Origin of the sequence: Marinobacter sp. F3R08 (assembly GCF_018860425.1) — a bacterium.
Taxonomy (GTDB): Bacteria; Pseudomonadota; Gammaproteobacteria; order Pseudomonadales; family Oleiphilaceae; genus Marinobacter.
In genome coordinates this window covers 280,524-337,918 of sequence record NZ_JAHKPI010000025.1, presented here as the reverse complement: position 1 = coordinate 337,918, position 57,395 = coordinate 280,524, and the positions used below count along the sequence as shown (strand labels likewise).

Annotated in this window: 59 protein-coding genes (1 of these 59 only partly in view); 37 read left to right on the top strand and 22 right to left on the bottom strand. The window is 55.1% G+C overall.

The features are described from left to right. The 8 genes from KO499_RS16925 to KO499_RS16890 all read right to left on the bottom strand — a co-directional run. Positions 1 to 385: the 5' portion of a low molecular weight protein-tyrosine-phosphatase gene (locus tag KO499_RS16925; protein ID WP_215984936.1), read on the bottom strand. 95 nt of this gene lie to the left of the window's left edge; 385 of the gene's 480 nt are visible here — the first part of the coding sequence; it begins with the start codon at positions 383 to 385; its stop codon lies beyond the left edge, outside the window. Further along, positions 382 to 1,173: a 3-deoxy-manno-octulosonate cytidylyltransferase gene (kdsB, locus tag KO499_RS16920; protein ID WP_215984935.1), complete on the bottom strand. Its 792-nt coding sequence runs from the start codon at positions 1,171 to 1,173 to the stop codon at positions 382 to 384. Before kdsB ends, KO499_RS16925 begins: the two co-directional genes overlap by 4 nt. Before the next feature lie 27 nt (positions 1,174 to 1,200). After that, positions 1,201 to 1,389 carry a Trm112 family protein gene (locus KO499_RS16915; protein ID WP_215984934.1) on the bottom strand — a complete coding sequence of 63 codons (189 nt, stop codon included), beginning with the start codon at positions 1,387 to 1,389 and terminating at the stop codon, positions 1,201 to 1,203. Between the two features lie 19 nt (positions 1,390 to 1,408). After that, on the bottom strand, positions 1,409 to 2,455 hold the full coding sequence (lpxK, locus tag KO499_RS16910) for a tetraacyldisaccharide 4'-kinase (protein WP_215984933.1): 1,047 nt from the start codon (positions 2,453 to 2,455) through the stop codon (positions 1,409 to 1,411). Then, positions 2,452 to 4,230, bottom strand: a complete 1,779-nt coding sequence (msbA, locus tag KO499_RS16905; protein WP_215984932.1) for a lipid A export permease/ATP-binding protein MsbA — start codon at positions 4,228 to 4,230, stop codon at positions 2,452 to 2,454. The genes lpxK and msbA overlap by 4 nt, the downstream gene beginning before the upstream one ends. After that, a complete protein-coding gene (locus KO499_RS16900; protein ID WP_215984931.1) occupies positions 4,227 to 4,652 on the bottom strand; it encodes an ExbD/TolR family protein in 426 nt (141 codons plus the stop codon). Before KO499_RS16900 ends, msbA begins: the two co-directional genes overlap by 4 nt. 5 nt (positions 4,653 to 4,657) lie before the next feature. Beyond that, complete coding sequence (locus tag KO499_RS16895; RefSeq protein ID WP_215984930.1) at positions 4,658 to 5,284, bottom strand: MotA/TolQ/ExbB proton channel family protein; 627 nt, start codon at positions 5,282 to 5,284, stop codon at positions 4,658 to 4,660. 72 nt (positions 5,285 to 5,356) lie between these two features. After that, positions 5,357 to 7,765, bottom strand: coding sequence for a DNA internalization-related competence protein ComEC/Rec2 (locus KO499_RS16890; protein ID WP_323133375.1), 2,409 nt, complete (start codon positions 7,763 to 7,765; stop codon positions 5,357 to 5,359). 105 nt (positions 7,766 to 7,870) lie between these two features. Here KO499_RS16890 and KO499_RS16885 point away from each other — a divergent pair, with 105 nt between their 5' ends. After that, positions 7,871 to 8,416 carry a DUF2062 domain-containing protein gene (locus KO499_RS16885; protein ID WP_215984928.1) on the top strand — a complete coding sequence of 182 codons (546 nt, stop codon included), beginning with the start codon at positions 7,871 to 7,873 and terminating at the stop codon, positions 8,414 to 8,416. Here the strand turns inward: KO499_RS16885 and KO499_RS16880 are convergent. Then, positions 8,404 to 9,093 (bottom strand): ABC transporter ATP-binding protein, encoded by a 690-nt coding sequence (locus tag KO499_RS16880; RefSeq protein WP_215984927.1) that lies wholly within the window; start codon positions 9,091 to 9,093, stop codon positions 8,404 to 8,406. The genes KO499_RS16885 and KO499_RS16880 overlap by 13 nt on opposite strands. Positions 9,094 to 9,106: 13 nt before the next feature. Continuing rightward, positions 9,107 to 10,348, bottom strand: coding sequence for a lipoprotein-releasing ABC transporter permease subunit (locus tag KO499_RS16875; protein ID WP_215984926.1), 1,242 nt, complete (start codon positions 10,346 to 10,348; stop codon positions 9,107 to 9,109). A 122-nt stretch (positions 10,349 to 10,470) separates the two neighbouring features. Between KO499_RS16875 and KO499_RS16870 the strand changes: the two genes are divergently transcribed. The 9 genes from KO499_RS16870 to infA all read left to right on the top strand — a co-directional run bounded on the left by KO499_RS16870 (position 10,471) and on the right by infA (position 17,395). Beyond that, on the top strand, positions 10,471 to 11,058 hold the full coding sequence (locus KO499_RS16870; RefSeq protein WP_215984925.1) for a PilZ domain-containing protein: 588 nt from the start codon (positions 10,471 to 10,473) through the stop codon (positions 11,056 to 11,058). 95 nt (positions 11,059 to 11,153) lie between these two features. Further along, positions 11,154 to 11,456: a hypothetical protein gene (locus KO499_RS16865; protein WP_215984924.1), complete on the top strand. Its 303-nt coding sequence runs from the start codon at positions 11,154 to 11,156 to the stop codon at positions 11,454 to 11,456. 102 nt (positions 11,457 to 11,558) lie between these two features. Continuing rightward, positions 11,559 to 12,608, top strand: coding sequence for an agmatine deiminase family protein (locus tag KO499_RS16860; RefSeq protein ID WP_215984923.1), 1,050 nt, complete (start codon positions 11,559 to 11,561; stop codon positions 12,606 to 12,608). Further along, entirely contained in the window at positions 12,608 to 13,531 is a 924-nt protein-coding gene (locus KO499_RS16855; protein WP_215984922.1) for a carbon-nitrogen hydrolase, read from the top strand. The genes KO499_RS16860 and KO499_RS16855 overlap by 1 nt, the downstream gene beginning before the upstream one ends. Positions 13,532 to 13,538: 7 nt before the next feature. Further along, complete coding sequence (locus KO499_RS16850; RefSeq protein WP_215984921.1) at positions 13,539 to 14,450, top strand: AAA family ATPase; 912 nt, start codon at positions 13,539 to 13,541, stop codon at positions 14,448 to 14,450. A 141-nt stretch (positions 14,451 to 14,591) separates the two neighbouring features. Beyond that, positions 14,592 to 15,545, top strand: coding sequence for a thioredoxin-disulfide reductase (trxB, locus tag KO499_RS16845; RefSeq protein WP_215984920.1), 954 nt, complete (start codon positions 14,592 to 14,594; stop codon positions 15,543 to 15,545). A gap of 123 nt (positions 15,546 to 15,668) precedes the next feature. Beyond that, positions 15,669 to 16,382 carry a leucyl/phenylalanyl-tRNA--protein transferase gene (gene aat, locus KO499_RS16840; protein WP_215984919.1) on the top strand — a complete coding sequence of 238 codons (714 nt, stop codon included), beginning with the start codon at positions 15,669 to 15,671 and terminating at the stop codon, positions 16,380 to 16,382. Further along, positions 16,383 to 17,096, top strand: a complete 714-nt coding sequence (locus tag KO499_RS16835; protein WP_215984918.1) for an arginyltransferase — start codon at positions 16,383 to 16,385, stop codon at positions 17,094 to 17,096. It abuts the gene before it with no gap. 80 nt (positions 17,097 to 17,176) lie between these two features. Beyond that, positions 17,177 to 17,395, top strand: a complete 219-nt coding sequence (gene infA, locus KO499_RS16830; RefSeq protein ID WP_008169200.1) for a translation initiation factor IF-1 — start codon at positions 17,177 to 17,179, stop codon at positions 17,393 to 17,395. Between the two features lie 104 nt (positions 17,396 to 17,499). Here infA and clpA read toward each other — a convergent pair whose 3' ends face one another. Both clpA and clpS read right to left on the bottom strand, forming a co-directional pair. Further along, positions 17,500 to 19,770, bottom strand: coding sequence for an ATP-dependent Clp protease ATP-binding subunit ClpA (clpA, locus tag KO499_RS16825; RefSeq protein ID WP_215984917.1), 2,271 nt, complete (start codon positions 19,768 to 19,770; stop codon positions 17,500 to 17,502). Positions 19,771 to 19,788: 18 nt separating this feature from the next. Continuing rightward, a complete protein-coding gene (gene clpS, locus KO499_RS16820; RefSeq protein ID WP_228340071.1) occupies positions 19,789 to 20,148 on the bottom strand; it encodes an ATP-dependent Clp protease adapter ClpS in 360 nt (119 codons plus the stop codon). Positions 20,149 to 20,454: 306 nt separating this feature from the next. On the opposite strand from clpS, the gene KO499_RS19915 reads away from it, so the two are divergent. The 8 genes from KO499_RS19915 to KO499_RS16780 all read left to right on the top strand — a co-directional run bounded on the left by KO499_RS19915 (position 20,455) and on the right by KO499_RS16780 (position 27,476). Continuing rightward, positions 20,455 to 20,751, top strand: a complete 297-nt coding sequence (locus tag KO499_RS19915; protein WP_215984916.1) for a cold shock domain-containing protein — start codon at positions 20,455 to 20,457, stop codon at positions 20,749 to 20,751. A 174-nt stretch (positions 20,752 to 20,925) separates the two neighbouring features. Further along, complete coding sequence (locus KO499_RS16810) at positions 20,926 to 21,558, top strand: pseudouridine synthase (protein WP_215984915.1); 633 nt, start codon at positions 20,926 to 20,928, stop codon at positions 21,556 to 21,558. Further along, positions 21,555 to 22,019 carry an NUDIX hydrolase gene (locus tag KO499_RS16805; RefSeq protein WP_215984914.1) on the top strand — a complete coding sequence of 155 codons (465 nt, stop codon included), beginning with the start codon at positions 21,555 to 21,557 and terminating at the stop codon, positions 22,017 to 22,019. The genes KO499_RS16810 and KO499_RS16805 overlap by 4 nt, the downstream gene beginning before the upstream one ends. A gap of 36 nt (positions 22,020 to 22,055) precedes the next feature. Next, positions 22,056 to 23,228 carry a tRNA 2-thiouridine(34) synthase MnmA gene (gene mnmA / locus KO499_RS16800; protein ID WP_215984913.1) on the top strand — a complete coding sequence of 391 codons (1,173 nt, stop codon included), beginning with the start codon at positions 22,056 to 22,058 and terminating at the stop codon, positions 23,226 to 23,228. An 11-nt stretch (positions 23,229 to 23,239) separates the two neighbouring features. Continuing rightward, positions 23,240 to 23,878: a high frequency lysogenization protein HflD gene (gene hflD, locus KO499_RS16795; RefSeq protein ID WP_215984912.1), complete on the top strand. Its 639-nt coding sequence runs from the start codon at positions 23,240 to 23,242 to the stop codon at positions 23,876 to 23,878. A 91-nt stretch (positions 23,879 to 23,969) separates the two neighbouring features. Next, positions 23,970 to 25,337 carry an adenylosuccinate lyase gene (gene purB, locus KO499_RS16790; RefSeq protein WP_215984911.1) on the top strand — a complete coding sequence of 456 codons (1,368 nt, stop codon included), beginning with the start codon at positions 23,970 to 23,972 and terminating at the stop codon, positions 25,335 to 25,337. A gap of 16 nt (positions 25,338 to 25,353) precedes the next feature. Then, positions 25,354 to 26,505 (top strand): cupin domain-containing protein, encoded by a 1,152-nt coding sequence (locus tag KO499_RS16785; protein ID WP_215984910.1) that lies wholly within the window; start codon positions 25,354 to 25,356, stop codon positions 26,503 to 26,505. Between the two features lie 5 nt (positions 26,506 to 26,510). After that, positions 26,511 to 27,476, top strand: coding sequence for a GNAT family N-acetyltransferase (locus tag KO499_RS16780; RefSeq protein WP_215984909.1), 966 nt, complete (start codon positions 26,511 to 26,513; stop codon positions 27,474 to 27,476). On the opposite strand, the gene KO499_RS16775 is transcribed toward KO499_RS16780, so the two are convergent. Next, entirely contained in the window at positions 27,465 to 28,475 is a 1,011-nt protein-coding gene (locus KO499_RS16775; protein ID WP_215984908.1) for a LysR family transcriptional regulator, read from the bottom strand. The two genes, KO499_RS16780 and KO499_RS16775, sit on opposite strands and share 12 nt — an antisense overlap. A 233-nt stretch (positions 28,476 to 28,708) precedes the next feature. Here KO499_RS16775 and KO499_RS16770 point away from each other — a divergent pair, with 233 nt between their 5' ends. Continuing rightward, entirely contained in the window at positions 28,709 to 29,476 is a 768-nt protein-coding gene (locus tag KO499_RS16770; RefSeq protein ID WP_215984907.1) for a hypothetical protein, read from the top strand. 53 nt (positions 29,477 to 29,529) lie between these two features. Then, on the top strand, positions 29,530 to 31,878 hold the full coding sequence (locus tag KO499_RS16765) for a hybrid sensor histidine kinase/response regulator (protein ID WP_215984906.1): 2,349 nt from the start codon (positions 29,530 to 29,532) through the stop codon (positions 31,876 to 31,878). Here the strand turns inward: KO499_RS16765 and KO499_RS16760 are convergent. Further along, positions 31,867 to 32,358: a glutathione peroxidase gene (locus KO499_RS16760; protein WP_215984905.1), complete on the bottom strand. Its 492-nt coding sequence runs from the start codon at positions 32,356 to 32,358 to the stop codon at positions 31,867 to 31,869. The genes KO499_RS16765 and KO499_RS16760 overlap by 12 nt on opposite strands. Positions 32,359 to 32,611: 253 nt before the next feature. Between KO499_RS16760 and KO499_RS16755 the strand changes: the two genes are divergently transcribed. The 3 genes from KO499_RS16755 (at position 32,612) to htpX (ending at position 35,283) form a co-directional block, all read left to right on the top strand. Beyond that, the gene (locus tag KO499_RS16755) at positions 32,612 to 33,826 is read left to right on the top strand and encodes a pyridoxal phosphate-dependent aminotransferase (RefSeq protein ID WP_215984904.1); all 1,215 of its coding nucleotides are present in this window, start codon (positions 32,612 to 32,614) and stop codon (positions 33,824 to 33,826) included. An 11-nt stretch (positions 33,827 to 33,837) separates the two neighbouring features. Continuing rightward, a complete protein-coding gene (locus tag KO499_RS16750; RefSeq protein WP_215984903.1) occupies positions 33,838 to 34,308 on the top strand; it encodes a hypothetical protein in 471 nt (156 codons plus the stop codon). A gap of 93 nt (positions 34,309 to 34,401) precedes the next feature. After that, positions 34,402 to 35,283 (top strand): protease HtpX, encoded by an 882-nt coding sequence (gene htpX / locus KO499_RS16745; protein WP_215984902.1) that lies wholly within the window; start codon positions 34,402 to 34,404, stop codon positions 35,281 to 35,283. Positions 35,284 to 35,339: 56 nt separating this feature from the next. On the opposite strand, the gene pdxB is transcribed toward htpX, so the two are convergent. The 3 genes from pdxB to KO499_RS16730 are packed head-to-tail and all read right to left on the bottom strand — an operon-like array spanning position 35,340 to position 38,353. Beyond that, a complete protein-coding gene (pdxB, locus tag KO499_RS16740; protein ID WP_215984901.1) occupies positions 35,340 to 36,491 on the bottom strand; it encodes a 4-phosphoerythronate dehydrogenase PdxB in 1,152 nt (383 codons plus the stop codon). Positions 36,492 to 36,508: 17 nt separating this feature from the next. Next, a complete protein-coding gene (locus KO499_RS16735) occupies positions 36,509 to 37,792 on the bottom strand; it encodes a DEAD/DEAH box helicase (RefSeq protein WP_215984900.1) in 1,284 nt (427 codons plus the stop codon). A 6-nt stretch (positions 37,793 to 37,798) separates the two neighbouring features. Continuing rightward, positions 37,799 to 38,353 carry an elongation factor P hydroxylase gene (locus KO499_RS16730; RefSeq protein WP_228340022.1) on the bottom strand — a complete coding sequence of 185 codons (555 nt, stop codon included), beginning with the start codon at positions 38,351 to 38,353 and terminating at the stop codon, positions 37,799 to 37,801. A gap of 187 nt (positions 38,354 to 38,540) precedes the next feature. On the opposite strand from KO499_RS16730, the gene dsbD reads away from it, so the two are divergent. Continuing rightward, on the top strand, positions 38,541 to 40,439 hold the full coding sequence (gene dsbD / locus KO499_RS16725; protein WP_215984898.1) for a protein-disulfide reductase DsbD: 1,899 nt from the start codon (positions 38,541 to 38,543) through the stop codon (positions 40,437 to 40,439). Between the two features lie 9 nt (positions 40,440 to 40,448). On the opposite strand, the gene tusA is transcribed toward dsbD, so the two are convergent. Next, a complete protein-coding gene (gene tusA / locus KO499_RS16720; RefSeq protein WP_215984897.1) occupies positions 40,449 to 40,688 on the bottom strand; it encodes a sulfurtransferase TusA in 240 nt (79 codons plus the stop codon). A gap of 86 nt (positions 40,689 to 40,774) precedes the next feature. Between tusA and KO499_RS16715 the strand changes: the two genes are divergently transcribed. Beyond that, positions 40,775 to 41,065, top strand: coding sequence for an antibiotic biosynthesis monooxygenase family protein (locus tag KO499_RS16715; protein WP_215984896.1), 291 nt, complete (start codon positions 40,775 to 40,777; stop codon positions 41,063 to 41,065). On the opposite strand, the gene rlmM is transcribed toward KO499_RS16715, so the two are convergent. Continuing rightward, the gene (rlmM, locus tag KO499_RS16710) at positions 41,062 to 42,138 is read right to left on the bottom strand and encodes a 23S rRNA (cytidine(2498)-2'-O)-methyltransferase RlmM (RefSeq protein ID WP_215984895.1); all 1,077 of its coding nucleotides are present in this window, start codon (positions 42,136 to 42,138) and stop codon (positions 41,062 to 41,064) included. The genes KO499_RS16715 and rlmM overlap by 4 nt on opposite strands. 112 nt (positions 42,139 to 42,250) lie before the next feature. On the opposite strand from rlmM, the gene KO499_RS16705 reads away from it, so the two are divergent. After that, positions 42,251 to 44,149 (top strand): diguanylate cyclase, encoded by a 1,899-nt coding sequence (locus KO499_RS16705; protein WP_215984894.1) that lies wholly within the window; start codon positions 42,251 to 42,253, stop codon positions 44,147 to 44,149. Here KO499_RS16705 and KO499_RS16700 read toward each other — a convergent pair. Beyond that, positions 44,096 to 44,743: an alpha/beta family hydrolase gene (locus KO499_RS16700; RefSeq protein WP_215984893.1), complete on the bottom strand. Its 648-nt coding sequence runs from the start codon at positions 44,741 to 44,743 to the stop codon at positions 44,096 to 44,098. The genes KO499_RS16705 and KO499_RS16700 overlap by 54 nt on opposite strands. A 221-nt stretch (positions 44,744 to 44,964) precedes the next feature. Between KO499_RS16700 and ccoN the strand changes: the two genes are divergently transcribed. The 9 genes from ccoN to KO499_RS16655 all read left to right on the top strand — a co-directional run bounded on the left by ccoN (position 44,965) and on the right by KO499_RS16655 (position 53,643). Continuing rightward, a complete protein-coding gene (gene ccoN, locus KO499_RS16695; RefSeq protein WP_215984892.1) occupies positions 44,965 to 46,395 on the top strand; it encodes a cytochrome-c oxidase, cbb3-type subunit I in 1,431 nt (476 codons plus the stop codon). Between the two features lie 15 nt (positions 46,396 to 46,410). Next, positions 46,411 to 47,019: a cytochrome-c oxidase, cbb3-type subunit II gene (ccoO, locus tag KO499_RS16690; protein WP_215984891.1), complete on the top strand. Its 609-nt coding sequence runs from the start codon at positions 46,411 to 46,413 to the stop codon at positions 47,017 to 47,019. A gap of 4 nt (positions 47,020 to 47,023) precedes the next feature. After that, complete coding sequence (locus KO499_RS16685; protein ID WP_215984890.1) at positions 47,024 to 47,209, top strand: cbb3-type cytochrome oxidase subunit 3; 186 nt, start codon at positions 47,024 to 47,026, stop codon at positions 47,207 to 47,209. Further along, positions 47,206 to 48,096 carry a cytochrome-c oxidase, cbb3-type subunit III gene (gene ccoP / locus KO499_RS16680; RefSeq protein ID WP_215984889.1) on the top strand — a complete coding sequence of 297 codons (891 nt, stop codon included), beginning with the start codon at positions 47,206 to 47,208 and terminating at the stop codon, positions 48,094 to 48,096. Before KO499_RS16685 ends, ccoP begins: the two co-directional genes overlap by 4 nt. Positions 48,097 to 48,223: 127 nt before the next feature. Next, positions 48,224 to 49,654: a cytochrome c oxidase accessory protein CcoG gene (gene ccoG, locus KO499_RS16675; protein WP_215984888.1), complete on the top strand. Its 1,431-nt coding sequence runs from the start codon at positions 48,224 to 48,226 to the stop codon at positions 49,652 to 49,654. 46 nt (positions 49,655 to 49,700) lie between these two features. After that, positions 49,701 to 50,216, top strand: coding sequence for a FixH family protein (locus KO499_RS16670; protein ID WP_215984887.1), 516 nt, complete (start codon positions 49,701 to 49,703; stop codon positions 50,214 to 50,216). After that, complete coding sequence (locus tag KO499_RS16665; protein WP_215984886.1) at positions 50,213 to 52,660, top strand: heavy metal translocating P-type ATPase; 2,448 nt, start codon at positions 50,213 to 50,215, stop codon at positions 52,658 to 52,660. The genes KO499_RS16670 and KO499_RS16665 overlap by 4 nt, the downstream gene beginning before the upstream one ends. A 36-nt stretch (positions 52,661 to 52,696) precedes the next feature. Next, positions 52,697 to 52,957: a cbb3-type cytochrome oxidase assembly protein CcoS gene (gene ccoS / locus KO499_RS16660; RefSeq protein WP_215984885.1), complete on the top strand. Its 261-nt coding sequence runs from the start codon at positions 52,697 to 52,699 to the stop codon at positions 52,955 to 52,957. After that, positions 52,954 to 53,643, top strand: a complete 690-nt coding sequence (locus tag KO499_RS16655; protein WP_215984884.1) for a sulfite exporter TauE/SafE family protein — start codon at positions 52,954 to 52,956, stop codon at positions 53,641 to 53,643. The genes ccoS and KO499_RS16655 overlap by 4 nt, the downstream gene beginning before the upstream one ends. A gap of 2 nt (positions 53,644 to 53,645) precedes the next feature. Here the strand turns inward: KO499_RS16655 and ttcA are convergent, their stop codons facing one another. Then, a complete protein-coding gene (gene ttcA, locus KO499_RS16650; RefSeq protein WP_215984883.1) occupies positions 53,646 to 54,560 on the bottom strand; it encodes a tRNA 2-thiocytidine(32) synthetase TtcA in 915 nt (304 codons plus the stop codon). A 219-nt stretch (positions 54,561 to 54,779) separates the two neighbouring features. Here ttcA and KO499_RS16645 point away from each other — a divergent pair, with 219 nt between their 5' ends. Together KO499_RS16645 and KO499_RS16640 are read left to right on the top strand one after the other, a co-directional pair. Then, positions 54,780 to 55,451, top strand: coding sequence for a DNA-J related domain-containing protein (locus KO499_RS16645; RefSeq protein ID WP_215984882.1), 672 nt, complete (start codon positions 54,780 to 54,782; stop codon positions 55,449 to 55,451). A gap of 35 nt (positions 55,452 to 55,486) precedes the next feature. Further along, a complete protein-coding gene (locus tag KO499_RS16640; protein ID WP_215984881.1) occupies positions 55,487 to 56,518 on the top strand; it encodes a polysaccharide deacetylase family protein in 1,032 nt (343 codons plus the stop codon). A 4-nt stretch (positions 56,519 to 56,522) separates the two neighbouring features. On the opposite strand, the gene KO499_RS16635 is transcribed toward KO499_RS16640, so the two are convergent. Continuing rightward, the coding region (locus KO499_RS16635) for a MalM family protein (protein ID WP_215984880.1) at positions 56,523 to 57,395 on the bottom strand (873 nt) is incomplete at its 5' end.

Genomic DNA, 57,395 nt, shown 5'->3' with positions numbered 1-57,395 from the left:
AGGGGTCTGGCACTTCCTGGTGTTCCGAGTTGCCGTATTCCAGAAACAAAGCCGGCTCAGTGCCGCCATTCTGATGCCAGATGTCTTTGATATCCGCGAGGTTCTGACGATCCATCACAAGCACGTAATCAAACGAATCCAGATCTTCAGAACTGAACTGACGCGCCCGCAACCCGCTGATATCGATACCGCGACGCTGCGCGGCCTCCTGCGCCCGGGCGTCAGGACTCTTCCCGATATGCCAATGGCCGGTACCGCAGGAGTCCACGTCGATCTGGTCAGCCAGGCCCGCCCGGGTTACCAGGGAACGAAATACACCTTCGGCACTCGGTGAACGACAGATGTTGCCCAGGCACACAAACAGTACTTTCACTGGTTCAGTCATTGTCCACCCTCCCTGCGTTCCAGCCAGTCTCTCACCCTTTCCAGATCGGCTTCTGTATCAACACCACCCGGAGGCTGTACCGCAGCTATATCAACGTGGATCCGGGCACCATTGTAGAGCGCCCGCAACTGCTCGAGGGATTCAGTAACCTCTGTCGGAGCGGGTGCCCAACTGACAAAGTCACCGAGAACCAAAGCTCGGTAACCGTAAATCCCGATATGCCGGAAAAACCCGATAGTGCCCGGCAGGGAACTATCCTTACCCGAGAGCGGCGTACCCTCTTGCCATTGATCCCTGGCCCATGGAATCGGCGCCCGACTGAAATAATGCGCCATTCCCCGGTGATCAAATACCACCTTCACCACGTTGGGATTGAACACCTGCTCAGGGTCATGAATTCGCTCGCACAACGTGGCAATGGCCGCTTCCGGATGCAGTTCCAGGTTCTCAGCCACCTGATTGATCAGTTCCGGGGGAATCAGAGGTTCATCGCCCTGCACGTTGACCACCCGGTGATCAGGCCCAAAACCAAGCGTTCGAGCGACTTCTTCGAGTCGGTCTGTGCCACTGACATGGTGGGCGGATGTCATCACTACTTCGGCACCAAATCCCTCGCAGGCGGACCGGATTCGGTCGTCGTCGGTGGCCACGACCACACGGCCAGCCCGACTTTCCGCAGCACGTTCACAAACATGCTGGATCATGGGTTTGCCAGCAATGTCTGCCAATGGCTTTCCGGGAAGCCGACTGGACGAATAGCGGGCCGGAATCACAACTGTAAACGACATGAAGTAACTACCCTGCAGGACTTGAGTTTAACGCTTGTGCAGGCGCTCATCGGTAGACAGCGTCCGGGCCTCAGAGGCCAGCATCACCGGGATACCTTCGCGGATCGGGAAGGCCATGGCATCGTGGTAACAAATCAGTTCGCTTCTGTCATCATTGAGTTTCAATTCGCCTTTGCAGACCGGACAGGCCAACATCGCCAACAGTTTTTTATCCATGTTGCTTACTCATTTTATATCAAGAAATTAGAGCATCGGAGCACTGGCGGACACGATCCAGAAACACGTCCCGGAACTGATCGGGCAATCTCGCCTCAACCACCAGGATCCATGCATTTTCTGGTGCGAAATCCCGACATTTCACCGCGTCCTTTGCCGTCATTACAATCATCTCATCGTTATCCGCTATCAGGTCTTCAGGACAGAAGCGATGATGATCCGGAAAGACCGTCTCGTTAACCTCAGCTCCCAGGGCCCGGAGTGTGCCAAAAAACCGGGCCGGATTACCGATCCCTGCTACAGCTTTTACCGCTTTGCCGTTCAAATCGCCAACAGCCCCGGACTTTCCTGATTTAAGGTGGATGAGCGCTGCCGGCTCAAGAACCATGGAATAGATCGCCGGGTGGTCTACGTCAGCAAAGCGCTCCACTGTGCTCTCCGACAGTTCTTTGCCATTTACGATTATGAAATCTACCGAAGCGAGCCGCGAAACAGGTTCCCGCAATGGGCCGACCGGAATCATGGCGCCATTACCAATGCCCCTCTGCCCATCAAAGACTGAAATCTCCAGGTCCCGAGGCAACTTGTAGTGCTGTAGGCCATCGTCGCAGATCAGCAAATCACCGAGATTGTTTTCAAGGGCATAATCCGCACCGCGTCGGCGCTGCGGATCGACAACAACCGGATAGCCCGTATTGAGTGCCAGCATGACCGGCTCGTCTCCGGCCTTGGAGGCACTGGTATCTGCTGTTACTTCAAGAGGGTATTGATCAGCATCACCGCCATATCCCCGGCTGAGGATGACCGGTCGCCAACCCGCTGACGCCAGCTCAGAAACCAGCCAGGCGGTAAGCGGCGACTTACCGGTACCACCGGCAGTTATATTTCCAACAACAATTACCGGAACCGGCAGTGAAGCATTACGGCCTTCCCAGGCCGCTCGGCGACGGGTTTCTGAGATGCTTCGATACAACCACGCCAAAGGTGCCAAAAATGCGAGGGGCCGTTTACTGCCGTACCAAAGACGTTCAACCAGTGAACTCATGGCGGACTGCACCGCACTCATGACTGCTCACTGAACTGCATCTGATGGAGCTGTGCGTAGGCACCGCCAGCGGCGAGAAGTTCATCATGGCGACCCGATTCAACGATTCCCCCGTTTTCCATCACCAGAATCCTGTCGGCTTTCTCAATAGTGGAGAGACGATGTGCAATGACCAGTGTGGTGCGACCCTGCATTACCGTTTCCAGAGCCTCTTGAATGTGGCGTTCAGATTCAGTATCCAGCGCGGACGTTGCCTCATCAAGGATAAGGATAGGGGAATTCTTGAGCAGTGCCCGGGCGATGGCAAGCCGCTGTCTTTGACCACCGGAGAGCATGACACCGTTATCCCCAATCATCGTGTCCAGGCCTTCAGGCATACGATCAATAAACTCTAACGCATGAGCCTTCGCTGCGGCCTCCCGGATTTCCTCCGGCTTGCAATCTCTCAAAGAGCCATAGGCAATATTGGCGGCAATCGTGTCGTTGAACAGGACAACGTTCTGCGTAACCAGTGCAATCTGTTTACGCAGGGACTTCAGGGAGAACTCGCGTAATGAATGCCCATCAATTTTGATGTCGCCACCGGTGTACTCGTAGAACCTCGGCAACAGACTTACCAGCGTGGACTTCCCGCTACCAGAGCGCCCTACCAGGGCCACACTCTGCCCTGCAGGAATATTCAGCGAAATGTCCTCAAGTACATTGTCCAACTGATCACGGTACCGGAACGCCACGTCGTCGAACTCGATGTTGCCTTCAACGCGATCTGGAGAGTAGTTGCCCGGATCCTGCTCCGGCGTCTCGTCGATGGTTTCAAACACATCGTAAGCTGCCGCAACGCCCTTCTGAATCTTGGCGTGCACCGAGGTTACCTGTCGGATCGGCTTTGCCATGGTCGTCGCAGCAGTAATAAAGGCAACCAACTGACCTGTGCTCATTTCGCCACGAATTTCCGGTGCAAGCATCATCCAGACCAGTCCGGCAATAGCGATAGCCACCAACACCTGAATTACCGGAACACTGATGGCCTGAGTCGAAGCCATCTTCAAACTCTGTTTCAGATTTTTCTCATTAACTTCCTGGAAACGCTTTCGCTCATAATCCTCACCACCAAACGTGCGAACAACGCGATAACCGGAGATCGATTCTGAGGCCACGTGGGTTATGTCGCCCATCGAGCCCTGAATACGCTTGCTGATCTTGCGAAAGCGCCTACTGGCGTAGCTGACAACCGCTCCGATGATCGGACCCACCGCGAGGAAAATGAGTGTGAGCTTCCAGTTGGTGTAGAACATGTAGCTCAACAGACCAACGATGGTAAGGCCTTCACGGAGTGTGATGGTAACTGCGTTGGTCGCGGCTTCCGCCACTTGCTCAACGTTGAAAGTGAGCTTGGAAACCAGACGCCCGGCTGCGTTGTCATCAAAATAGCGGGAAGGTAGTGTCATCAGGCGATCGAACACATCATTACGCAAAGCGTTGATGACCTGTCGGCCGACATAACTGATGAAATACTGGCTAAGGAAGGTACCAAGTCCCCGGAATGCAAAAACCCCGACAATTACCAGCGTGAGAATCAGGCGATTCTGGTCGGTGGGGTTTTCAATAGCCGCGATAACATATTCCATGGCTGCTGCCATGCCTGTCGATGCAGCGGCATAAATGACGTTTCCAAGTACAGCCAGGGAGAAGGCCAGCAAGAAGGGCTTCACATAAGCAAGCAGACGTTTATAAGTTTCCCAGCTACCGGCCGGTAACCCGGCCGAAGCATCATGCAAAGGCTCGTCTACCTTCACCGGTTTTCAGCCTCCCGCTCAGTGGTAATACTGAGTTTGGCGAATCCCAGACGTCCGGCAACGTCCATGGCGCGAACCACAAACTCGTGGGGAGTGCGGGCATCAGCGGTAATGATAAATGGGAGTGAATCATCGCCTTCAGCCAGTTCACTCACACCGCGCTCGAGGGTCTCGCGCCGGTTATTGACCAGCGTACGGTCATTCAGGGTGTACTGTCCCTCGGCATTGATCACCACATCAATCTGTTTCACTTCCGATGCCGACGCGGGTTCGCCACTCGCCTCGGGAAGCTGGACTTGCAGATGGCTTTCCCGGGTAAAGGTTGTGGAAACCATAAAGAAAATCAACAGCAGGAAAACCACGTCAATCAGTGGTGTCAGGTCAACCCCGACTTCCTGGCTTCTCTGGCGCTTGAACTTCACGGTGTTCAGGCTCCTTCCACGTCGATTTCGCGGTCTCCGTGTACTACCTCAACCAGCTTGATAGCTTCCTGTTCCATACCGACGACCAGCTCATCTACCCGGCGAATGAAGTAACGATGGCAAATCAATGCCGGGATCGCCACGCTCAGGCCAGCTGCCGTGGTGATCAGTGCTTCGGAGATCCCACCTGCCAGATTACCGGCGTTGCCAACCCCCGCCAGCTGTATCTCGGCAAAAACCTTGATCATGCCGATTACCGTGCCCAGCAGACCCAGAAGAGGGGTAATGGTGGCCACAGTTCCCAGGGGATTCAGGAAGCGTTCCAGATCGTGGATCACCTGACTGGCTTCGTGTTCGATACTCTCTTTCATGATTTCTCGACCATGCTTGGCGTTCATCAGGCCACCGGCAAGAATTCTGCCCAGGGGTGAGGAACTCTGAAGCGCTTTCAGTTTCCGGGCATTCAGTTCTTTTTTCTTGATCCAGCGCCATAGCTCATTAATGGTCTGGGAAGGCGCCACCCTTGAGGCGCGAAGGGTCCAGAAACGCTCCAGAATAATGGCCAGCGCCAGAATGGAGCAGGCAACGATTGGCACCATCAGAATGCCACCGGCTTTCAACAGCTCGAACACGCTTGATCTCCCTGATTGTTTACAAGCCGCGCTACTTTAGCATAGCTACCGGCGGAGGCCACACCTGCAATGTCACGGTATTTTACATTGGTCACGGGCAAGTCCCGACCCTCCAATCCAGAACGGCGACCCGTTGCGCGCTTCCTTCAGCACCAATTGATTATCAACTACAGTCATCACCAGGCTGCCTGAACAGGCTGTATTCAGCGAAACTGCTCCGATCTCGTCATAACGGGCTGTAACTGTTGGATGTGGATGGCCATACCGATGTCGATAGCCGGCCGTATAAATGACCCAGTCCGGTTTCAACACCCTCACCCAGGCTTCAGACGAGGACGTTTTACTGCCGTGGTGGGGTGCAACAAGCATTCGGGAAGCCGCTTCCCCAGACTCTTCGCTGACGGACAAGTCTGCCAGATACCGAGCCTCCATCTGGTCGGTAATATCCCCCGGCAAGAGCCACTCGATACCAGACTCAGGGTGAAGGATCCGCACCACACAGGACGCGTCGTTCCCTTCTGTCGCTCCATCTCCCTGCCAGTACTCGATTACCAGGTCACCAAGCCTTTGCACAGGCTGTTCGCAGTCCTGAACCGGCATACCATCGAGCATCTCTCCGACCGAAGCCGGTTCGCCAGAAACGACACGGCCGATCGTGATCTGCCTGGCCAGTTCCTTTACACCTCCGGCATGGTCATTGTCTGCGTGACTCACGACCAGTGTGTCAATTCTCTGAATTCCCTCGGCCTCAAGGTTCGGCAGAAGAACCGATTCGGCAGCCGAAAACACCCCCGGAACGGCAGGGCCGGTATCATAGACCAGAACCTCATGCTTATGACGAACCAGAACCGAAAGCCCCTGACCAACATCCCAAACCCTTAGTTCTGGCTCAGCCAGATATGGATTTTCTCCCGCAGGCGCGCCCGGGTATACCAGCCAAAACACACCCACCAACGCAGCAACGAGGCGAAAGATGGCAAACGGCATGACCACAAGTGTGATCGTCAGAAATGCCCACCCAGCAATCTCCGGCAAGCTCGCAGTGATGCCCGGCACATCCCATTCCGCCAGCCAACTTAGGCAGTACCAGAGCACACTTAATGCACAATCAAACAATGGCACAAAGAGGTCCCCAGCGCCGGGCACAACCGCAGTCACCAAGCCTCCCATCACCAGCAATGGCATAACGATCAGGGATACCCAGGGAATCGCAACCAGATTTGCCTGAAGCCCTACGAGTGGCTGCCCCTGCCCCAGAATCTCCAGGATCGGCCATAACCCCCCAAAGACGGCAATCTGGGCTACAGCGAGCCCCTTCACAAACCCGGTTCCGGAAAGCCGCGCCGAAAACACGGCAATCAGAACTGCGACAGCCGTGAACGAGAGCCAGAACCCCTGGTCCAGCGGTGCAAAAGGGTCTAGCAGAAGTACAGCAGCCAGGGCCGTCAGAAGAGACTGCCAAACCGGAGCCTGACGGCTCATCAGGAGCAACCACCCACCGGCGAACACCATAATCAGGGCTCGGCGAGTTGGAACGGTAAAGCCGGCTGCAAGTGCATAAATCAAGGAACAGGTGATAACCGAGAAGAAGATAATCCGACGTTGTGACCGATCAGTGAGACTTCGGGCAGGCAAACACAGCAACAGGCGCCTTGCCACAAAGCCCGCCCCCAGAGCGACCAGTCCAAGATGCAGACCCGAGATGGCCACCAGGTGAATGGTGCCGGTCGCCTTGAGGACATCCCAGTGTTCCTTTTCCATATGGCCTCGATGGCCAATGAGCAATGAGGAAATCAGCGCAAAATGACGTGCATGCCCGAACTGCTTCAGGGTCCAGTTGTGAAGCGAGATATGCAGGCTCCGGTACTGGCAATGCAGCAAACACCGCACGGTCGGCTCGCCCTGAACATTACGAACGCTTCCCGTAGCACGGAATCCCTGGCGAAACAGCCAGTCCTCGTATCGGAATCCAACGGGATTGAGCGCGCCGTGAGGACGCTTGAGAACGACCTCCATCCGCAGGCGGTCGCCAGGAAGTTGATCGCCTCCATGGCCGTACCAGGACAACCTAAGCAGGTCAGGCAGCCTTGCGTCCTGCCCGATTTCAATGGGAAGGTTGTGCCATTGGGTGACACAGAAACTGAAACGTAGACTGTTGAAACTACCACGAGAAGGTATGTCACACAGGTAACCTGAGACCGATAGCCGCTCCCGCTCGAGACTGGCCGGAAGAACGGCCGAAAGCCGATCACTGGCATGCCAGGACGCCCAGGACAGCCCGGCAACCAGGGCCAGGCTCAAAACCAATACCCGGAAGGCCAGGGGCGGCAAAGGGCCGGACAAGCCGATAGCAAACAGAAATATCGCGGCGATCAAGCATTCTGGAGGTGGCAGTATCGACAACCAATACAGTAAGATAACGCCGCAAGAAAAGGCGATTACGCCCGATACTACAGAACCGGTGTTGTCATAAGAGCACACCGGTCGGTTATTATTTCCGGACAATCCTTGTCCCCCTGTATATGACAAACACCGGCGACATCCGATGAGCCGGTATACTTACTCCGTCTAAAGGCAGAACTTCCCATGCCAAAGAAGTTCATGAAACGTTATCTGCCCTCACCAGAGAAGGTGCAAGCGATGCAGTCGCTGAGCTTTCTGGGCGATATCCTTCATGAACCCAACCTCTGGCATATAAACCGGCATAGTGTTGCCCGCGCCTTTCTGGTTGGCATCTGGTTCTGCTTCATTCCCATGCCCTTCCAGATGCTTGCAGCAGCGGTTTTCGCCATCTGGTTCAATGCCAACATGCCGCTCTCGGTAGTACTGGTCTGGATCAGCAATCCAGTCACCATGCCACCGATGTTCTACTTCAACTATAAAGTCGGGGCCTGGGCCCTGGACCGGCCGGTACTCAGCTTTGATTTCGAGCTATCCTGGTCCTGGATCAGTGAGCGGCTACTGGACATCGGCATTCCGCTCTACCTTGGCTCGCTTGTGGTTGCAACGGTCTCGGCATGCCTCGCCTACCTGATCATCCAGTATCTCTGGCGCCGGAAAATACGGTCAGACTGGCAGGTGCGGCGCACCAGCCGCCTCAGGCGAAGACGGGCAGCCGATCAGACTTCCTGAATCAGCCGACCCTGCTCGAGCCGCAATACCCTTCCCAGACTGCGGGCCATTTTCATGTCGTGCGTTACCATGACAAACGCGATACCCAACTGATCACGCAGGGACTCAATCAGCGCCCTGACCCCCTCTCCGGTGTGTTCATCCAGGTTGCCGGTAGGTTCATCCATCAACACACAGCCTGGTTCGTTCACCAGTGCACGGGCAATCGCAACCCTCTGGCGCTCGCCCCCGGACAGCTCGCCCGGTTTGTGGGCCAGTCGCTCAGCGAGGCCTACCCTCTCCAGCAGACTCTTTGCCTTGTCACGGGACTTCGATACCGTCATCCCTCCCAGCGCACACGGCATCATGACATTCTCAAGCGCAGTGAATTCAGGCAAGAGATGGTGAAACTGGTAGACAAAACCAAGGTGCGCATTACGGAACCGGGCCCGTCGTGCCTCAGACAACCGGTGAATATCCGCACCACAGATGGAAATATGGCCAGAGGAAGGTTTGTCGAGTCCACCGAGGAGATTCAGCAGGGTCGTTTTCCCGGCTCCGCTGCTTCCCACGATGGCGACGGTCTCTCCCTGGGCTACTTCCAGGGAAATATCCGAGAATATGGTCAGCTTTCCGGGGCCCTCGTTGTAGGTCCGGGTGACCTGACGACAGTCGATCACCAGGGATGAACTCGCCATAGAGGAATTTTCCTTATTCATAGCGAAGCGCCTCCGCCGGATCGACTCTCGAAGCCCGCCAGGCCGGATAAATGGTGGCCAGCAAACTCATGGCAAGGCCGGCGCCGCTGATGATGAGAACGTCCTGCCATTGCAGTTGTGACGGCAGGTAGCTTATGAAATACACGTCCGCACTCAGGAACTGATGGCCAAGCACACCTTCAAGCCAGGAGATAAAAGCACTGATATTGAGCGCGCCGACAACTCCAAGAGCCGTGCCGACGATCGTTCCGAAGATCCCGATGACGGCACCCTGAACGATGAATATGCGCATGATCCGGCCCGGAGTCGCCCCCATGGTCCGGAGGATGGCGATGTCACCGGTCTTATCCGTAACCACCATGACCAGGGTGGACACAATATTGAAGGCGGCTACGGCGACAATAAACATCAGAAGCAGACCGATCATGGTTTTCTCCATCCGAATCGCCTGGAACAGGTTGCCGTGGGTACGCGTCCAGTCGGATACGTAATAGCGACCGCCAAGCCCACTTGCTACATCTCGTGATACTTTTGACGCGGCAAACAGATCATCCACCAGCAAACGGATGCCCTCGGCCTTGCCATCGGTGCGCATCAGTTTTGCAGCATCGTCCATGTGAATCAGAGTGTAATTTCCATCCAGCTCGGCCCCTACGCTGAAAATACCTTTGACGGTAAATCGCTTGAGCCTGGGAAGAACCCCGGCAGGCGTTACCGAAGCCTCAGGCAGTACCACCGTCACCTTGTCACCTACCTCAAGACGGAGACTGGCGGCCATCAGGCGTCCGATAATAATTCCGAACTCTCCGGAAACGAGATCATCCAATCCACCTTCGATCATATGATTCTCAATAATCGAAACGGTTCGCTCTTCTTCCGGCAGAATACCGTTAAGCATCACGCCACGAACGTTACCGCCGCCGGTAACCATTCCCTGTCCCTGGATAAAAGGAGCCGCAGCCAACACCCGGGGATGCTGTTGCACCTGGGCATCAATCGATTGCCAGTCATCCAGTGGCCCCGCCCCCTGAATTGTGGCGTGAGGCACCATCCCCAGGATTCGCTGCTTGAGTTCTCGATCGAAGCCATTCATGACCGACAGCACGATAATCAGTACCGCGACTCCCAGCATCAGCCCGATCATGGAGGTCAGGGAAATAAAGGATATGAAGTGATTTCGCCGCTTCGCGGCCGTGTATCGCAAGCCTATGTATAACGATAAGGGTCTGAACATGAAGAGGTGCCTGTTGCTACCTTCAGATCTGTCGTGGTCTGGTTTTCCCGGGTACCTACCAGCACGGAGGGAAACTGCTAAACTGTTCTGTACCAATAAAATTTCAGCTTTCCGGAGCCCCAATGCAGTCGCCTGACATCCCAAACGAACCGGCAGACTATTCACCTGAACGCCGGGATTTTTTCCGCATTGAAGACCGGATCGGCCTGGAGATCCGCAAACTGGCCCCTGACGCCTCACCGGAAAGTGAGGCCTTCGATGGCGACCACCTTGAAAGCCTTAAAGCTGAACTCAGGCGGCTGGATCAAGACGTCAAGTCTCAGCTCGCCAGCCTCGCCGAAAGAGACCGGCTACTGACCGGACTGATCAAATCAATTAACGGCAAGCTGGACACGCTTGCGCGCATTATGGCCTTTGAGCAAAATCCCTTGCAACCTGAGGCCTGGCAGGAAGTAACTCTGAGTGAGGGCGGACTGTCCTTTTCAAGCAGCACGCCTGCCTGGCAACCGGGAGATCAACTTGCTGTCAGGATGACCCTGCCCCCCGACCTTTTCCAGCCCCAGGGAATTGCCCGGGTCATGGAGGTGCTCCCCGATTCATCAGGCGGAGCAAGGGTCCGCACCGAGTTTGTCCGAATGGACGACAGCGATCGCCAGCAAATCGCAAGACATGTGATGCGATGGCAGATTCGACAGCGTCAAAAGGAGTAGACTGGGGAAAAATGGGTGACTTTTACTAATCTTTTTCGGATATTACGCTTTATCCATGTCCTTCCGAGGGCGCCAGTTTTCATGGAGATCGATCAATGAAAAAACAAACTACCCTGTTCGGGGCGCTGGCAATGACTGCCACATTGGCCCTGTTCCCGATGACGTCCGCGGTAGCTGAAGAAATTCGCTTGCCGGTTGCCACTCAGGCAGACCGTGACACAGCCAGCTTTCCCGGCACCGGCATGAGCCAGTCCGCCGTCCGAGCTTCTTGGGGCGCCCCTCTGGAGATTCAGGGCCCGGTAGGACAACCGTCTATAACCCAATGGCACTACCAGAGCTTTGTCGTGTATTTTGAAGGCGACAAGGTGATCCACACCGTTCTCAAGCCCAAACGCTGAAGGCCCAAGGGGTCTTTCCAGCTCGGCCCCCTCCTTCCCATGTCCTGACGTTCAGCCAATCGTTGGTTAGAATGACGTCTTTTATGATTTTAAGGTGACGTAGTGACAACCAAGCGAGTGTTGCCCGCCGAGTGGGCTAACCAGAGCGCAGTCATGCTGACCTGGCCACATCCGGGAACTGACTGGGCAGGCCTGATGGAAGAGGTGGAGCCTGTCTTCGTGAACATCGCACAAGCGGTGCTCCGATACGAACATCTCGTTATCAGTTGCGAATACGTCGCGCGCCTACAGGAGCTTGAACGGGATTTAAATCGCTACGCTGAAGAGAACAGTCTTCCCGGTCGCGTCAAGACGGTTCCCGCACCAGCAAACGATACCTGGGCAAGAGACCATGGTCCGATCACCATCATCACTGATGACAAGCCGACACTACTGGATTTTCGGTTTAACGCCTGGGGCGGCAAGTTCCCTTCGGAAAAAGACGACGCGTTAAACAGCAACCTGTTGAATGCCGGCGTATTCGGCACGACGACAATGCAGCAGATTGACTTCGTCCTGGAGGGCGGCTCCATTGAATCTGATGGCCAGGGCACCTTACTGACCACCTCTGAATGCCTGCTGACGCCAAGCCGCAATCCTGCCATGGATCGCACCGCGATTGAGCAGCTGCTTTCAGACGTATTGGGGGTTGGCCGGATACTCTGGCTTAACCACGGCTATCTTGCCGGAGATGACACAGACAGCCATATTGACACACTGGCTCGATTCTGCGCCCCGGACCACATCTGTTATGTCGCCTGTCCGGACGTCGCCGACGAACACTACAGTGCTCTGGCGGCCATGGAAGAAGAACTTCAGGAGTTCCGGCAGGCCGACGGTTCCGCCTACAAACTGACACCACTGCCCTGGCCTGAGGCTATCCATGACGAAGACCATGAGCGGCTGCCGGCAACCTACGCCAACTTCCTGATTATTAACGGTGCGGTATTGCTCCCCGTGTATGGCGTTGCCCAGGATCAAGACGCCATCGCCATTATGCGGGACATTTTCCCTTCCAGGGACATAGTACCGATTGATTGCAGGCCCCTGATTCGTCAGCATGGCAGCCTTCATTGTGTAACCATGCAGATCCCCGCCGGAGTAGTCAGCTGATGAGCAACCAATCCCACAACAGCCAGATCAAGGTTGCCGCCATCCAGCAGGCTTGCAGTAACGACAAGTCGGCAAGCCTCGCCGTTTCCGAAAAGCTGGTCCGCGAAGCCACGGCTAACGGCGCAAACCTGGTCATTCTTCAGGAGCTTCACGCCACATCCTATTTCTGCCAGACCGAAGATACGTCGGTATTCGAACTGGCCGAACCGATTCCCGGACCCACCAGCCAGCGTCTCTCTGATCTGGCCCGGGAACTGGGGATAGTGCTTGTTGGTTCAATTTTCGAACGACGGATGAACGGTGTTTATCACAACACCGCTGTCGTCTTTGAAACAGACGGCTCCCTGGCCGGGCTGTACCGCAAGATGCATATCCCGGACGATCCGGGCTTCTATGAAAAGTTCTATTTCACTCCCGGCGATGCCCACTTCAACGACGGCCGCAGTGGCTTCACGCCTATTGATACGTCAGTTGGCAGGCTTGGGGTCCTCGTCTGCTGGGACCAGTGGTACCCTGAGGCCGCTCGTCTGATGGCTCTGGCCGGGGCCGAGATTCTCATATACCCCACCGCCATCGGCTGGGATAAAACAGATACTCCGGACGAGCAGGCTCGTCAGCTGGATGCCTGGATCACTGTACAAAGGGGACATGCGATTGCCAACAATCTGCCGGTTGTAGCACCAAACCGGGTAGGCACCGAAGCGGACCCATCAGGATATAGCGATGGCATCCGTTTCTGGGGTAACAGTTTCATTTGCGGTCCACAAGGCGAACTTCTGGCTCGAGGCGATGACGGCTCCGAATGCATTCTGGCCGCCACTGTTGATCGGACCCACAGTGAATCGGTTCGCCGTATCTGGCCGTACCTGAGAGACCGTCGTATCGACGCCTACGGCGACATCCTCAAACGCGTAAGGGACTAAGTCCGAAATGAAGAAATTGGTCGATACCGTAGTCAATGAGCTCAACCAGATACTCTTGGGCAAAGATCAGCAAGTGCGCCTTGCTCTATGCGGGCTATTGGCCCGGGGGCATCTGCTGATCGAGGATATTCCGGGCATGGGGAAGACCACACTGTCCCACGCTCTGGCCAAAATAATGGGGCTGAGCTACCAGCGCATCCAGTTTACTAACGACTTGTTGCCTGCGGACGTGCTTGGTTATTCAATGTACGACAAACAGGCCGGCAGCCTGGTATTTCATCCCGGGCCAATTTTTGCACAGGTTGTCCTGGCGGATGAAATAAACCGTGCATCACCCCGCACACAGAGCGCATTGCTTGAAGCGATGGAAGAGCGGCAGGTTTCTATCGAAGGAGAGACCCGGCCCCTGCCTCACCCGTTCTTTGTCATTGCCACCCAGAACCCCACCGAACAGGGCGGTACTTACCCCCTGCCCGAGTCACAGCTTGACCGCTTCCTCATGCGCCTGCGACTGGGCTACCCGGACCCGCGGGCAGAAAGGGAGTTGCTGGAAGGCGAAGACCGTCGCGTGATGACAGAAAAGCTTCCGACGTTGCTGTCCCAAGCCAACCTGAAAGTCCTTCAGGAAGCAGTAGCCCGGATTACCGCAAGTCCGGCACTTCTTGATTACGTTCAACGATTGCTCGAACAGAGTCGGAGAATGCCTGGCCTTTTGTACGGACTGTCACCTCGCGCCGGATTGGGGCTGGTACGTGCTGCCAAAGCCTGGGCTTTGATGGAGGGACGTCATCACGTGCTTCCAGACGATATCCAGGCAGTATTCCCCTCGGTGGCAGCCCACCGCCTTGAACAGGGCGAATCCGGCAAAAGCGCTGAACGCGTTCGTCAGCTGCTGGCAACCGTTTCAGTGCTTGAGTAAATAGCAAGGTTTTATAAGCAGAATAGGCCAAAACGAATGGCAGACAACGCCTTTCATGTTAGCCTTGCCACTTTTCCCCGAAGCGTCTGGCCCTGAAACAGGACCCGGCAACGTACGGTTTTTTTCGTGAGAGAGTTCCCAATGAGCGACACCAAACATTCCCGATTAATCATCCTCGGTTCCGGTCCCGCAGGCTATACCGCCGCCGTTTACGCAGCTCGCGCCAACCTGAACCCTACTCTGATTACCGGTATCGAAGTCGGTGGCCAGCTCACCACCACCACCGACGTTGACAACTGGCCCGGCGATAACGACGGTGTGCAGGGTCCTGAGCTCATGCAGCGCATGCTGAAACATGCCGAGCGTTTCGAAACCAGCATTGTCTACGACACGATCAACGAAGCTGACCTTAACAACCGTCCGTTTCGCCTCAAGGGTGATAGCGGGGAATACACCTGCGACGCCCTGATTATTGCGACCGGAGCCTCCGCCATGTATCTCGGCCTGGAGTCCGAGGAGAAATTCAAAGGCCAGGGCGTCTCTGCCTGCGCCACTTGCGACGGCTTTTTCTACAAAAAGCAGAAAGTCGCGGTCATTGGCGGTGGCAATACCGCCGTGGAAGAGGCGCTGTACCTCTCCAACATCGCCGACGAAGTAACCCTGGTGCACCGTCGCGACAGCCTCCGTGCCGAGAAGATCCTCCAGGACAAGCTGTTCGAAAAAGCTGAAAACGGCAACGTCAATATTGTTTGGGACCACACTCTCGATGAAGTCCTCGGTGACGCGACCGGCGTAACCGGCATGCGCATCAAGAGCACCAAAGACGGCTCCACCCAGGAAATGGACCTGGCCGGCGTGTTCATCGCCATCGGCCATAAACCAAACACCAGTCTGTTTCAGGGTCAGCTCGACATGGAAAACGGATACATCCGTATACGTTCCGGCCTCGAGGGCATGGCCACCCAGAGCAGCATCCCCGGAGTCTTTGCTGCTGGCGACGTGGCTGACCACGTCTACCGCCAGGCGGTCACCTCCGCCGGCTTCGGCTGCATGGCCGCACTGGATGCGGAAAAGTTTCTGGATCAACAGGATTGATCCAGGTTTCTCGGGCACGACACAGAAGCTGATCGAGACCGGGAGGACGGCCTACCCAGGCAAGACTCCCTGGCTCGCTCGAAACGAGATCAACGTAATACAGGCAGTAACCACCGGAGAAGGATGACATCACTACCCTGGCTTGACCCGGACCAACTATGGTTCCCTCCCGCCGATGAAGCCCTGGACGACCCGGACGGTCTCCTTGCCCTTGGCGGCGACCTGTCCACAGAGCGACTAATCCAGGCCTACCGAAACGGCATTTTCCCCTGGTATAGCGATGATCAGCCCATTCTTTGGTGGTCACCAAATCCCAGGTGTGTCCTTTTTCCAAACGAAATCCACGTCTCACGCAGTCTGCGCCGTACGCTGAACCAGGAAAACTTCCAGGTAACTGCAGACAGACACTTTGGCAGAATTATTCGCCTTTGTGCCTCCACCAGGGCTGAAGGCACCTGGATTACCCAGGAAATGATAGCCAGTTATTCAGAACTGCACCGTATGGGCGTTGCCCACTCCATTGAGGTCTGGAACCGGCGCGGCGAACTTGCCGGCGGCATGTATGGACTAGCCATTGGCCGGTGTTTCTTTGGCGAATCCATGTTCTCCCTTGGGACCAACGCCTCTAAAGTTCTCATGGTTCACCTCGCGAACCAGCTTCGGCTCTGGGGTTACCGGATCATAGACTGCCAGGTTGAGAGCCGACACCTACTGACCATGGGTGCGCGTACAATTCCCCGAAACGAGTTTTTATCTATACTGAACATGAACGTTGATCAGCGACCGGATCAAGCCGACTGGAGCTTCCACTGGCGTTGGCCAGGGCTGGAGGTATGAATGAGCAATCTCAGAACCCTGGTGTTTTTTGCCACACCACCGCACGATTGCAGCTATCTGCCAGACCGCGAGGCAATCACCATGTTTGTCGATCCGAGGGCCCAGATCGATAAGAAACTCTACAGCCAGCTCACCGCTCTGGGCTTTAGACGCAGCGGGTCGCACTACTACCGGCCGCACTGTGAACAGTGCAATGCCTGCACGCCAGTTCGACTGAAAGTGGATGATTTCAGACCAGACAGAAGTCAGCGACGGGTACTCAAGAAAAATGCCGATCTAGAATGCACGATGGTGCCAGCAACCTTCACTGAAAAGTACTACCAGCTCTACGCCAGCTATATTGAACAACGACACAAGACCGGAGACATGTACCCGCCTTCGCGCGAGCAGTTCACCTCGTTTTTGGTGGAAGGAGCAACTGATTCCTGGTTTCTGGAAATCCAAAAAGATGGCCGACTTGTGGGGCTGGCAGCAGTAGATCTCCTGGACGAAGGACTCTCTGCCATTTACACCGTATTCGACCCCGATCTGGAAGACCGAAGTCTCGGCACCTACGCGATCCTCTGGCAAATCGAAGAGGCTCGCCGCAGAGGGCTTCCCCATCTGTATCTTGGTTACTGGATCAAACAATGTCGCAAAATGAACTACAAAACCCGCTTCCGCCCGATTGAAGCGCTTCGAGACGGGCACTGGCGTGAACTGGACCCCGGCTAACTTTGCCAAACGCCGATAAATCAGGCAGAATTGCGCAATTTAAAATTACGAGAAGCATATCCAAACGAGGTTTCTACTGAATGCCGAAATCAGATGCCATTGAAATGGAAGGCGTTATTATCGATACCCTTCCAAACACCATGTTCCGCGTTGAGCTTAGCAACGGCCATGTTGTGACTGCTCATATCTCCGGCAAGATGCGTAAGAACTATATCCGCATCCTGACAGGTGACAAGGTCAAGGTTGAGCTGACTCCCTACGACCTGAGCAAGGGCCGTATCGTCTACCGCGCCCGTTGATGCTCCCGTGACATCTGAAAAGCCCCTCCGGGGGCTTTTTGCGTTCGGGCATAAAAAAAAACCGCTGTCACTTATCCTGACAGCGGTTTTTTTGATCAAGCAACTCAGACGGCTTCCGCTGGCTCGTCCTCGTACTCAAACACCAGCTCGTCATCGCGAAGATGAATGAAGACATCCCCTCCTTTTTCTGACAAACGCCCGAACAGAATTTGCTCAGCCAACGGCCGCTTGATTTTATCCTGAATCAAGCGAGACATCGGACGCGCACCCATGGTTACATCATAACCCTTCTCGGCAAGCCAGGACTTCGCCTCATCGTCCACATGCAGAACCACATGTTTCTCATCCAGCTGGGCCTGCAATTCAGTCAGGAATTTATCCACCACGTGAGTGATGGTATCCATTTGCAGATCGCCAAACTGAATAATTCCATCCAGACGGTTACGGAATTCCGGTGTGAATGTTTTGCTGATAATCTCCATACCGTCCGTGCTGTGATCCTGTTCGCTGAAGCCAATTGAGCGGCGAGCCATGCTCTCGGCGCCAGCGTTGGTAGTCATCACCAGAATCACGTGACGGAAATCCGCCTTTCGACCGTTGTTATCGGTCAGCGTGCCATGGTCCATGACTTGCAACAGCAGGTTGAACACCTCCGGGTGGGCCTTTTCTATCTCATCCAGCAAAAGCACACAATGCGGATGCTTGTTCACCGCCTCGGTTAGCAGACCGCCCTGATCGTACCCAACGTAGCCGGGGGGCGCACCGATCAACCGGGAGACGGTGTGGCGCTCCATGTACTCGGACATATCAAAGCGCACGAGTTCGATGCCCAGGATCTTCGCTAACTGCTTGGTAACCTCGGTCTTACCGACACCGGTAGGACCTGCGAACAGAAACGCACCTTCAGGCTTCTCGGGCGCTTTCAATCCGGCACGGGCCAGCTTTATTGCGGTGGACAATGATTCGATAGCAGGATCCTGACCAAAGACCGTCATTTTTAGATCCCGCTCCAGATTCCGAAGCAGATCCTTATCGCTGGTAGATACATTCTTCGGCGGTATGCGGGCAATATTCGCCACTACATCTTCAATATCGGTGACATCAACGGTTTTCTTGCGCTTACCCTCGGGCTGCAACCTTTGACGCGCACCGGCCTCATCGATGACATCAATGGCCTTATCTGGCAGATGGCGATCGGTGATGTAACGGTCAGAAAGCTCCGCAGCCACACGCAGTGCCTTATCTGTGTACTTGAGATCATGGTGCTTTTCGAAATTCGGCTTAAGGCCTTTGAGGATCTGATAAGTGTCCTCAACGCTGGGTTCGTTTACATCAATTTTCTGGAAGCGTCGGGCCAGCGCACTGTCTTTCTCGAAAATGCCCCGGAACTCCTGAAACGTAGTTGATCCGATGCACCGGATTTCACCGGAACTCAGCATGGGTTTAAGAAGGTTTGAGGCATCCATAACACCACCGGAAGCAGAGCCCGCGCCGATAATGGTATGAATCTCGTCAATAAACAGAATCGCGTGACTCTCCTTCTTGAGTTCGGCAAGCAACCCTTTCAGTCGTTTTTCGAAATCACCTCGATACTTGGTGCCGGCAAGAAGAGCCCCCAGATCCAGGGAATAGACAACAGCATCGGAGATGATTTCCGGCACCTGACCATCCACAATACGCTTGGCCAGGCCTTCAGCGATAGCGGTCTTGCCAACCCCGGCTTCACCCACCAGCAGCGGGTTATTCTTGCGGCGACGAACCAGGATTTGCACAACCCGTTCGACTTCATGCTCACGCCCGATCAGCGGGTCAATGCGCCCCTGGCGAGCCTGTTCATTCAAATTGGTTGCGTAGCTTTCAAGCGGCTTGGATTGACCGCTTTCCTCGCCGGGTTCGTCATGAGAAGCCTGATCGTGACCCTCTTCATCTTCAGCACCCTGGACTCTGGAGATGCCATGGGATACAAAGTTGACCACATCGATGCGGGCAATGCTCTGCTTCTTGAGCACATACACCGCCTGGCTTTCCTGTTCACTGAAAATGGCCACCAGCACATTGGCGCCGGTTACCTCTTTCTTCCCCGAGGACTGCACGTGGAAGACCGCCCGCTGCAGGACACGCTGAAAACCCAGCGTCGGCTGCGTTTCACGCTCACTGTCGCTACTCGGAATCAATGGCGTTGTTGAATCCACAAATTCGACAAGTTCGTCCTGAAGCCGCTTGAGGTCTGCACCACAGGCTTTCAGTACACCCACTGCCGAATCATTATCCAGAAGAGCCAGCAACAAATGCTCCACAGTCATGAACTCATGACGCTTATCCCGGGCATTCTTGAAGGCCGTATTCAGCGTAATTTCTAAATCTTTGCTCAGCATGGGCCACCCCTACGTCTTTCAGTCCGCACGTTCAATCTCGCAAAGGAGCGGATGTTCGCATTCCGAGGAATACTGGTTCACCTGTGCCGCCTTTGTTTCCGCGATGTCCCGGGTATATACCCCGCATACAGCTTTTCCCTGTGTATGGACGAGCAGCATCACCTGCGTCGCCTTTTCCTCGTTCATTCCGAAGAATGTCATCAACACTTCCACAACGAAATCCATGGGCGTGTAATCATCGTTCAGGAGCACAACTCTGTATCGCGCCGGGCGCTTGAGAGCAGGCTTTTCGGGAGCAACGCTGAGGTCATCCTGTCGCCCCGGTTGTTCGTCCTCCCCCTGATTGAATACTAGTAGAGAATTTTCGATAGTCCGCATCATTCCTTACCGGTTTATCGGTGCTCCTGTTAAATGTGGATGTCCGCCCCGGGGTTTTCAAGCGGGGCATGCGATATTTATCAATACGAACATGATACCGCTTCCAGACTGCGTTCAACCACACATTCCGGGAATACAGGCTATTGACTCGCTGCCCCGATTGGCCGAAAGTAAAATTGCATTGTAAAATAATGTAAATCCATGCAAGGCTTATGTAACAGGGTTCGGACCGGAAGTGCGACGGCACCGATAGGCAATCAGAGAACTAACAAGAACAAAGACAGCAGAAGAACAGGGGAGTTCATCATGCCAAGAGGCAAGGTCAAGTGGTTCAATAATGCCAAGGGGTACGGATTCATCATCGAAGACGGCTGCAGTGACGACCTGTTTGCGCACTTTTCTTCAGTGCAGATGGAAGGCTATAAGACTCTCAAAGCCGGTCAGGCCGTAACGTTCGAAAAAAAGCCCAGCGACAAAGGCATTCACGCGGTCAATATCGTCCCTGACGAGTTGCCCGACAGCAAGGCGCAGACAGGCACGGAGAATGACACTGCCCTGAAGTCAGGGCGCGACGGCTACCCGCCGCGCGCAGTAAACGCCTGACCGACCCCTTGCACCGGTATAGCTACCCCCACCGGTAACCTGCTGGTGGGTCCCTACTGCTTGTGTCCCAAAGAGAGGTTTTTCTCAGAAGCGCCTGTGCAACTTTGCCGACTGGTTCTTTTGCAGTACCCTGCTCGCTTCAAAGAACTCGAAATCCCGGGAACGTAGCAGCCCATGGCAGAACTCGTACTATTCAATAAACCTTTTCAGGTTCTGTGTCAGTTTACCGATGATGGCGCTTCCGGCAACGACTCACCAAGAGCCACCCTGGCGGACTACCTGCGAATACCGAGTATCTACCCAGCCGGCCGGCTGGATTACGATTCCGAGGGACTGCTTCTGCTGACCGCCGAAGGCTCTTTGCAGCATCGTATTGCCTCCCCATCCCTTAAAATGCCCAAGACATACTGGGTTCAGGTAGAAGGCGACATTTCGGATCAAGCCCTGAAAAAACTGGCGGCCGGCGTTGCGCTGAAGGACGGCCTCACCCGACCTGCCAAGGTTTGCAGAATAGCCGCTCCAGCGGTTTGGCCCAGAGTGCCCCCGGTGCGTCATCGCGATACGGTTCCGACCACCTGGATTGAATTGACCATCGCCGAGGGAAAGAACCGACAGGTCCGGAGAATGACTGCCGCTGTAGGATTTCCAACACTGAGATTGATCCGCTATCGTATCGGCGACTGGACTATCGAAGGTCTGGAACCGGGCGCCCATCGCAAGGTTACCGTCAACCTTCCAGCACCAGAAAAATCACTCCGTCGTAGCAAAGCCATCGGCGCCCGACCCGGGAGAAAACGTAGATCATGACCTGGACACCCCACGCGACCGTCGCCGTCATTGTTGAAGATGACGCCGGCCGATACCTGATGGTTGAAGAAATCAGCGGAGGTCGGGTTGTTTTCAACCAGCCCGCAGGCCATGTGGAGGAAAATGAAGCCATTCTGGAGGCCGTTCGCCGGGAAGCTCTGGAAGAGACTGGCTGGGAGATAGAGCCGGTGCACTTCCTCGGCATCTACACCTACAAGTCGCCTGCAAATGGTGTCACCTACTACAGATTCTGTTATGCCGCTCGGGCTCACTCCAGAGTGACCGACACCCTGGACGAAGGCATTATCTCCGCCCACTGGCTGACCTTCGATGAAATCCGGGGATTGGGCGCAAAACTACGCAGCCCCCTCGTGCTTCAGTGCATAGAAGATTACCGAAACGGTCGAAAATACCCGCTTGAAGTGGTGGTGGACACGCAGACGTCGCTTCCGGAAAGATGATAAACTTTCGGTTTTTTAGCCGGTAATGAAGCTGTCATGACCAACGCACCCGAAGCTCACTCTTCCATCAGCAGGACCAGCACCCGAGTCATTGTCGGGATGTCTGGCGGCGTTGATTCTTCTGTCGCCGCCTGGCTTCTCAAGGATCAGGGCTACCAGGTTGAAGGTTTGTTCATGAAGAACTGGGATGAGGACGACGGCACAGAATACTGCACCGCAATGACGGATCTGGCCGACGCTCAGGCAGTTGCCGATGCCATCGGGATCAAACTTCACACAGCCAGTTTCGCCGCTGAATACTGGGATCGGGTGTTTGAGCACTTCCTCTCCGAATACAAGGCCGGACGTACACCCAACCCTGACATTCTGTGCAACAAGGAAGTCAAGTTCCGGGCGTTCCTGGATTACGCCGTCACCCTTGGCGCCGACTACATTGCGACAGGTCATTACACCCGACAAAGGCCCACTGCCAACACCCCCGGCAAATCACAGCTTCTCAAAGGGCTGGATCCCAACAAGGATCAAAGCTATTTCCTGCATGCGGTGTCCGGAGACCGGATCGCAAAGACCCTGTTTCCTGTTGGTGAGCTTGAAAAACCTGAGGTACGTCGGATTGCGGAACGACAAGGTTTCGTGACCCATGACAAAAAGGATTCCACCGGAATCTGTTTCATCGGTGAACGTAAGTTCCGGGACTTCCTGAAGCAGTATCTTCCGGCCCAACCCGGCGATATAGAAACACCGGATGGTCAGAAGATTGGCCGACATCAGGGCCTTATGTACCACACAATTGGTCAGCGCCAGGGTCTCGGCATCGGCGGGCTCAGTGAGTTTGGCGACCAACCCTGGTACGTTGCAGAAAAAGATCTCAGCCGCAATGTCCTGATCGCGGTTCAGGGAAAACAGCATCCCCTGCTGTTTTCCCGCGGCCTGGTATCGGGACTGATTGACTGGATTGCTGGCGAGCCACCTGCGTCGACATTCCGTTGCAAAGCCAAAACCCGCTACCGCCAGCCAGACCAGGATTGCGAGGTGACCACGATTGATGGTGGTGTACGGGTAGACTTCAACGATGCCCAGCGCGCCGTCACTCCCGGGCAATCTGTCGTTTTTTATGATGGTGACGTATGCCTCGGTGGTGGCGTCATTGAAGAAACCTGGCGGGATGGAGAACAATTACCTGCCCGCCTGACAGACCCTCGCGCCTAGGAAGAAACTGCATGAGTCGTTCCCTGAAAGACCAAACCCTGGCCCTCGCCGGAGTTTTTCAGGCCACCAACCTGGTCCAGCAGATTGCCCATAACGGCCAGTGCAATGAGGCCAGCCTGGAAACGTCAATTCGCTCCCTGTTTGCCACCAACCCAGAGAACACACTGGACGTATACGGAGGTGAACTGCGGGATATCCGTGAAGGCCTCGTCACCCTCGCGTCGGTGCTCAGCCAGCAATCCCGGCAACAGGATATAGAAGTACTTCGCTATGCCCTTAATCTTGTCCAACTTGAGTCCAAGCTGAACCGCAGCTCCGATATGCTGGATGTAATTGGCAGCCGCATTGATCAGGCCAGGCATACTGCAAACCATTTCGGGTACACACACCCCAACCTGATCAGTAATCTGGCTTCGGTCTATGCTGACACCATCAGCACCTTTCGCTTGCGCATCCAGGTCAGCGGCAACCCCTCGGTACTGCAACAAGAGGAGAATGCCGCAAAAGTAAGGGCTCTGCTGCTCGCCGGCATCCGTTCCGCCGTACTCTGGCGCCAGACCGGTGGACGCCGCTGGCAGTTACTCTTTGCCCGAAAAAAGGTTATCCGTCTCGCTCAGGACCTGGCCGAGCAAGCCAATCACCCTCTCTAGCACTGACGGCGCTGATTCACTGCCTTCGGTGGTGTATGATATTGGCCTCCTGTTTTTTTGATCCGAACTTTGATGATTTGAGAGGTTTTCGATGGAACTCACCGCCCTGACCGCCATTTCCCCGGTCGATGGACGCTATGGCAGCAAGGTCAGCGTCTTCCGTGAAATTTTCAGTGAATATGGCCTGATCAGGAACCGGGTAACCGTCGAGATCCGCTGGCTGCAGAAACTGGCTGCCCATCCCGGCGTTACCGAGGTGCCGGCCTTGTCAGCCGATGCCAACAAGGTTCTCGACCGTCTGGTAAGCGAATTCAGCCTGGAAGACGCCCAGCGCATCAAGGATATCGAGCGCACCACCAATCACGACGTAAAAGCGGTTGAGTACTTCATCAAGGAGAAGATCGCCGACGTTGAGGAACTGCACGCAGTCACAGAGTTCGTTCACTTTGCGTGTACCTCTGAGGACATCAACAACCTCTCCCACGCCCTGATGCTTCGCGAAGGCCTCGATCTCGGTCTGCTTCCCGCGATGGACCGGGTGATCGACAAGCTTGCCCAGTTGGCCCATGACCACGCCGAACAGCCCATGCTGTCTCGCACCCACGGGCAAACCGCCTCCCCCACCACAGTTGGTAAAGAACTGGCAAACGTGGTGCACCGCCTTCGCCGGCAGGTGAAACAGATCCGCGCAACCGAACTGCTGGGTAAGATTAATGGCGCTGTCGGCAACTACAATGCCCACATCTCGGCCTATCCGGAAATCGACTGGGCCCTGAATGCCCGGGAATTCATCGAGAGCCTCGGCCTCGACTGGAACCCATACACCACCCAGATTGAACCGCACGATTACATCGCCGAGCTGTACGACGCCGTGGCCCGATTCAACACCATTTTGATCGATCTGGACCGGGATATCTGGGGCTATATCTCTCTCGGCTACTTCAAGCAGAAGACGGTGGAAGGCGAAGTGGGCTCTTCAACCATGCCCCATAAGGTCAATCCCATCGATTTCGAAAATTCGGAAGGCAACCTTGGCATCGCCAATGCCCTGTTGGGCCACCTCTCTGCCAAGCTGCCTATTTCACGCTGGCAGCGTGACCTGACCGACTCCACGGTACTCCGCAATCTGGGTGTTGGTTTTGCCCACAGCCTGATCGCTTACGAAGCCACGCTTAAAGGCCTCGGAAAACTGGAAATCAACCCCTCGCGTCTGGATGAAGACCTGGACCATGCCTGGGAGGTGCTTGCGGAGCCGATTCAAACCGTGATGCGCCGATACAACATCGAGAAACCCTATGAAAAACTCAAAGCGTTGACCCGCGGCAAGGCAATGACTCCGGAAGTGATCAAGAATTTTGTCGAGAGCCTCGATATTCCGGACCAGGCCAAGGCAGAACTGATGGCACTGACTCCGGGCCGGTATATTGGTAACGCCGTCGATCAGGCACAAAACATCTGAATTCGGGAGTACACCCATGGACATGCTCGGCGGACTGACACCCTCTGAATTTCTGCGCGATTACTGGCAGAAAAAACCACTGGTGATCCGCCAGGCCTTTCCAGGCTTCCAATGTCCGGTCAGCGCCGATGAGCTTGCCGGCCTGGCCTGTGAAGAAGGCGTCGAATCGCGCATCGTCATTGAAGATGATAATGGCAAGCCCTGGCAGTTGCACAACGGCCCCTTCTCTTCGGACCGGTTCAGTACATTACCCGAGCAGAACTGGACCTTGCTGGTTCAGGGACTGGATCACTGGGTGCCGGACATTGCCGATCTTCTGGAACACTTCCGTTTTATCCCCAACTGGCGCCTGGATGACATTATGGCGAGCTTCGCGCCAACAGGCGGCAGTGTTGGCCCCCATTACGATCAGTATGACGTTTTCCTGCTGCAGGCGCAGGGACACAGACGCTGGACGTTCGGGGGGCATTGCGACCAGTCATCGCCCCGGGTGGAAGGTACCCCCCTTCGCATTCTGAGCAGCTGGGATGGCGAGGAAACCGTCACTCTGGCGCCGGGTGACATGCTTTATCTGCCCCCGGGTATCGGTCATCACGGTATCGCTGAGGACGATTGCATTACGCTATCGGTGGGCTTCCGGGCACCAACCATAGACGACATTCTCACCGGCTTCACCGACTTTCTGTCCAATCAGTCTGATGCCTCCGACCATCTGAATGATCCGGACCTGCAGGTTCAGGACAACCCGGGCACCATTCAGCCTGATGTCGTCGACCGGCTTGAAGACGTCATCAGAGAAAAGCTCGGAGATCGGCGACAGCTGACCCTCTGGTTTGGCCAGTATTCGACAGCCCCCAAGAGTATGGACATTGTCGTGCCCGCCGAGGAACCGGCATCTGCGGAGGATATCGCTGAGGCAGTTAACGCCGGTGAGCAAATGCGCTGGAATGAAGGCTCCCGTTTCGCCTACTACGATTTCGACGATGAAACCGCCCTGTTTATTGATGGCGAGCAGTTTTTGCTGAAGGGCGACGCCCGTCCACTGGCACAGTTATTGTGCTCCGCAGCTCAGGTCGACATGGCTGCACTTGCGCGGCATATCGAAGATGAGGCGCTGCTTGGTCTTCTGACGACGCTGTATAATCAAGGTTCGGTTTACTTCGAATAAGCGCTATGAGCATCCGTTTTCGCAAATACTGCTGGCAACTGGCCCCGGCATCCATTCGGGATATTCGCCAGAAGGTATTTATTGACGAACAGAACGTCCCCCCGGAACTGGAGTGGGATGAAACGGACGAAATTGCCGATCACTACCTCGCGGTGCTACCAGACAACACCCCTGCAGGCGTTGCCCGGCTGTTTTCGACGCTTGAAGAGACCGGCCATATCGGCCGAATGGCGATATTGCCCCAGTGCCGGGGACAGGGCATCGGAGAAAAACTGCTCAGGCACCTGATCACAGAATCCGCCAGTCGATTCTCCGAGCTCAGGCTTTCCGCCCAGGAGCACGCTATTCCCTTCTACCAGCGCTCTGGCTTCCATGTCTGTTCGGACGTTTATGACGACGCTGGCATTCCTCATTTTGACATGCGTTGCCTGGCTCCGGACCTTGCCGCCGAGGGACTCGAGAACAGGAACCAGCCGATGATTCTGGGCAGCGACACGGGTTCCTGGTTATTTGAAACCGAGACCAGACTCGTGAATCTGATGGATTCCGTGGTTGGCCAGGCCGGTCAGCGTATCTGGCTCTATGATCGCCTGCTTGAGCATGAACTGTATGACCGGCTCCGTTTCCGGGAGCTGATCTCCGCACTTGCCCGTCGCCAGCGGCTCAGTGAGGTCCGGCTGCTGATCCACGACGACAAACCCCTGGTCAAGCGCCGGCACTCGCTGGTCGAGCTGATGCGCCGGCTCCCCAGTAGCGTGGAACTCCGCCTGGTCAACGATGACTACCCGATTGAGGATCAGCCATTCATCCTGGCCGACCGGGAGGGAGTGGTTTACCGGCATAACTTCTACAAGCCGGAAGGGTTTGCCAATTTTTCAGACAGCGGCCGGGTGAAACTGCTTTCCGAAAATTTCCAGCGTATGTGGGATGCCGCACGGCCCTCCCTGGAACTGCGGGACCTACCGCTCTGAGTGATGGGCCTGTGGCGCATCCGGCGCTTCGAATTTTGCTCCGAACGGTGCGAACTCGGTATCCACTTCACTGGCCACTTCAGCGATCAGTTTTCTCAGCCATTGATGGTCCGAGTTATGCTGCAGAAGCGGGCTCCAGGCCATCTTGAGTTCGAACGGCGGGATCTCGAATGGCGGCACCTTGACCACCAGATTCGCGTTGTCTTTCTGCAGCCAGGCTGCACGAGACGGCAAGGTGGCAACCAGATCGTGCTGTTCTGCCAGAAGCATCGCTACCTGATAATGCCTGGTGAACACAGAAATCTGTCGCTTGCGCCCCATTCTTGTGAGTGCTTCGTCAACCCATCCCAGTCGCTGAACGTCCTTGGGATTCACTCCCACACCGACACCGAAGCCCGTCTTGCTTACCCAGATATGACTGGCATCCAGATAGGTGTCCAGAGTAAACGGCTCCCTCAAAACCGGATTTCGGGCATTCATCAGACAGGCGAAATATTCGGTCCAGAGCGTTTTCTGGTGAAAAGACTGGGGAATCTTGTCAAACCGGTTAATAGCCATGTCGAGCCGCCCCTGCTCTACATCAAGGAAACTGACATCACTGGGCGTCAACACATCAAGGGTGACGTGCGGAGCTTCTTGCCGGATCCGTCTCAATACGCGCGGCATCAGACAGGATTCGGCATAGTCACTGGCCATGATTCTGAACACGCGCTGGCTTTCCAGGGCTGAGAACGGCGTTTTCTCCTGCACCGCCTGTTCAATATCGGACAGGATACCCCGCACCAACGGTTGCAGTTCCCGAGCACGCTCCGTAGCGGTCATCCCCTCACTGGTTCGCACCAGAAGTGGGTCACTGAACAGATCCCGCAGCCGTTTCAAGCCGTTGCTCATGGCAGGCTGGGTGATACCCAGGTGGTTGGCGGCCTTGGTGACATTCCGCTCGCGCAAAAGCACATCCAGATAGACGAGCAAATTCAGATCAACACGGGAAATATCCACAGAAACTCCGAAAAGCCTAAAAAACAGTAAAAACCACACTCATCCAGAGCAACAATATACAGCATCCCGAAGTTTCACAGAATCAAACCGCAACACGAAGTTTCACATTTGAAAAAGGATCTGGTGCGCTATTTCTGCTAGTCTTTCTGATACTTGCTGACTAATATCGGTATTTGCGGTTAGTCATATACCTGCCATTCATTGGCCCCGTAGCTGGAGTCGTTACTGACAAAATGAATACCACTACGATTGTCATCCTTCTGACGGTTATCGTTACCGTCTCGATTGCCATCATTGTGCTCAGCCAGATGCGAGAGCGCGCCCGTATTGAGCGGGCCCGCAAAATTACGGCACATGAAGACACCTACAAAAGAGCCTATCGGCTGCTGACCGAAATTCCTGGTCAATATCTTACAGCTGACCTGAAGCTGCTCCTGATCATCCGCATGGAGGAAGCCTGCACTGAGTTGACCAGCCTAAAATCCGATCTGCCCGTCAAGGAGTGGCAGAGCTCAGCCGCAGAATTAAAGAAAGCGATCGTTGAAAAACGGGACAAAACGACTCCGGTCAGGATCGACTCTGCCGAAAAGTCGAATTATGTCAAAGAGTTGTTGCAGAGTTTGTTCAAAATGATCGAAGCTATGCACAAAAGCGGGCGAATTGATGCCTCCACTGCGAAGAAAAACCTCAAATACGTGCTTTTCCTTGTCCACAAGACACACGCAGATCTCCACGTATTTCAAGCCCGGGACTTCGTTCGGCAAAATCAGATCCGAAAGGCCATACACGCTTACCATCTGGCCAGTACAGAGATGGGGAAATCCCGGGACAATCCCCTCGCCATGAAAGCAGTCAAGAGTTTCAGAACCCGCATCAAGGAATTGGAAGCAGCAGGAGTAGAGGGCCAGGAAAGCCCGAAGGGAGAATCCAATCTGGATCGGGAATGGGATACCTTCCTTCACGACGACGAGTGGAAAAAAAAGGCTGATTACGACAACTGACGGCATAAAGCAGGTCGCCGTTGCAGGTCTGCTAACAGAGACAGTGCAAACTCGTGAGCAAGGGCTTCAAACAGCGACTTTCCTACAGACTGACCCGAGACACGGTACTGGTTGCCATGGCACTCGGGCTGGTGCTGAACATTATCCAGATTACACTGGACTACTTCAGTGCCAACGAGTCGATGGAAAAAGAGATCGAAGCACTGATCGATATCAGCAACAGTCCGGCCTCCCAGATTGCCTACAACATTGACGTTCGACTGGCGGAAGAATTACTGGATGGCCTGCTTCGCCATCCCGCCACCATTGATGCACGAATTACCGACACCGATAACGGCACCATGGCGGCGGCCAGCAAGAGCAGCCCGATATCGTCCTATCGCTGGCTCAGTGATCTGCTATTCGGGCCCGACCGGGTATTCCGGCAGGAATTGCAGGTCCCGCAACTTGAGGATCTGGCGCTCGGACACCTGATCGTCACCATCGATACCTATCATTATGGCGCGATGTTTCTCCAGCGCGCCGGATACACGCTGATCAGCGGGATAATGAAAAGTCTTATCCTGTCTGCCGCATTGCTCGCCATTTTCTATTTCGTTCTTACCCGTCCCATGCTGAACGTGATCAGTGCACTGAGCCAGGTGCAAGCGAGCACTCCCGAAAAGGTCAGGCTTCCAGTTCCGGCAAACCATCGGGAAGACGAGATCGGGACTATGGTAGGCATTATCAACCAGCACCTCGAGGCCATTGACTCGAGCTTGGCACAACTCCGAAACGCCAAGAGTGCCATGAAGAACTACTCCACCGAACTGGAACAGGAGGTGGCCGATCGTACCCGTGAGATCTCCGAGAAAAACGAAGCACTGCAACGTGGCAACCGGGCGCTGGTCAAGGCAAAGGAAGATGCGGTCCGACGTGCGCGGGCAAGGGCAAATTTTCTTGCAAGCATGAGCCACGAAATCCGCACTCCTCTCAACGGTGTTCTCGGGATGCTTGGTCTGGCGATCGAGGGCGAACTGGATCCAGCCCAACGCAACAGAATTGAGATAGCCCTGAACGCCGGAGAGAGCCTGCTCGGACTACTTAACGACATACTGGACATCTCAAAAGTAGAGGCCGGGAAACTCAATCTGGAAAACATTCCGTTCAGTGTCCGGCACTTGATAGAAGAGTGCTCGACACTCCATGCCCAACAAGCCCGCAATAAACACATTCACCTGGTCACCGACATCGACTCTGACCTGCCCGAAGATTTTCTGGGAGATCCAACACGGGTACGCCAGGTGCTCAATAACCTTCTGAGTAACGCCATAAAGTTCACCGACGAAGGCAGCGTGAACATCCGGGCAGCTTATTCCGGGGGTAGCTTGAGCATCGACGTGGTCGACACAGGGATCGGTATGTCCGACGACGGCCTGCACCGAATTTTCTCCCCTTTCTCCCAAGCTGACATCGACACCACCCGACTCTACGGCGGAACCGGTCTCGGCCTGACACTCTGCCGTCAGTTGGTAGAGCGCATGCATGGCCAGATTCGGGTGGATTCCCAAAAAGGCCGCGGCACCCACTTCACCGTCACGCTACCGCTGCCAGTTTATGAAGCCAGTGGCGACCATACTCGGCCCAGAATGGACACCCGTCTAACCAAGATCGGCGTTGCCATGGCGATACCGCAGGACAATCCGCATCGGGCTGCCATCGAAGCCCAGCTTAAGAACTGGGGGATACCAATACGCGACGCCAGCAGACACCCGAATGGTATCCTGCTGGCGCTGGCCGACATCAAGGATGAAGAAACCTTGGCACTTGCTGCCGATTGGAAAGGCGCCGGGGTTGTTCTTGCAGACCCTACCGGCGTTATGCCACCGGCAAAGGGGCAGACTCAACACCTGTCTCTGCCACTGCGACGACATGAATTACTCCGTTGTCTGGGCCGGGCTGCAGGCCTGGTCACCCGGGACAATGAGTTCCAAACTCCAACCAAGCAGACCAGGCAAACCAGCCTTGAGTCCCCACTGAAGATCCTTCTGGTTGAAGACAACCAGGTGAATCAACTGGTGGCAAGCAATCTGCTAAAGAATCTGGGACACCGAACTGACCACGCCGAAAATGGCCTTCAGGCATTACAGGCACTGGAACAGACCCACTACGACCTGGTGCTCATGGACTGCCAGATGCCTGTTATGGACGGTTATAAAGCAACACAGAAAATCCGGCAAAATCCCGAGTGGAAGGATCTGCCAATCATCGCCGTTACCGCCAATGTGATGCAGGGTGACCGTGAAGACTGCCTTGCCTCAGGCATGAACGACTACGTTACCAAGCCCTACAGGCGAGATGAGCTCAGGGCAGTTATTGACCGGTGGCGGCCCCCTGCCCCGCCCGAGAAATCAACCCGGTAGCAGTTGCTCAATGTCGGCCCGAATATCTCCCGGTTTTGTGGTGGGTGGGTAGCGACGAACCACGCTTCCATCTGGCCCAACCAGAAACTTGGTGAAGTTCCATTTCACTTTCTCCGACCCCATGAGCCCTTTGGCTTCGCGTTTGAGAAAACGGAACAGTGGATGGGCATTGTCACCATTAACCTCAATCTTGGAAAACATGGGAAAATCGACACCATAGTTGAGACTGCAGAACTGGCTGATCACATCCTCGTCTCCCGGGTCCTGATTCATGAACTGGTTACACGGAAAGCCCAGAACCTCAAATCCCCTGTCACCCAATTCAGTGTGAAGCGCCTGCAAGCCTTCGAACTGTGGCGTGAAACCACATTTGCTGGCCGTGTTCACAATCAGAAGCACCTTGCCCTGGTACTCTGCCATGCTCCTCTCGTTACCCTTGATATCCCGCACGTTGAAATCGTAAACCGACTCGCCTGCCATGAGTTTCTCCGCTCAGTGATTTTTATTTCTCCGGGTCCCATTGTTCACAACACAGGGTAAAAAACCATGGCATTACAGGCTGAACCAGGGCCAATTTTAAAATCCGCTTCAGGTTTGTGAGCTAAATCTGCCTCAACTGGCCACAATTCATCATAATTCCCCTGTTGCCGCCCGCCCTCGCTCCGCTAGAATAAAGGCTTGTCATAATGACATGCCCCATTTTTCGATCCCAAAAGAAGGACGTCCGAGTCTTATGCAGAACTACTACAAATCCGCCAAACTGGATAACGTGTGCTATGAAATACGTGGCGTAGTTCTGCAGGAAGCACGTCGACTGGAAGAAGAAGGGCATCGGGTGCTCAAGCTCAACATTGGTAACCCCGCTACCTTTGAACTGGATGTTCCGGAAGAAATCCAGCAGGACGTCATCTATAACATGCACCTCGCACAGGGCTATGTTGAATCAAAAGGACTGTTTTCTGCCCGCAAGGCCGTCATGCACTATTGCCAGCAACGGGGTATCGATAAAGTCGATATTGACGATATCTTCCTGGGCAATGGCGTCAGCGAACTGATCGTCATGACCATGCAGGCCATGCTTAACACTGGCGATGAAGTGCTGATACCAGCCCCCGATTACCCTCTGTGGACTGCGGCCGTCACCCTTTCCAGCGGCAAGCCAGTGCACTACCGTTGCGACGAAGAACAGAACTGGTTCCCGGATATCGACGATATCCGCAAGAAAATTACCCGCCGGACCCGGGCCATCGTTCTGATCAACCCCAATAACCCGACCGGCGCCGTCTATTCTAAAGAGCTTCTTGAGCAGGTGATCGAACTCGCTCGCAAGCATAACCTTATCGTTCTTTCCGACGAGATCTACGACAAGATTCTTTATGACGGCACACAGCATATTTCCACTGCGTCTCTGGCCGATGACGTGCTCTTTTTCACTTATAACGGTCTGTCCAAGAACTATCGCGCTGCCGGATACCGATCAGGCTGGATGATCATCAGCGGCGCCAAGCATCTGGCAAAGGATCTGATTGAGGGCATTGATATGCTCTCCAACATGCGGCTGTGCGCCAACGTCCCAGCCCAACTTGCGATTCAGACAGCACTTGGTGGTTACCAGTCCGTCAACGATCTGGTAGCACCCGGCGGGCGTCTGTACGAGCAGCGGGAAACAGCCTGGAGAATGCTCAACGACATTCCCGGGGTCAGCTGTGTGAAACCGCAGGGCGCTCTGTACCTGTTCCCGAAACTGGACCCCAAAAAATTCCCCATCGCAAACGATGAAAAACTGGTCCTTGATCTTCTTTTGCAGGAAAAAATTCTGCTGGTGCAAGGGTCCGCGTTCAATATTGATGACAAACAACACCTCAGAGTGGTTTTCCTGCCCAGGGAAGACACCCTGGAAGATGCCATGGGAAGGCTTGGTAATTTCCTTGGCAAATACCAGCAATAACGGGGAATACCATGGCAGATATTCATGTCGAAGAATTCTACAAGGATTCGGCCATTGCTCTGGTACAGCTTTATTCCGCCTTTCCGCGGCGGATAAACCTGTTTGTAGAAGACATTGCCGGACCAGATGAGCCCGACGAGTTTGGCCTCCACAGCAAACGACATATGGCCTGTTTTGGCGCCCTGCTCTGGCTGTCGGAGGAAGGCCTGCTCCGATACGTCGATACCATTCGCCAGGAAGCGCTGGATCAAGCGGTGCTGACCCGAGACGCGTTTATCCGCCTGAGCGCCCCGGCGCCTCAGGCACTGATCAACGAAACAGGAATCCCCACAGAGGGCGCGACCGATGGTTTGCCCCTCTCGGTTCAGGAAGATCTCTCCACCCATATACACCTGATCCGCAGTGCCCTGCGCAGTGGCAACTCCGCCAGAATCACCCATATCATGCAGGCAACCTTTTTCAGGGACCACACCGATCATTAAATCCGTGTAAGCTTGTTGATTGGTTGAACCGTGCCCACATCTAATTCTGAACGGCTATTTTTCTTTCTGTGACAAACTGACCAGGAAACAAACATGCGCATTTTGCTGTTTCTAGCAACCAACCTTGCTGTCATTATCGTCGCCAGCTTTACACTGCGACTTCTGGGAGTGGATAGTTATCTCGCCCAGAATGGTATTCAGTATGGCTCCTTGCTGGCTTTTGCCACTGTCTTCGGATTCGCCGGTGCCATCGTTTCATTGTTGATATCAAAGCGAATGGCCAAGTGGAGCACCAAGGCCCGGGTCATTGAATCACCGCGAACACCGGCTGAACGCTGGCTGGTGGATACGGTTGCAGAGCTGGCCAACAATGCCGGTATCGGCATGCCGGAGGTAGCCACGTTCCCGGCATCTCAGTCCAATGCCTTTGCAACGGGCTGGAATAAAAACAACGCCCTGGTTGCCGTCAGTGAGGGCCTTCTGCATCGGTTTAACAAAGATGAGATCCGGGCCGTTCTGGGACATGAAATTGGCCACGTTGCTAATGGAGACATGGTTACTCTGGCGTTGATCCAGGGTGTCGTAAACACCTTTGTGATTTTCGCGTCCAGGGTCATCGGTTCCTTTGTCGACCGGGTAGTTTTCAAAAATGAAAACGGCCATGGCATTGGTTTTTTCGTTGTCAGTATCATTGCCGAAATCGTCCTCGGCATACTGGCCAGCACCATCGTATTCTGGTTCTCTCGTCGACGAGAATTCCGGGCAGATATCGCCGGTGCCCAGCTTGCGGGCCGATCAGCCATGATCAGCGCTCTGGCACGGTTGAAGCAGGAAAGTGAAGTGCCCGACCAGATGCCAGACACCCTTCAGGCGTTCGGCATTAACCGTGGAGCCCGGGCCGGTCTAAGCGCACTATTCATGACTCATCCGCCATTGGATGACCGGATAAAGGCGTTGCAGAGCGCGAAACTGTGACAAAAAAGCCGGGGTTTAATGACCCCGGCTTTTTTGGTTAAGGAGGAAAGCCTGTATCAGATTTTCAGTTTGAAACCGATGTCCCGGAAACTGTCCTGCAGAGACTTGCTGGTTCCCTTGAGCTGAATCCTGAGACTGGAACACTCACGACGCACCGGATAGTCCCGGCGCAGCCGGTCAAACGCGACACCCCGCTCTTCAATAGACCCTTTCATGGCGTTGCGAAGCATCGCATCGTCCCGCCGAGGGTCGTAACAGGCCCTGAGCGCAATGCGGATCGCATCCTCTTCGTCTGCTGAACTGGTAAAGGATATTTTGCTAAGCGCTGGCTCCGGAAGAAACTGCCCCGCCTTTTTGCGAACCGGCAAGCCCAGAAACCTGCACAGAGCCTGATAGATCATTTCCGTTCCCTGAACCTTACCTTCGAGACTGTATCCGGCAATGTGCGGTGTCGCGAGCCAGATCCGCTCCATGAGCTCAAGATGAATTCTCGGTTCCTGCTCCCAGACATCTAAAGCCACGGTAGGCGCATTACTCTGGTCGAGACGTGCCAGCAGCGCCGAGGAATCAATAACCTCACCACGACCGGCATTAATAAGAAGTTGGTTCGAGTTCATGGACTCAAGCTGCTTCTGTCCGACCAAATGCAGCGTGGGATGGCGCCCCTCCCGGGTCAGGGGTGTGTGCAGAGAAACCACATCACACGTCATAGCCTCGGTGAGCGTCACAAACTCGTGTTCATCCTCACCGGCGTCAGCTCTGGGGGGGTCGCAAAGGCGGACATTAAAACCAAGGCGCTCCAGCTTGTGCGCCAATTCACTACCCACATTGCCGACCCCGACAATACCGACGCTAAGCTGAGACCAGTCTGACAAACCATTGCGCTCTGCATACAATGACAGAACGGACAATACATACTCCGCCACACTGTTAGCATTGCAGCCCGGCGCGGCCGAGAACCGAATCCCCGCCTGTTCCAGCCAGTCCAGATCGACATGATCGGTACCGATCGTCGTGGTACCAACAAACCGAACCCGACTCCCTTCTAAAAGCTCCCGGTTTACCTTGGTGACCGAACGAACCAGCAGCACATCGGCATTCCGGACATCCTCACTCGACATGGCACGACCGGAAACCCTCCGAATCTCACCAATATCACCAAAAAACGAATCCAGTAGAGGGATATTTTCGTCTGCTACAATCAACATGATGGTGTCCGGCCTTTTCAGTTCCTGCGCTGGCGTTGATTGCGCCCACCCTGGCTACGACCACCCGGCCCCTGCGGCCGTCGACCGCGCCGGCGAGTAATTGGCGGGTTTTCCATCGTCGCCATGAGAGCCTCATCGGGCACCGCTGTCTTCAGCTTCTGGCTGATGTAGGATTCGATCGCCGGGAGTGCGAAAGAATCATCCTCACCAGCAAAACTGATCGAAACACCATGCTTACCGGCCCGACCTGTGCGACCGATACGGTGCACATAATCCTCGGCATTATCTGGCAGATTGTAGTTAAAAACGTGGGTAACGCCGTTAACGTGGATGCCACGACCGGCCACATCAGTGGCCACTAATACCTGAATACTTCCCTTCTTGAACTGATCCAGCGTTTTCAGGCGTTTGTTCTGGGCAATTTCGCCAGACATCAGAGCTACTTTCACGCCCTGGTTCCGGAGATCCTCTTCCAGGTCCCGGCACTGATCCCGACGGTTTGCAAACACAAGTGCTTTTTCCACTTCGGGTCGTTTCAGGAAATTGACGAGCACCGGCAGCTTTTCATCGTCGCCGACAAGATAGACCGTTTGTTCAACCCGTTCTGCCGTTTTCTGTTCCGGCTCGATCTCGACAAACTCCGCATTGCTTGTCCACATGGAGGCGAGATTCAGGACGTCCTGATTGAACGTGGCACTGAATAACAGGGTCTGACGTTCATCCTTGGGCGTGCACTTGCGGATTATCCGTTTAACATCCGGGATAAAACCCATATCCAGCATTCGATCGGCTTCATCAAGAATCAGGATGTCGAGCTGATCCAGAAACACATCCTGAGATCCGAGAAAGTCGATCAGGCGCCCAGGTGTGGCAACGAGAATATCCACAATCCCGTTCTGAAGCTGGTCCCGCTGCTTGTCATAGTTCATGCCGCCCACAACCGTTACCACATTGTGCCCGGTATGCTGGCATAATTGTTCTGCATCCTTCGCGATCTGCATGGCCAGTTCACGGGTGGGAGCCAGGGCAAGTACCCGAGGCTCGGAGGCAAAACGGTCTTTTTCAGGAATCGGAGCCTCCAGGAGACTCTGGATTGCGGTGATCAGAAACGCTGCGGTTTTACCCGTGCCCGTTTGCGCTTGACCGATCAGATCTTCGCACGCCAGTGTCCAGGGAAGCGTTTCTGCCTGAATGGGTGTGCAGTATTCAAAACCAATGGCCGTAATGGCATCCAGCAAACGCTTGTCGAGGTTCAGATCGTTGAACTTCAGATCGCCGGTGTGTTTTGGGTCAGATGTCATATCGTCTCAGTTTTCCTGGGAATGTCCTGATTCAGAATAAATCGGAGCGATGCGCCGGGCATCTTCATGCCAGCGCTCTTCAAGAGTCTCTCCGGTACCATAAAAGGTTGCTAGCGAATCAAAAAAAACCTGGGCCCGGGGCGGCAACCGACGCTCCAGATACTCGCCCGCCTGTTTTCTCACGTTGTATCGAAATCGCTTTTCGTTAGCGGCGCCAACTCCGGAAAGGTTGTCCACGCTGATGTGAAAACGAGTACCTGCAGCGACCGAAAACAACCATTCAATCGCCTGTGGCCTGACCTCAACCTGCTCAAATGCTTCTTGCTGCTGAAGTGTACGGCCATCCGGACAGTACCAGTAACCATAGTCGTGAAGTGTGCGCCGGTACTCACCAGCAATACACCAGTGGCTTATTTCATGCAAAGCGCTGGCATAATAGCCGTGAGCAAAAATAACCTGTGCAAGACCCTCAGCCCCCCGGGCAGGCACATATTCAGGTTCATCGCTGCCTTTGACAAGAACTGTCCGGTACGTCTCCCGGAACAGGTCATTGAACAGCATGATAAGATCATTTGGACTGTGATTCATTGGGTGGCTATTGTGCGACTTTACTGGACCCAATACCAGAGGGAACTTTAACAGCGGCCTCTTGTCCACTGCTGGCGTGAGCCGGCAGCAATTACGCTGTAACATTCCGACTTTGGACGACTCCGACAAGAGAAACACCAACCAGGAAATCTTACAATCGATGATGGCTGTCGCTGCAGTAACGAAGATGAAACACCAGAGAGTGAATCCGCTTAACCTGCTTTTGGCGCTCACCCTGATGCTTTGGGCCTCTCCTTCGGCCTGGGCCTTTGGCACCAACGGAGGCTCCCTGTTCGGTAACCAGGACAATGGCTTTCTGCCCGTCGACGAAGCGCTGCCCTTCAGTTTCAGTACCGATACTGGCAGTGTGCTTCTCTCCTGGGATATCACCCCTGAACACTACCTGTATCGCGATCGGGTAACGATCACCGCCACCGACCCGAACGTGGAGCTTGGGGAACCTGAGTTTTCAGCGCCGGGCACAGTGACCGAAGACGAATTTTTTGGCACCACCACCGTTTTTTTTGATCCCGTTGACGTTCGGGTTCCGGTTTCGCTTCCGGCCGGTGCCCGCGAGGCTCAACTCCAGGTAACCTATCAAGGTTGCGCCAAGGCAGGATTGTGCTATCCCCCTCAGACCCGGGATGTGCTGTTTTATCAGGGCAGCGGTGGTTCCGGGTCACAACCAACCTTGACAGGAACCGTTTCAAGCAACGTCAGCACTCCAGCGGACACTGAAACCGCCAGCGGGCTTGCAGGCTTTCTTGCTCAGCAGTCCACGGTTGTCATCGCAGGAGTGTTTCTGCTTCTGGGGCTTGGCCTCACATTCACACCTTGTGTTTTGCCCATGGTACCCATTATTTCATCGCTGGTTTCCGGCAGAAACACACGAACCACGGCACACGCCCTGCTCTTATCGTTCAGCTATGTTCTCGGCATGGCACTGACCTACGCTGCGGCTGGCGTGTTGACAGGCCTGCTCGGCGCCAGTTTCAACCTCCAGGCACAATTGCAGTCACCATGGGCTCTGGGCACCTTTGCGCTCCTGTTCGTGGTCTTTGCCATGTCCATGTTCGATTTGTTCGAGATCCAGCTGCCACGTTTTATCCGCGAACCGATCAATGAAGCCAGCCATCGGCTAACTGGCAGCCGGGTCGTCAGTATTTTCGGCATCGGCGCCCTGTCAGCGCTGATCGTGTCACCCTGCGTGTCGGCTCCGCTGGCTGGCAGCCTGCTGTACATATCCACAACCCAGGACGCAGTAATCGGCGGCGTGGCACTGTTTGCACTCGGCCTTGGCATGGGCATCCCGCTGATCCTGGTGGCCGTGGGTGGTCGGAAGCTACTCCCAACCACCGGCCACTGGATGACTGCTGTAAAACACTTCTATGGCGTGATGTTGCTGGCTGTCGCAATCTGGCTGGTGGAACGCCTGGTTCCTGGCTGGCTGGCACTGACTCTCTGGGGTCTTCTGGTTGCCATCACCGGCGTCCAGTTGGGCGCCTTTGATGCTGCCAAAGCGGGCTGGGAGCGAACCCGTAAAGGCCTTGGCCTGGTACTTTTCGCATACGGCCTGGCTTTGCTCGCAGGTGCGGTGGGCGGTGCCAATGATCCATTGAAACCTCTGGCCCCATTTACGCTGGCTTCCGCATCGCCCACTGGCCACGGCACCGGCGCTGCCCGGCATGCGGATTTCTTGCGCGTCGAACGCCCCACCGACATTCGGGCCATGCTGCAGCAGGCCGAAGAGCAGGGCCGGCCCGTTCTGCTGGACTTCTATGCCGACTGGTGCATCTCCTGCAAGGTTATGGAGCGCAACGTGTTCAGCAAGCCGGATGTCATCCAGGCACTTGATCCCTATACACTGCTGCAAATCGATATGACCGAGAACACACCGGAACAACAAGCCATGTTAGACGAGCTCGGACTCTTCGGGCCGCCGGCCATTCTTTTCTATGGCAGCGACGGAGCAGAGCTGTCCGGGCGGAGGGTGCTCGGCGAGATGGATCGGGACGAGTTCCTCAGTCACCTCCGGACACTACGCCCGGAAGTGATGTAAGCACGGTCGCTATTGCCCCCGGCGGATCAGGTAGATAAACAGCTCGCTGGTCTCGGTCTGATCGATCAACTCATGACCAAGGAACTGGCAGAATCTGGGTATATCCCGGGTGGTGGAGGGATCCGTGGCTACAACTCTCAAGACACCACCGGACTCAACGTCGTTGATCCGGTTGTGAAGCATCATCACCGGTTCCGGGCAGAAAAGGCCGCGGGCGTCCAGCTCCAGGTCGTATTCGGTTTCGCTCACACCACATCTCCTGTTAATGAACCTGATTTTTCTATAAAACCTGCTAAATTACTGTTTATAACTGTATAAAAACATGGAGAACTACCATGATCCGGGTTCTGATTGAACGCCATATTGCTGAAACCCTGGAAACAGCTTACGAAGAACGTTCGCGCAAGGTTCTGCAGCAGGCTGTCAGTGCTCCCGGCTTTATTTCCGGCGAGACGCTGGTTGACAGCCACGACCCCAATCACCGGATAACACTGGCTAACTGGCGATCCGAAGCAGACTGGGATCGCTGGTTTCACTCTGAAGAACGCCGAGCGCTCATGCTGGAGCTCATTCCCATGATGGACGAGGAAGAACACATCACCGTTCTGGAACAAAGCGCGTTTTAGCCCGTCCTCTCGATGAAGCAGGTAATCTCTTCCCGGTCATGATAAAGGTGGCGGGCTTTCAGACGAAAACCAATGCCCGACGCCTGTAACCCTTCGACGAGAATATCACGGCAGATCAGCCACTCGTCATAACGCTTTTTCATCGGTAACTTGAGATTAAACACGGTATAACGACAATAACCATCGCCGACCCAGGAAACCGCCAGTTTTGCAGTTTTACGTGGCTGATCCACGATATCGCACACCATCCAGTCGATACCTCTTTTAGGGCGCCAGCTGTAACCATCGGCCTCTACGTGCTCCACCTGTCCCGAAGCCATCAATTCCGCATCCATGGGGCCGTTGTCAACTGCGGTTACCATCATACCCTGACGAACAAGCTGCCACGTCCAACCACCAGGCGCGGCTCCAAGGTCCGCCGCTTTCATGCCACCACCGAGATAGTCCAGCTCCTGATCCGTTGGCAGAAACACTTTCCAAGCCTCTTCCAGCTTGAGAGCGGATCGGCTGGGCGCTGACGCAGGGAGCCTGAGACGAGGAATGCCACCGACATACCGTGCCCGATTGTCTGCAAGACTATAACCGACAACCACCGAGGAGAAGTCCGGCAGAAAAATCTCCAGTCGTGCAGGCGCAGAGACGTTCTGGTCGGCCTTAAGCAAACCAGCCCCACGCAAGCCTCGGGAGAGCGGAGAGACCCACTTTCGGGCAAAATTTCCGAGATCGCCATCCGAATTGTTCTCCGACAGCCGGATTTCCAGCCGTGCACAGCCAGGATAGCCGCGCTCAAGGCCCCTGAGCCCATCTATAACGGCCCCAACCCTGTCCGCCTCCGGTAAACTGAATTCTCCCAGCACAACAATCCAGTCACGAACGAACACCAACTCATCAAGGGCAAGACGAGTCATCAAATCGTCTGCGGTCTCGGGCGCAGCCGGGTAAAAACGAATCAGGCCCTGATTTTTGACAGGCTCGAAGAAGCCGAAAATATTATATTTCGCGGCTGAATCGGTTAATTCACGGCCCGCTTCGGTTTCAAAACCGGGCCTGCAAAACGCAAGAATCTGTTCCATGCCGTACCTGAATGAGGGCTGTTGACCAACCCGTAAAAATTGAAACTGTTTAACAGCGCGAATTGTCTTCACTGACTACACTTCCCGCTCTGATAAACCCGGGAAGCCATGGATGTCATCCTTTTTGCGCCTGATTGCCCTTGTCAGCCTTGTACTGGCCCCCGCCCTGGCTCAACCAGACGCCAGGCCTATCCCGACGGCCTGCCCTACGCTCGAGGCAACTGATAGCACTGCCCGTGCAGCCCTGATGCAATATATCTGTTATTACAGTGCCTCGCCGGGTGCGCCGGGCCACCAGGCAACCGGTCCGGAGCAGTTGCCCGAAGACCTCCAATGGGTGCCTGCAAACGGATGGGATCTGGTTTTCAGCCATACCAAATCCGTTTACTGGATCCACCTGAATGTGAAGAACTCCGGGCCGGAACGTGGCGTATGGTACCTGAAACTCAGCTATCCCCTGCTTGACGAAGTTACGATCTGGCAAGCAGGAAATGATACTACAGAGATGGTTGTTACCGGAGATCAACACCCTTTCGAGACTCGGCCAGTAGACTACCGGTACTTTCTACTTCCTGTCACATTGGATGGCGGCGAGACCCAGAGTCTGACGATCAGGATCCATAGCAGTGGAGCCCTGAACGTGCCTCTCAGTTTCGAAACCGCGGCAGAAGCCATTGCCCGCAGTAATCACCTCACACTGACCCATGGGCTGCTCTATGGTGCGCTTCTGGTTTTTGCAGCCTTCAACCTGCTGCTCTTTTTAAGCTCCGGAACCGGCGATTACTTTTATAACGCATTCTATCTCGCAGCACTGGGGCTCTTTCTCTTCGCCATGGGCGGCTTCGCCAATCAGTATTTCTGGCCGGATAACGCCAGCTTTGCCAATACATCCATTCCATTGTCGTTGTCGCTTTGCGCCCTTGCCATGATACTTTTTGGCCGATCGTTCCTTGACGTAAACAGGGGAACCATCTCAGAGACCGTACTCAAGGCAGAGGCCTGGTCCTCCATAGGTTTGCTCGCGCTCACACTGGTCCTGCCCTACAGCAAAACTATCCTGCTCAACACGGTCCTGACACTGACGGTCATCTCAAGCTTGTTTGTAATTGCAGCCGTTCGCTGGAAACAGGGCTATCAGCCGGCTGTGTGGTATCTGCTGGCGTGGCTGGTCATGTTGCTTGCCGGCCTGGTATACGCTCTTGCAGCCTTTGGCCACATTACTGACTTTCTGGCCCGGGAAGCCCTGATGCAGTCAGCGGTGGGCGGGCAGATAATTCTGCTCAACTATGCCCTGGTGCAACGATGGCGCCTGCTCAGCCAGAAGCTTCTCGATGTGGAGCATGACGCAAGGGCAGAACTGGAAATAAAGGTGCACCGGCGTACCGCGCAGCTGAGGGATACCATGCGCGAACTCGAAAATGCCAACCGCCAGCTTTCGATGATGAGTCTAAACGACGCACTTACAGGTCTGCATAACCGAAGGCATTTAAATACTATTTTCCCTGAACTATCCGCAGAAGCGCGCCGAAACGCCCAACCACTGACGCTGGCCCTGGTCGACGCTGACCACTTCAAGACCATCAACGACACCTGGGGCCACGGCTTCGGAGACACATGCCTTCAGTTTCTCGCCGAAATGTTAACGCGTCACGTAAAACGCCCGAGAGATGTCGCTATCCGTTTCGGAGGAGAAGAGTTTGCGCTGGTTTTGCCGGGAACCGATTCTGCCGGAGCTCTGAACGTCTGCACCGCACTGCTCGAAGATATCGCCAGCACCACCCTTTTGGCGCCGGACGGCACCGAAGTCACCATCACTCTGAGCGGTGGCATAGCGTCACTCAATCCTGGCGAGACCCAGAGCCAGCTGTTCGATAGAGCCGACAAGGCCCTGTACCGTGCGAAAAGCGAGGGTCGCAACCGGGTGCTGCTGGCTGAAACGGCCGGAATAGAGAATACATCAGGAAACCAGCATCTCATCCACAAAGATTCGGGTCTGGCGGGAAGCCGCTAGGATCAGATCATTCTGGGTTTGGGGCTGCCGTTTCAGCGGCTGAAAATCATGATTGCCACCTTCCAGCCAATGCAGTTGGATGGCTTCCAGCTCTGATTCACGGCCAGCCATCTCGACGGGCTTGCCGAAAGGATCCCTGGTCCCCTGAAGCACCAGCATGGGGCAGCTCAGCTCCGGGAAATGCGCCGTTCGCCAATTGTCGGGCTTCCCAGGAGGATGAAACGGATAGCCATAACAGGCAACACCATCTATACCCCCCCTGCGGCTGGCGAGAATACTCGCCATGCGTCCGCCCATAGATTTTCCGCCAATCAATACCCTGCTGTTCGACCCAAGTTCGGCACGAATCTGGTCAAGAACAAGGGAAAAACAATCGAGCAAAGCAGGCTCCCGGTCAGGCGGGCGTTTCTTTCCATCCAGGCGTCGTTTCTGCATGTAAGGAAAGTCAAAACGAACCGTTTCGATGCCCAAACTGCTGAGAGCTCCAGCCAGCGCCTCCATGAATGGTGAATCTGCCGGCGCCCCCGCACCATGAGCCAGGATCAATACGACTTCCGAAGTACTTTCGTAGCCTTTGGTCTTAATCAACTCCACAGAATTCACCTCACCCAATTAAGCGACTATCATTGCTGCTTAGGCAACAGACATTTTCCACGCTACAACAATTCCAGTAACCGCGCTGAAAAGGAAGCCATGTTGCTGATTTAGGCGCATTTGACGGATGTCAGGAGTTGACCTGAGTCATTGCAAACAGCTCATCGTTTCTCCATACTTGCGCCCGCATATTTCCCCATTTTAAACCCATTGGTAAGGCTATGAGCACAGTAAATGCAAACCTGACATACAACTACAAGGTGGTGAGACAATTCGCCATCATGACAGTGGTATGGGGTATTGTAGGTATGTCCCTGGGTGTGCTGATTGCAGCGCAACTCTATTGGCCATCCCTCAACCTAGATCTGCCCTTTACCCATTTCGGCCGTCTGCGGCCGCTGCATACCAATGCCGTCATCTTCGGCTTTGGTGGATGCGCCCTGTTTGCGACCTCCTATTACGTGGTTCAGCGCACCTGTCAGGCCCGTCTGATTTCCGATGGACTGGCGGCGTTCACGTTCTGGGGCTGGCAGGCCATTATCGTCTCGGCGGTAATCACTCTCCCGCTCGGCCTTACCTCCACCAAGGAATACGCCGAACTCGAGTGGCCGATTGATATTGCCATCGCCATTGTATGGATCACCTATGCTCTGGTGTTCTTCGGGACCGTAACGAAGCGCAGCACCCCCCACATTTACGTGGCCAACTGGTTCTATGGCGCATTTATTATTACTGTGGCCATGCTCCATATTTTCAACAACATGGCCCTGCCGGTAAGTGCCTTCAAATCCTACTCGGCTTATGCCGGCGTTACCGATGCCATGATGCAGTGGTGGTATGGTCACAACGCCGTAGGTTTCTTCCTGACCGCAGGCTTCCTGGGCATGATGTACTATTTCGTTCCCAAGCAAGCCAACCGTCCGGTCTATTCCTATCGCCTGTCAATCGTTCACTTCTGGGCACTGATTGCAACCTACGTATGGGCCGGCGGACACCACCTGCACTACTCTGCGCTGCCAGACTGGGCGCAAACTGCAGGCATGGTTATGTCTCTGATCCTCCTGGCTCCGTCCTGGGGCGGCATGATTAACGGCATGATGACCTTGTCAGGTGCCTGGCACAAACTGCGTACAGACCCGATTTTGCGCTTCCTGGTGGTTTCTCTGTCGTTCTACGGCATGTCCACTTTCGAAGGCCCGATGATGGCAATCAAGACAGTCAACGCGCTGTCCCACAACACCGACTGGACAATTGGACACGTTCACTCCGGAGCCCTTGGTTGGGTAGCCATGATCAGCATCGGTGCGGTTTACCACCTCGTGCCCAAGCTCTGGGGCGTTCAGGCCATGTACAGCACAGCCCTGATCAATGTCCATTTCTGGCTGGCAACCGTTGGTGTGGTTCTGTACATCGTTGCCATGTGGGTAAACGGCATCATGCAAGGCCTGATGTGGCGCGCAGTCAACGAAGACGGCACCCTGACCTACAGCTTTGTTGAAGCCCTTGAAGCATCTTACCCAGGCTACTTCGTTCGCTTTATCGGTGGACTCTTCTTCGTCAGCGGTATGCTCTTGATGGCTTACAACGTTTACATGACCGTTCGCCAGAAAGACGCGGTTGCGCAGGATAACGCGGCGGCACAGCCTGCGTAACGGGAGAGAGATCAGATGAAACATGAAATAGTCGAAAAGAACCTTGGTCTGATGATCGTACTGATCATCCTGACCATCAGTGGCGGTTTCCTTGCGGAGATTGTGCCCCTCTTCTTCCTGAAAGAGACCAACGAACCCATCGAAGGGCTTGAGCCCCTGACGGCGGTCGAACTGGAAGGTCGGGATATCTATATCCGCGAAGGCTGCCATGTGTGCCATACCCAGCAGATCCGTCCTTTCAGGGCGGAGACTGAGCGGTATGGCCACTACTCCGTTGCAGGTGAGTTTGTTTATGACCGTCCGTTCCTGTGGGGCTCCAAACGTACTGGACCGGATCTCGCCCGCGTTGGTGGTCGTTACTCCGATGCCTGGCAACGCCAGCATCTGTACAACCCGCGCAGCGTGGTTCCGGAATCAAATATGCCTGCTTTCCCCTGGTTGTTTGAAAACAAAGTAGATCACACCAAGACCGCCGCGAAGATGGACACGCTCCAGACACTTGGCGTGCCTTACACAGACGAGCAGATCGCCGAGGCGCCTGCTCAAGTGGAAGGCAAATTTGAAATCGAGGCCCTGGTCGCATACCTGCAGCAGTTGGGTACAGTGATTTCAGAAAGACGGTGATTTGATGGATATTAATGAGTTACGCGGCATTCACACCATTCTGGTAATGGCGATTTTCTTTGGCATCGTGTGGTGGGCCTACAGTGCCCGCCGCAAAAAAGCCAACGACGAGGCAGCTCACCTGCCCTTCGATGATGAAGACGTGGACAGGCGTACGCTCGAACAGGAAAAAACGGAGAAAAAAGAATGAGCACCTTTTGGAGCATCTGGATCAGCGTGATCGTGCTCGGTACCGTTTTCGGCTGCTGGTGGTTGCTTTGGGCAACCCGCAAAAGCCAGACGACCGATAGCGAAACTGACCGTACAACAGGTCATTCCTTTGACGGTATCGAAGAGTATGACAACCCGCTTCCCAAGTGGTGGTTTTACCTGTTCATCGCTACCTGTATTTTTGCCCTTGGCTACCTTGCCCTTTACCCGGGCCTGGGCAACTTCAAGGGCTTGCTGGGTTGGACCTCAACCAACCAATGGGAAGCCGAGGTTGCGGAAGCTGACGAGAAATACGGACCTATTTATGCGCAATACGGCCAGACTCCGGTTCCCGAACTGGCCGAGGATGGCGATGCCATGAAGATTGGCCAACGCCTGTTTGCCAACAACTGTGCGGTCTGCCATGGCTCAGCAGCGCGTGGACAGGTTGGTTTCCCCAACCTGACTGACGACGACTGGCTCTATGGCGGCACACCTGAGGCAATTCTTGCGACGCTGCATAATGGCCGTATGGGTAACATGCCGGCGAAAGGCACCATGCCCAGCATGACCAATGAACAGGTTGATCAGGTCGTAAACTACGTCCTGAGCTTCAGTGGTCGCGAACAGGATGCCGAAGCGGCAAAAGCTGGTGAGCAGGTCTTCGGTCAGGCATGTGTTGCCTGCCATGGCCCGGACGCCAAGGGAAATCATGCCCTGGGTGCGCCTAACCTTACCGACAATACCTGGCTCTATGGTTCCACCTATGACTGGATCAAGGAGACCGTTGTGAACGGTCGCCAGAACCAGATGCCAGCACAAAGTGGTCGTCTCTCCGAAGACCAGATTCAGATACTCGCGGCTTACGTCTACAGCCTGTCGAACTGAGTCACCCGGCCGGAGTTTTCTCCGGCCAGGTCTTTTCAACCCTGTGCCTGCGATGCGGGTACAGACTTGAAAAGATCAGCAGCCGCAAGGCCTGTTGCCCCGCATTCCCCTTTCCCTGGAGGTAACGATGAGCAGTGAGATTCCGGTCAAACAGGTTGACCCATCCTCTGAACCCTCCGATAAAAATAATAAATCCGGAACCGTCGATCTATACGCCAGTCGCAAGAAGATATATGTCAAAGAAGTCACTGGTTTCTTTCAGCGTATAAGAAATGTCAGCCTCACCTTGCTGATGGGGATGTACTTTGCGTTTGTCTGGTTCACCCTGGACGGGCAACCACTGATTCATTTTGACCTTCCCGCCCGTGAGTTCCATCTGTACGGGGCAACCTTCTACCCGAAAGATTTCATTCTGCTCTCGGGCATGCTCATCATCTCCGCCTTTGGATTGTTTTTTATCACCACCCTATTCGGCCGGGTCTGGTGCGGCTACACATGCCCACAGACCGTCTGGACCTTTATATTTATGTGGGTTGAAGAGCGGATTGAGGGCAGCCGCAACAAGCGTATGAAGCTCGACAAGGCACCTCGTTCAGCGGAAAAAGTGATCAAAAAATCTGCCAAGCACGCAGTCTGGCTTTTGATTGCGCTGGCTACCGGCCTGACCTTTGTTGGTTACTTCTACCCTATCCGGGAGCTTCTGGCCGACATCTTTACGTTGCAGGCCAATGGCTGGGCCTATTTCTGGGTCGCATTCTTCACCATTGCCACCTATCTGAATGCTGGCTGGATGCGTGAGCAGGTCTGCCTCTACATGTGCCCGTATGCCCGCTTTCAGTCTGTAATGTTCGATCCCAATACCCGGGTGGTTTCCTACGATCCAAATCGGGGCGAGCCACGCGGAGGGCGTAAGAGAGACGTCGATCCGGCCGAGGCGGGCCTGGGAGACTGCATCGATTGCGGACAGTGCGTTCAGGTATGCCCTACCGGCATAGATATCAGAGACGGTCTGCAGTACGAGTGTATCGGGTGTGCGCTGTGCATTGATGCCTGTGACGAAATCATGGACAAGATGGACTACCCGAAAGGTCTGATTCGCTACACCACTGAGAATGAGCTGGAAGGCAAAACCTCGAAACTGTTACGGCCCCGAACCTTCGGTTATGGAGCGGTCCTGTCTCTCATGGTGGTCGCGATCATCTTTACGATTGTCACACGGGTCCCGGCACAGTTGGACGCACTTCGTGATCGGGGAGCCTTGTTCAGCTTCAACGGCGAAGGACGTATCGAGAACTCCTACACGCTGAAAATCGCCAACATGACTGAGGTCCCCCAGACGTTCACTCTGTCGGCGAGCGGTCTGGAAGGCATCCGTATCCTGACCGAAAGCTCGGTAACCGTGGAGAGTGGTGAGAACCGGTCACTGCCAACGGTTGTCGACGTACCACCTGAGTCCATCACCAAATCCAATAACGACATTCTGTTCAAGGCACAATCGGAGACAGATTCCTCACTGAGCCTTGAAACCGAAAGCCGATTTGTCGGTCCAACACGCTGATCACCGAATGCGCGCGGATCTGACTGTTTAAATGAGACCCTGATTTATGAATGCAGAAACACCCGTAAGCCCCTGGTACCGCCAACCCTGGTTCTGGTTCCTGCTTATATTCCCGGGCGCCTCGATCATTTACTGCGCTATCGCCATTACCATCGCGATCAGCACGGACAATGCGATGGTGACCGATGACTGGTCCAAGGAAGGTCGTGGCATCAATATGTCCATTGCGCGGGACAAGCATGCGGCAGATCTGGGTATGGAGGCTCAGATCAATTTCCAGAACCGGAATGTCACCGTCGACCTCAATACATTGGAAGGCCCGGCTGATTTCCCATACCTGGTTCTCAACCTGTTTCATCCGACGCTCTCGGACAAAGATCGCACCATCCAGTTCCAGCAAGTCGCACCAGGACGATTTGCCGGCAAACTCCACAGCGACATAGACGGTCGCTGGTACTATGACCTTCGCGGTCCGGCCAATGAGTGGCGCCTCAAGGGCGAGGCCTGGCTGCCGCCAGAGAACGGGATTACGGTCAAGGCCGGGGAGTCAGCCCAAGGTTGACGACACTGGATTGCTTCCATTGCGGCGAGCCGGCAGACGGTGAGCCGCCTATTACTCTTGAGGTCGATGGTACGACCCAGCACTTCTGTTGCCAGGGCTGCAAAGCGGTCTGCGAGACCATTCGTAGCGAAGGCCTGACTGGATTCTATAATTTCCGGACCCAGCCTGCCGTTACCCCGAAGCAACTAACCGCAGCTGAACTGAGCCGCCTGAGAGAGCTCGACCACCCGCTGGTTCAGGAATCCTTTGTTGTACCGGTTAAAGGAGCCCAGGAAGCCCAACTACTGATTGGCGGTATCACCTGCGCGGCCTGTATCTGGTTGCTTGAAAACCACATAGCAAAACAGCCTGGTGTTGTCTCCTTCTCGGTAAATCACACCACCCAACGGGCGCGGCTGGTCTGGTCCCAGGACCAGGCTCCGTTGAGCGATCTACTCATTGCGATCCACGAACTCGGCTACACCGCCCGCCCGTACCAGGCAGACGATGCAGAAAAGGCCCTCAAGGCAGAGCATCGGTCCATGCTTATCCGGGTCGCGATCGCCGGTATTGGCTCTTTTCAGAGCATGATGCTGGCATTCCCCCTGTATTTTGAACTGGTCAGCGACCTGTCTCCTGAATTCGTCAGTTTCTTCCGCTGGTTCAGTCTGCTGGTAGCCACGCCTGTGGTTCTGTATAGCGCCGCTCCCTTCTTCCGGAACGCCCGCCGTGATATCCAGAGCCGACATTTGACCATGGATGTGCCAGTTGCCATTGCCATCGGACTTGCCTATCTCGCCAGCGCATGGGTTACCGTGTTTGGCGGCGAAGAGGTGTATTTCGAGTCGGTGTGTATGTTCACGTTTTTCCTGCTGCTCGGACGTTATATCGAAGTTCAGGCCCGCTACCGTTCCGGACTGACCGGAAACGCTCTCGCAGGATTCCAGCCAACGGTTGCTACGCTGGTATCGGGCGATGCCACAGATGTTGTTCCTGCACATCAGGTCAGGCCTGGCGATATCATTCGTGTGCGGCCCGGCGAAACCCTGCCAGTGGATGGAGAGATTGTCCGGGGCGAGTCAACCCTCAACGAAGCCGCGCTGACGGGTGAGTACCTTCCTGAAACCCGGTATCCGGGCGATACCGTCCATGCAGGGAGCGTTAACGGCGAGAACCCGCTGGATATCCGGGTCCTAAAAGCAGGCGCCCAGACCCGGCTCTCAGGGATTTTACGCGTGCTGGACCGGGTCCAGTCCGACAAACCCCAGGTCGCAATGATGGCCGACCGTATGGCAGGAAAGTTCGTCGGACGGGTTTTGATCCTGGCACCGATAGTATGGATAGGCTGGTGGCTCGCGGGTGCTGACAATGCCTTCGACATTACCCTTTCGGTACTGGTGGTCACCTGCCCCTGTGCGCTTTCGCTGGCAACCCCGACAGCCATTACCTCGGCAACGATCAGACTCCGCCGCCTTGGCTTCCTGCCTACCAGGGGGCATACCCTGGAGTCGATGAACACCATCGATACCGTGATATTTGATAAAACCGGGACGCTTACCCGGGGAGAGCTCAGCCTGACCGGCACCGACATTGTGGGTAGCGAGGATGAGCAAACCTGCCTCAAACTCGCCGCCGGGCTCGAAAAATACTCTGAGCATCCGATTGCCAGAGTGTTTCACCGGCGCAATTCCGCCGCCATAGAAAATGTTGAAAATCATCTTGGTGGGGGCCTCTCCGGCCGACTGGGGGACCTGCCTCTATTCATCGGGCACCGGGAATTCGTGGCGCAATATACCGACACGCCCGCTCCATACGTGGCGCAGCATCAGGGCATGGAAATCTGGTTGGCCTCCGATAGGGAATGGCTTGCCTGTTTCAGGCTAGACGACCAACCCCGCGACGATGCCCGATCGGCAATCCAGGCGCTGCACGACGCCGGCATACGCACCCTGCTCCTGAGCGGCGACCGATCCGGACACGTTGAGCAGGTAGCAGGCGTTCTCGGTATCGACGAGGCAATCGGTCAGGCTTCTCCGGAAGAAAAACTGGCTGTGCTACAACGGCTGGAAGCCGAGGGCCGCCGCATCATGATGGTTGGCGACGGTTTGAACGATCTGCCTTCCATGGCCGGTGCCGGAATTTCAGTGGCCATGGGGACGGCAGCGGATTTGACCCAACTCAAAGCTGATGCAGTCTTGCTGAACGGCCAGTTGATGCAGCTAGTCGAAGCTCTGAAAACGAGCCGCCAGACTCGTCGAATCATTCGACAGAACCTCTGGTGGGCGCTGGTCTACAACGTATGCGCGCTACCTCTGGCCGCCGCGGGTATGGTCCCGCCCTGGTTGGCAGCGATTGGCATGTCTGTCAGCTCCCTGGTGGTCGTGCTGAATGCCCTTCGGTTGGGCAAATCCCCGAACCGACTGCGTCAGGGCAATCCCGAAGTTGGCGCTCAGGTCGTGTCCTGATACCGTGAACCTATACTTTTTTTGCGAGGTTTCGCCGTGCAAATCGTAATGTTTCTGGTCCCGGTGATGCTCATACTGGTGGCGCTTGGCATCGTACTGTTTTCATGGGCGGTCAAGAACGGCCAGTACGATGATCTCGAAGGGCCGGCCCATCGAATTCTCTACGATGACGACAAAGACATGATTCCGGACGACGCTCGCACTGATAAAGCGGCTGCAGAGACGCCAACCTCGGAGCAACCCGTCGAGATCAGCCAGGCATCCGATCCCGATGAGGATGAGTCCCGAAAAGGATGAACCCGGAACTCTACCTCAGCTACCCCAGCGCCTTTCTGATCGGACTTCTCGGCAGCACCCACTGTCTCGGTATGTGCGGCGGAATCAGTGCGTCCCTATCCATGGCCCTGCCTGTTGGCAAAGGTTTCCGGTGGCGGCAATCCATAATGCTTCTGGCCTTCAATTTTGGGCGCATTTGCAGCTATGTCATCATCGCCACGCTGGTTGCATTGGCCAGTACATCGGCCGCCAGCCAGTGGACGCTTGCGGGACTGGCTCTGCGCTCACTGGCAGGCATTCTGCTGATATTCATGGGGCTCTCGATGGGGCAATGGTGGCAGGGTATTCGCTACGTAGAACGGGTTGGCGCCCCGGTCTGGGCCAGAATCTCTCCTCTGACCCGCCGTTTCCTTCCTGTGAATCACGGCGGACAGGCCCTTGCCCTGGGAGCGCTCTGGGGCTGGCTGCCCTGCGGATTGGTGTACAGCACTCTCGGATGGGCGGCGCTGCAACCGACCGTGGGCTCGGCGGCGCTGACCATGCTGTTTTTCGGGCTGGGCACCCTGCCTTCCATGCTGGCTACGGGATTCGCAGCTAACTGGGTGCGGGGCTTGCAGACGCACCAAGTGTTCAGGAAGGTAACAGGCGCCCTGCTCATCCTCTTCGGAATCTGGACCCTGCCCTTTTTACATATGGCCGGGCATTAACGCTAGATATTCAGCACATCCAGGCGACCGAAGTCAGCTGATGCTTCAGGCTCCGCAGTATTGACTGCCTGCCGCTTGCCGCCCAGACGCTTACCTTCCCGAAAATCGTACAGGCTGGTATCCGCCAGATGCGAAGGCTCCACGTTGCAAATGGCCCGGAACATCGTCTCCAGCCGCCCCGGATGCTGTTTGTCCCAGCTTTGAAACATATCCTTAATCACCTGGCGCTGGAGATTCTCCTGGGACCCACACAGGTTACAGGGGATGATGGGAAACTCTCGAAGAGCCGCATACCGGGCTATGTCCTTTTCCCGGCTGTAAGAGAGCGGACGAATCACGGTGTTACGGCCATCATCGCTGTGCAGCACCGGTGGCATGGTTTTGAGCTTGCCACCATAAAACATGTTCAGGAACAGCGTTTCCAGAAGATCGTCCCGGTGATGGCCCAGCGCAATCTTGGTGACACCATGTTCCTCGGCGAAATTATAGAGAATTCCGCGACGTAAGCGGCTACACAGACCACAGGTTGTCTTACCTTCAGGCACTTTTTCCTTAACAATGCTGTAAGTGTCCTTCTCGATAATGTGATACTCGATACCCATTGAGGAAAGGTATTCGGGCAGCACCTCTTCCGGAAACCCGGGTTGCTTCTGGTCGAGATTAACCGCAATCAATTCAAACGATACCGGAGCACTCTTCTGCAGGTTAAGCAGAATATCGAGCATAGCGTAGGAGTCTTTGCCACCGCTGAGGCAGCACATGACTTTATCTCCGGCTTCAATCATTGAGAAATCGGCAATCGCCTGCCCGACTTCGCGGCGCAGACGTTTCTGCAGCTTGTTCAACTCCAGTTTCTCGCGGCGCTCCCGCTCTGGAGTGAGGGACTGTTCGGAACTGGCGATCATTGCTTCGGGCATACCAACTAAGTTCATAAGGCAAATGGACGGGGAATTATACGCGTCACATGGAGTCAGGGACAGGATACCAACAGGGATATGTTGCAATTGAAAGCAGAAGACGCAGCATGGCTCGAGCCGAACCGCGGGGTATGTGCCGGCCTCACATGATCAACCGCTCTTGTCTATTGGTGGCCTTTCGGCTGACGATACTTCCCTGATCAACGGGAGTACCCTAACATGAAGCTCATGACAGATGGCCAACCCCCTATCACTACTCAGCCCGAATCGCCGAATGATGATGGCTACCTCGAGCAACAGATTCAACATTTGCTGGTAGCCGTTGAGCACGAACTCAGATCGTCGCCGGCAGGCATGAACGAATTGTCAATGATCAAAGCGCTGCAAAAACCGCCCTGGGAGCTGCTCGGAGAGGTTATTTTCAGTGAACCTGAAAAGCTCTACCCGGTTCATTTTCTTTTGTTCCACGTACTCTATCGCCTTCGTGACCAATTATCTGAAGTGGGAGAAAACGTGGCGATTTCACCACTTGACATCCGTATCGAGAGACAGCCTGTGGTCAGTGGTGATGGGGTTCCACACACTGTCGACACACTTCGTCAGTTTTATCTGGATCTCTCCCAGTACCGACTGCCAGAAGAAGCCATTCACCAGATGATGAATAAATTCTGGACAGGGTCGCGGGGCCAGCCCCCGGCACAATCAGAAACCAGGAAAGCAGCGGAGTTACTGGGGTTCCAGGGAGTTCCCGCCGATTTTTCATCCGTGAAAAAGCGTTTCCGCCGTGCCGTTATGCACGCTCACCCCGACCGCGGTGGACGGACAGAAACCATTCAGCACCTGAATGAGGCCTTTGCCGTCCTGAAAGCCCATTTCCGTCACGGCATCTGACCAGACTGCCGGAGAACAGAAGCACAGGAGAGAATATGCCGCTCGGAGTAGTCCTGAAAGCATCCATTTTCGTCGTTCCGATGATGGCCGCCATCTCGGCCCACGCTGACCTCGTGGTATTGCAATATCATCATGTGAGCGATTCTACGCCTCCCTCCACCAGCACTTCGGTATCCCTGTTCAAGCAACAAATGGACTTGATTTCGGACTTGGACCTGGAGGTTGTGAACCTGCGCCAGGGCACGGAAACAACACTGTCTGGCACGGCGGGCGAAGGTAACCAGATTGCCATTTCCTTCGATGATGCTTACGCTTCTGTTTACCATACGGCGGCGCCGCTGCTGGCAGAAAAAGCTTACCCCTACACTATTTTCGTCAACACCGAAGCCGTGGGAAGTAATGGTTATATGTCCTGGGACCAGATTCGGGAACTTTCCGAACGTCAGGATGTAACCATCGCCAATCACAGTGCGGACCATGATCATATGGCCAGGAAGCCGGACGAAACCGAAGAAGCCTGGGAAATCCGGGTTACCCGCAGCCTTGACTCTGCGCAGAATACCCTGGCCCGGGAACTGGATGCACCGGCACCCATGTTCGCGTATCCATACGGAGAGTTTGACCAGCCGCTGCAAGCCAAAATTAATGAGCGCGGCTGGTACGGCTTCGGTCAGCAGTCAGGCGCTATCGGCCGAAAAACCGGGAAGACCCGATTGCCTCGCTTTCCGATGGCGAACGCCTACGGCCAGCTGGCGAACCTTGAGGACAAGCTTCGCAGCAAGGCCTTTCCTGTTGATACGGGCACGCTGCCAGATGGCATAATCTCCGAAAACCCACCCACTCTGGTTTTCCCGCTGGTTGAACCTATTGATGCTGAAAGGCTAACTTGCTTTGCCTCTGGTCAGGGGCGTATCGACTTTAACGTGGTTGATGGCAATGTGAGCGTGCAGGCACCCGAGAGATTCAATAGTCGGCGATTCCGCTACAACTGCACCCATCCTGCAGGCGATGGCAGTTACTACTGGCTGTCTCAGCAGTGGCTGGACCTGAGCAAACCTGAGGACTGAAGGCTCATTCCTCCACCTGCATCAGGCCAATTTCGCCGTGCCTGATATGGGGAATTTTGCTCGGATTAGCCTGTGTTCCTATAACAGTCTGATTCTTCAGGTCTTCATCCCGGGTAAACAAGACCAGCCAACGCTCTCCGTGGCCCGGAAACGCGGGAACCCACGCTTCCAGATAGCCACGCCGGTGCCAGCTTTCCGGGGTAAATTCCATAACCAGATCCGTCACCAGCCGTAACGGTGTCATGTCTTCATCCAAAAACACCAGGGAAGGGACTACCACTCCACTGTTCTCATAGGTTCGCAGGCGTATTACCAGACTGCCATGCTGGTCGGGATCTGGAAGCGCAATCAATTGATACGGGCTGAGTCCCGTCAGAAATGAATGGGTTGTTGAATTCGTCGAGAATGTAACGCCAAACTCCCGCCCCGTATGCCAACGCTGTGGACTAAGCTCGTCCATTGACGCGCAACAGGTGGCTGAGAACCGATCCAGAAAACCCTCTGTTCCTGCATCAATCCCCAGGATGGCGAACGCATCCGGATCATGTCCTTCTACGGTGTCCGTCCTCTCGCCATTCGAGCCCGCCCGATAAACGCTGGCTTCGCTCATCTGGACAGGAGGGTTCATCAGCCCACCATGAAGGTCAGCGCGAGTATCCGGACGGTAGTAGCTGGTCCGGACGTTGCCCTCTGCGTCACGCCAGGTGAAATAGGGTTGCTGATCTCCAGGACGGACATAGCCGTCCTGCTCAAGTTCGCCGGCATCCGGGTAGTTTTCAAGGGTGTACTCGGTGTCTTCGGCTAGCATTGCAACAGCGCCGGCACCACTGACTGAAGGTACTGATTTCGCTGCAACTCCTGGATCGCCTGGATCGCC

Coding starts and splice junctions, on each gene's coding strand:
- kdsB (WP_215984935.1), bottom strand. CDS start 1,173: ATGTCGTTTACAGTTGTGATTCCGGCCCGCTATTCGTCCAGTCGGCTT.
- KO499_RS16915 (WP_215984934.1), bottom strand. CDS start 1,389: ATGGATAAAAAACTGTTGGCGATGTTGGCCTGTCCGGTCTGCAAAGGC.
- lpxK (WP_215984933.1), bottom strand. CDS start 2,455: ATGAGTGCGGTGCAGTCCGCCATGAGTTCACTGGTTGAACGTCTTTGG.
- KO499_RS16885 (WP_215984928.1), top strand. CDS start 7,871: ATGCCAAAGAAGTTCATGAAACGTTATCTGCCCTCACCAGAGAAGGTG.
- KO499_RS16880 (WP_215984927.1), bottom strand. CDS start 9,093: ATGGCGAGTTCATCCCTGGTGATCGACTGTCGTCAGGTCACCCGGACC.
- KO499_RS16875 (WP_215984926.1), bottom strand. CDS start 10,348: ATGTTCAGACCCTTATCGTTATACATAGGCTTGCGATACACGGCCGCG.
- KO499_RS16870 (WP_215984925.1), top strand. CDS start 10,471: ATGCAGTCGCCTGACATCCCAAACGAACCGGCAGACTATTCACCTGAA.
- KO499_RS16865 (WP_215984924.1), top strand. CDS start 11,154: ATGAAAAAACAAACTACCCTGTTCGGGGCGCTGGCAATGACTGCCACA.
- KO499_RS16855 (WP_215984922.1), top strand. CDS start 12,608: ATGAGCAACCAATCCCACAACAGCCAGATCAAGGTTGCCGCCATCCAG.
- KO499_RS16850 (WP_215984921.1), top strand. CDS start 13,539: ATGAAGAAATTGGTCGATACCGTAGTCAATGAGCTCAACCAGATACTC.
- trxB (WP_215984920.1), top strand. CDS start 14,592: ATGAGCGACACCAAACATTCCCGATTAATCATCCTCGGTTCCGGTCCC.
- aat (WP_215984919.1), top strand. CDS start 15,669: ATGACATCACTACCCTGGCTTGACCCGGACCAACTATGGTTCCCTCCC.
- KO499_RS16835 (WP_215984918.1), top strand. CDS start 16,383: ATGAGCAATCTCAGAACCCTGGTGTTTTTTGCCACACCACCGCACGAT.
- infA (WP_008169200.1), top strand. CDS start 17,177: ATGCCGAAATCAGATGCCATTGAAATGGAAGGCGTTATTATCGATACC.
- clpA (WP_215984917.1), bottom strand. CDS start 19,770: ATGCTGAGCAAAGATTTAGAAATTACGCTGAATACGGCCTTCAAGAAT.
- clpS (WP_228340071.1), bottom strand. CDS start 20,148: ATGCGGACTATCGAAAATTCTCTACTAGTATTCAATCAGGGGGAGGAC.
- KO499_RS19915 (WP_215984916.1), top strand. CDS start 20,455: ATGCCAAGAGGCAAGGTCAAGTGGTTCAATAATGCCAAGGGGTACGGA.
- KO499_RS16810 (WP_215984915.1), top strand. CDS start 20,926: ATGGCAGAACTCGTACTATTCAATAAACCTTTTCAGGTTCTGTGTCAG.
- KO499_RS16805 (WP_215984914.1), top strand. CDS start 21,555: ATGACCTGGACACCCCACGCGACCGTCGCCGTCATTGTTGAAGATGAC.
- mnmA (WP_215984913.1), top strand. CDS start 22,056: ATGACCAACGCACCCGAAGCTCACTCTTCCATCAGCAGGACCAGCACC.
- hflD (WP_215984912.1), top strand. CDS start 23,240: ATGAGTCGTTCCCTGAAAGACCAAACCCTGGCCCTCGCCGGAGTTTTT.
- purB (WP_215984911.1), top strand. CDS start 23,970: ATGGAACTCACCGCCCTGACCGCCATTTCCCCGGTCGATGGACGCTAT.
- KO499_RS16785 (WP_215984910.1), top strand. CDS start 25,354: ATGGACATGCTCGGCGGACTGACACCCTCTGAATTTCTGCGCGATTAC.
- KO499_RS16780 (WP_215984909.1), top strand. CDS start 26,511: ATGAGCATCCGTTTTCGCAAATACTGCTGGCAACTGGCCCCGGCATCC.
- KO499_RS16770 (WP_215984907.1), top strand. CDS start 28,709: ATGAATACCACTACGATTGTCATCCTTCTGACGGTTATCGTTACCGTC.
- KO499_RS16760 (WP_215984905.1), bottom strand. CDS start 32,358: ATGGCAGGCGAGTCGGTTTACGATTTCAACGTGCGGGATATCAAGGGT.
- KO499_RS16755 (WP_215984904.1), top strand. CDS start 32,612: ATGCAGAACTACTACAAATCCGCCAAACTGGATAACGTGTGCTATGAA.
- KO499_RS16750 (WP_215984903.1), top strand. CDS start 33,838: ATGGCAGATATTCATGTCGAAGAATTCTACAAGGATTCGGCCATTGCT.
- htpX (WP_215984902.1), top strand. CDS start 34,402: ATGCGCATTTTGCTGTTTCTAGCAACCAACCTTGCTGTCATTATCGTC.
- pdxB (WP_215984901.1), bottom strand. CDS start 36,491: ATGTTGATTGTAGCAGACGAAAATATCCCTCTACTGGATTCGTTTTTT.
- KO499_RS16735 (WP_215984900.1), bottom strand. CDS start 37,792: ATGACATCTGACCCAAAACACACCGGCGATCTGAAGTTCAACGATCTG.
- KO499_RS16730 (WP_228340022.1), bottom strand. CDS start 38,353: ATGCTGTTCAATGACCTGTTCCGGGAGACGTACCGGACAGTTCTTGTC.
- dsbD (WP_215984898.1), top strand. CDS start 38,541: ATGATGGCTGTCGCTGCAGTAACGAAGATGAAACACCAGAGAGTGAAT.
- KO499_RS16715 (WP_215984896.1), top strand. CDS start 40,775: ATGATCCGGGTTCTGATTGAACGCCATATTGCTGAAACCCTGGAAACA.
- rlmM (WP_215984895.1), bottom strand. CDS start 42,138: ATGGAACAGATTCTTGCGTTTTGCAGGCCCGGTTTTGAAACCGAAGCG.
- KO499_RS16705 (WP_215984894.1), top strand. CDS start 42,251: ATGTCATCCTTTTTGCGCCTGATTGCCCTTGTCAGCCTTGTACTGGCC.
- ccoN (WP_215984892.1), top strand. CDS start 44,965: ATGAGCACAGTAAATGCAAACCTGACATACAACTACAAGGTGGTGAGA.
- ccoO (WP_215984891.1), top strand. CDS start 46,411: ATGAAACATGAAATAGTCGAAAAGAACCTTGGTCTGATGATCGTACTG.
- KO499_RS16685 (WP_215984890.1), top strand. CDS start 47,024: ATGGATATTAATGAGTTACGCGGCATTCACACCATTCTGGTAATGGCG.
- ccoP (WP_215984889.1), top strand. CDS start 47,206: ATGAGCACCTTTTGGAGCATCTGGATCAGCGTGATCGTGCTCGGTACC.
- ccoG (WP_215984888.1), top strand. CDS start 48,224: ATGAGCAGTGAGATTCCGGTCAAACAGGTTGACCCATCCTCTGAACCC.
- KO499_RS16670 (WP_215984887.1), top strand. CDS start 49,701: ATGAATGCAGAAACACCCGTAAGCCCCTGGTACCGCCAACCCTGGTTC.
- KO499_RS16655 (WP_215984884.1), top strand. CDS start 52,954: ATGAACCCGGAACTCTACCTCAGCTACCCCAGCGCCTTTCTGATCGGA.
- ttcA (WP_215984883.1), bottom strand. CDS start 54,560: ATGCCCGAAGCAATGATCGCCAGTTCCGAACAGTCCCTCACTCCAGAG.
- KO499_RS16645 (WP_215984882.1), top strand. CDS start 54,780: ATGAAGCTCATGACAGATGGCCAACCCCCTATCACTACTCAGCCCGAA.
- KO499_RS16640 (WP_215984881.1), top strand. CDS start 55,487: ATGCCGCTCGGAGTAGTCCTGAAAGCATCCATTTTCGTCGTTCCGATG.